The organism is Methylobacterium sp. A52T (assembly GCF_053346095.1).
On the sequence record NZ_JBKFBI010000036.1, the window covers coordinates 1 to 43,977 of the forward strand.

At 69.7% G+C, this 43,977-nt stretch carries 39 protein-coding genes and 3 pseudogenes; 25 read left to right on the top strand and 17 right to left on the bottom strand.

What is annotated here, in order from left to right; translation table 11 throughout:
• The 3 genes from ACLBYE_RS11300 to ACLBYE_RS11310 all read left to right on the top strand — a co-directional run.
• Nucleotides 1–706, top strand: a 706-nt coding sequence (locus ACLBYE_RS11300; RefSeq protein ID WP_447694266.1) for a hypothetical protein, incomplete at its 5' end; no start/stop codon positions are given.
• Nucleotides 703–942 carry a DUF7241 domain-containing protein gene (locus ACLBYE_RS11305; RefSeq protein WP_447694267.1) on the top strand — a complete coding sequence of 80 codons (240 nt, stop codon included), beginning with the start codon at nucleotides 703–705 and terminating at the stop codon, nucleotides 940–942. The genes ACLBYE_RS11300 and ACLBYE_RS11305, both read left to right, overlap by 4 nt.
• A 178-nt stretch (nucleotides 943–1,120) precedes the next feature.
• Nucleotides 1,121–1,564 carry a DMT family transporter gene (locus ACLBYE_RS11310; protein ID WP_447694268.1) on the top strand — a complete coding sequence of 148 codons (444 nt, stop codon included), beginning with the start codon at nucleotides 1,121–1,123 and terminating at the stop codon, nucleotides 1,562–1,564.
• 264 nt (nucleotides 1,565–1,828) lie between these two features.
• On the opposite strand, the gene ACLBYE_RS11315 is transcribed toward ACLBYE_RS11310, so the two are convergent.
• Nucleotides 1,829–2,776, bottom strand: coding sequence for a LysR substrate-binding domain-containing protein (locus ACLBYE_RS11315; RefSeq protein ID WP_447694299.1), 948 nt, complete (start codon nucleotides 2,774–2,776; stop codon nucleotides 1,829–1,831).
• 106 nt (nucleotides 2,777–2,882) lie between these two features.
• Here ACLBYE_RS11315 and ACLBYE_RS11320 point away from each other — a divergent pair, with 106 nt between their 5' ends.
• The 3 genes from ACLBYE_RS11320 to ACLBYE_RS11330 all read left to right on the top strand — a co-directional run bounded on the left by ACLBYE_RS11320 (nucleotide 2,883) and on the right by ACLBYE_RS11330 (nucleotide 5,008).
• Nucleotides 2,883–3,605 carry an SDR family oxidoreductase gene (locus tag ACLBYE_RS11320; RefSeq protein ID WP_447694269.1) on the top strand — a complete coding sequence of 241 codons (723 nt, stop codon included), beginning with the start codon at nucleotides 2,883–2,885 and terminating at the stop codon, nucleotides 3,603–3,605.
• 50 nt (nucleotides 3,606–3,655) lie between these two features.
• Nucleotides 3,656–4,057 (top strand): nuclear transport factor 2 family protein, encoded by a 402-nt coding sequence (locus tag ACLBYE_RS11325; protein ID WP_447694270.1) that lies wholly within the window; start codon nucleotides 3,656–3,658, stop codon nucleotides 4,055–4,057.
• Nucleotides 4,058–4,384: 327 nt separating this feature from the next.
• Nucleotides 4,385–5,008: a glutathione S-transferase family protein gene (locus tag ACLBYE_RS11330; RefSeq protein ID WP_447694271.1), complete on the top strand. Its 624-nt coding sequence runs from the start codon at nucleotides 4,385–4,387 to the stop codon at nucleotides 5,006–5,008.
• 193 nt (nucleotides 5,009–5,201) lie between these two features.
• Here ACLBYE_RS11330 and ACLBYE_RS11335 read toward each other — a convergent pair whose 3' ends face one another.
• The gene (locus tag ACLBYE_RS11335; protein WP_447694272.1) at nucleotides 5,202–6,719 is read right to left on the bottom strand and encodes an FAD-dependent monooxygenase; all 1,518 of its coding nucleotides are present in this window, start codon (nucleotides 6,717–6,719) and stop codon (nucleotides 5,202–5,204) included.
• A 464-nt stretch (nucleotides 6,720–7,183) separates the two neighbouring features.
• A complete protein-coding gene (locus tag ACLBYE_RS11340; protein ID WP_447694273.1) occupies nucleotides 7,184–8,437 on the bottom strand; it encodes a cation:proton antiporter in 1,254 nt (417 codons plus the stop codon).
• Nucleotides 8,438–8,520: 83 nt separating this feature from the next.
• On the opposite strand from ACLBYE_RS11340, the gene ACLBYE_RS11345 reads away from it, so the two are divergent.
• A complete protein-coding gene (locus tag ACLBYE_RS11345) occupies nucleotides 8,521–9,813 on the top strand; it encodes a DUF2254 domain-containing protein (protein WP_447694274.1) in 1,293 nt (430 codons plus the stop codon).
• Here ACLBYE_RS11345 and ACLBYE_RS11350 read toward each other — a convergent pair.
• Together ACLBYE_RS11350 and nhaA are read right to left on the bottom strand one after the other, a co-directional pair.
• Entirely contained in the window at nucleotides 9,810–10,580 is a 771-nt protein-coding gene (locus tag ACLBYE_RS11350) for a potassium channel family protein (RefSeq protein ID WP_447694275.1), read from the bottom strand. The genes ACLBYE_RS11345 and ACLBYE_RS11350 overlap by 4 nt on opposite strands.
• A 273-nt stretch (nucleotides 10,581–10,853) precedes the next feature.
• A pseudogene (gene nhaA / locus ACLBYE_RS11355) lies at nucleotides 10,854–11,636 on the bottom strand (Na+/H+ antiporter NhaA); the annotation flags it as partial.
• 109 nt (nucleotides 11,637–11,745) lie between these two features.
• Here nhaA and ACLBYE_RS11360 point away from each other — a divergent pair.
• From ACLBYE_RS11360 to ACLBYE_RS11395, 8 genes and pseudogenes are all read left to right on the top strand, one after another.
• Entirely contained in the window at nucleotides 11,746–11,955 is a 210-nt protein-coding gene (locus ACLBYE_RS11360; protein ID WP_447694276.1) for an SPASM domain-containing protein, read from the top strand.
• Nucleotides 11,956–11,958: 3 nt separating this feature from the next.
• Nucleotides 11,959–12,657, top strand: a complete 699-nt coding sequence (locus ACLBYE_RS11365; protein ID WP_447694277.1) for a glycosyltransferase family 2 protein — start codon at nucleotides 11,959–11,961, stop codon at nucleotides 12,655–12,657.
• Between the two features lie 8 nt (nucleotides 12,658–12,665).
• Nucleotides 12,666–13,886 (top strand): pyridoxal phosphate-dependent aminotransferase, encoded by a 1,221-nt coding sequence (locus ACLBYE_RS11370; RefSeq protein WP_447694278.1) that lies wholly within the window; start codon nucleotides 12,666–12,668, stop codon nucleotides 13,884–13,886.
• Entirely contained in the window at nucleotides 13,883–15,664 is a 1,782-nt protein-coding gene (locus ACLBYE_RS11375) for a patatin-like phospholipase family protein (protein WP_447694279.1), read from the top strand. Before ACLBYE_RS11370 ends, ACLBYE_RS11375 begins: the two co-directional genes overlap by 4 nt.
• A 71-nt stretch (nucleotides 15,665–15,735) precedes the next feature.
• Nucleotides 15,736–15,951 carry a ferredoxin gene (locus ACLBYE_RS11380; RefSeq protein WP_447694300.1) on the top strand — a complete coding sequence of 72 codons (216 nt, stop codon included), beginning with the start codon at nucleotides 15,736–15,738 and terminating at the stop codon, nucleotides 15,949–15,951.
• Nucleotides 15,951–16,253, top strand: coding sequence for an FAD-dependent oxidoreductase (locus ACLBYE_RS11385; protein WP_447694280.1), 303 nt, complete (start codon nucleotides 15,951–15,953; stop codon nucleotides 16,251–16,253). Before ACLBYE_RS11380 ends, ACLBYE_RS11385 begins: the two co-directional genes overlap by 1 nt.
• Before the next feature lie 10 nt (nucleotides 16,254–16,263).
• A pseudogene (locus ACLBYE_RS11390) lies at nucleotides 16,264–16,452 on the top strand (FAD-dependent oxidoreductase); the annotation flags it as partial.
• An 83-nt stretch (nucleotides 16,453–16,535) separates the two neighbouring features.
• Complete coding sequence (locus ACLBYE_RS11395) at nucleotides 16,536–16,886, top strand: hypothetical protein (protein ID WP_447694281.1); 351 nt, start codon at nucleotides 16,536–16,538, stop codon at nucleotides 16,884–16,886.
• 85 nt (nucleotides 16,887–16,971) lie between these two features.
• Here ACLBYE_RS11395 and ACLBYE_RS11400 read toward each other — a convergent pair whose 3' ends face one another.
• The 7 genes from ACLBYE_RS11400 to ACLBYE_RS11430 all read right to left on the bottom strand — a co-directional run bounded on the left by ACLBYE_RS11400 (nucleotide 16,972) and on the right by ACLBYE_RS11430 (nucleotide 23,711).
• Nucleotides 16,972–17,982 (bottom strand): zinc-dependent alcohol dehydrogenase, encoded by a 1,011-nt coding sequence (locus ACLBYE_RS11400; RefSeq protein ID WP_447694282.1) that lies wholly within the window; start codon nucleotides 17,980–17,982, stop codon nucleotides 16,972–16,974.
• Nucleotides 17,983–18,007: 25 nt separating this feature from the next.
• Complete coding sequence (locus tag ACLBYE_RS11405; RefSeq protein WP_447694283.1) at nucleotides 18,008–18,775, bottom strand: SDR family NAD(P)-dependent oxidoreductase; 768 nt, start codon at nucleotides 18,773–18,775, stop codon at nucleotides 18,008–18,010.
• Entirely contained in the window at nucleotides 18,772–20,085 is a 1,314-nt protein-coding gene (locus tag ACLBYE_RS11410; protein WP_243985127.1) for a sulfopropanediol 3-dehydrogenase, read from the bottom strand. The genes ACLBYE_RS11405 and ACLBYE_RS11410 overlap by 4 nt, the downstream gene beginning before the upstream one ends.
• Before the next feature lie 121 nt (nucleotides 20,086–20,206).
• Nucleotides 20,207–21,313, bottom strand: coding sequence for an ABC transporter substrate-binding protein (locus tag ACLBYE_RS11415; protein ID WP_447694284.1), 1,107 nt, complete (start codon nucleotides 21,311–21,313; stop codon nucleotides 20,207–20,209).
• A 32-nt stretch (nucleotides 21,314–21,345) separates the two neighbouring features.
• Nucleotides 21,346–22,131: an ABC transporter ATP-binding protein gene (locus ACLBYE_RS11420; protein WP_447694285.1), complete on the bottom strand. Its 786-nt coding sequence runs from the start codon at nucleotides 22,129–22,131 to the stop codon at nucleotides 21,346–21,348.
• A 9-nt stretch (nucleotides 22,132–22,140) separates the two neighbouring features.
• Nucleotides 22,141–22,932 (bottom strand): ABC transporter permease, encoded by a 792-nt coding sequence (locus ACLBYE_RS11425; RefSeq protein WP_447694286.1) that lies wholly within the window; start codon nucleotides 22,930–22,932, stop codon nucleotides 22,141–22,143.
• On the bottom strand, nucleotides 22,929–23,711 hold the full coding sequence (locus tag ACLBYE_RS11430; RefSeq protein ID WP_447694287.1) for an ABC transporter permease: 783 nt from the start codon (nucleotides 23,709–23,711) through the stop codon (nucleotides 22,929–22,931). Before ACLBYE_RS11430 ends, ACLBYE_RS11425 begins: the two co-directional genes overlap by 4 nt.
• A 231-nt stretch (nucleotides 23,712–23,942) precedes the next feature.
• Here ACLBYE_RS11430 and ACLBYE_RS11435 point away from each other — a divergent pair, with 231 nt between their 5' ends.
• Nucleotides 23,943–24,998, top strand: coding sequence for a LacI family DNA-binding transcriptional regulator (locus ACLBYE_RS11435; protein WP_447694288.1), 1,056 nt, complete (start codon nucleotides 23,943–23,945; stop codon nucleotides 24,996–24,998).
• Between the two features lie 461 nt (nucleotides 24,999–25,459).
• Here ACLBYE_RS11435 and ACLBYE_RS11440 read toward each other — a convergent pair whose 3' ends face one another.
• Together ACLBYE_RS11440 and ACLBYE_RS11445 are read right to left on the bottom strand one after the other, a co-directional pair.
• Nucleotides 25,460–26,878: an ATP-binding protein gene (locus ACLBYE_RS11440; protein WP_447694289.1), complete on the bottom strand. Its 1,419-nt coding sequence runs from the start codon at nucleotides 26,876–26,878 to the stop codon at nucleotides 25,460–25,462.
• Nucleotides 26,871–27,548, bottom strand: a complete 678-nt coding sequence (locus tag ACLBYE_RS11445; RefSeq protein WP_447694290.1) for a response regulator transcription factor — start codon at nucleotides 27,546–27,548, stop codon at nucleotides 26,871–26,873. Before ACLBYE_RS11445 ends, ACLBYE_RS11440 begins: the two co-directional genes overlap by 8 nt.
• A 246-nt stretch (nucleotides 27,549–27,794) precedes the next feature.
• Between ACLBYE_RS11445 and ACLBYE_RS11450 the strand changes: the two genes are divergently transcribed.
• The 4 genes and pseudogenes from ACLBYE_RS11450 (at nucleotide 27,795) to ACLBYE_RS11465 (ending at nucleotide 34,270) form a co-directional block, all read left to right on the top strand.
• Nucleotides 27,795–27,992 (top strand): polyhydroxyalkanoate synthesis regulator DNA-binding domain-containing protein, encoded by a 198-nt coding sequence (locus ACLBYE_RS11450; protein ID WP_091675875.1) that lies wholly within the window; start codon nucleotides 27,795–27,797, stop codon nucleotides 27,990–27,992.
• Between the two features lie 181 nt (nucleotides 27,993–28,173).
• Nucleotides 28,174–29,388, top strand: coding sequence for an efflux RND transporter periplasmic adaptor subunit (locus ACLBYE_RS11455; RefSeq protein WP_447694291.1), 1,215 nt, complete (start codon nucleotides 28,174–28,176; stop codon nucleotides 29,386–29,388).
• A 9-nt stretch (nucleotides 29,389–29,397) separates the two neighbouring features.
• Entirely contained in the window at nucleotides 29,398–32,547 is a 3,150-nt protein-coding gene (locus ACLBYE_RS11460; protein ID WP_447694292.1) for an efflux RND transporter permease subunit, read from the top strand.
• A gap of 283 nt (nucleotides 32,548–32,830) precedes the next feature.
• Nucleotides 32,831–34,270: pseudogene (locus ACLBYE_RS11465) on the top strand (IS1182 family transposase).
• 344 nt (nucleotides 34,271–34,614) lie between these two features.
• On the opposite strand, the gene ACLBYE_RS11470 reads toward ACLBYE_RS11465, so the two are convergent.
• Nucleotides 34,615–35,202, bottom strand: coding sequence for a TetR/AcrR family transcriptional regulator (locus ACLBYE_RS11470; RefSeq protein WP_447694293.1), 588 nt, complete (start codon nucleotides 35,200–35,202; stop codon nucleotides 34,615–34,617).
• A gap of 141 nt (nucleotides 35,203–35,343) precedes the next feature.
• On the opposite strand from ACLBYE_RS11470, the gene ACLBYE_RS11475 reads away from it, so the two are divergent.
• The 5 genes from ACLBYE_RS11475 (at nucleotide 35,344) to repB (ending at nucleotide 42,123) form a co-directional block, all read left to right on the top strand.
• On the top strand, nucleotides 35,344–35,742 hold the full coding sequence (locus ACLBYE_RS11475; protein ID WP_091682109.1) for a RidA family protein: 399 nt from the start codon (nucleotides 35,344–35,346) through the stop codon (nucleotides 35,740–35,742).
• Between the two features lie 1,406 nt (nucleotides 35,743–37,148).
• Nucleotides 37,149–38,240 (top strand): replication protein RepA, encoded by a 1,092-nt coding sequence (locus ACLBYE_RS11480; RefSeq protein ID WP_447694294.1) that lies wholly within the window; start codon nucleotides 37,149–37,151, stop codon nucleotides 38,238–38,240.
• 191 nt (nucleotides 38,241–38,431) lie between these two features.
• On the top strand, nucleotides 38,432–39,745 hold the full coding sequence (gene repC / locus ACLBYE_RS11485) for a plasmid replication protein RepC (protein ID WP_447694295.1): 1,314 nt from the start codon (nucleotides 38,432–38,434) through the stop codon (nucleotides 39,743–39,745).
• Between the two features lie 121 nt (nucleotides 39,746–39,866).
• Nucleotides 39,867–41,042, top strand: coding sequence for a plasmid partitioning protein RepA (repA, locus tag ACLBYE_RS11490; protein WP_447694296.1), 1,176 nt, complete (start codon nucleotides 39,867–39,869; stop codon nucleotides 41,040–41,042).
• A gap of 4 nt (nucleotides 41,043–41,046) precedes the next feature.
• Nucleotides 41,047–42,123, top strand: a complete 1,077-nt coding sequence (gene repB, locus ACLBYE_RS11495; RefSeq protein ID WP_447694297.1) for a plasmid partitioning protein RepB — start codon at nucleotides 41,047–41,049, stop codon at nucleotides 42,121–42,123.
• Between the two features lie 126 nt (nucleotides 42,124–42,249).
• Here repB and ACLBYE_RS11500 read toward each other — a convergent pair whose 3' ends face one another.
• Together ACLBYE_RS11500 and ACLBYE_RS11505 are read right to left on the bottom strand one after the other, a co-directional pair.
• Entirely contained in the window at nucleotides 42,250–42,705 is a 456-nt protein-coding gene (locus ACLBYE_RS11500; protein ID WP_447694298.1) for a hypothetical protein, read from the bottom strand.
• Between the two features lie 179 nt (nucleotides 42,706–42,884).
• Complete coding sequence (locus ACLBYE_RS11505; protein WP_447694301.1) at nucleotides 42,885–43,913, bottom strand: amidohydrolase family protein; 1,029 nt, start codon at nucleotides 43,911–43,913, stop codon at nucleotides 42,885–42,887.
• Between the last annotated feature and the right edge of the window lie 64 nt (nucleotides 43,914–43,977).

Below are 43,977 nucleotides of genomic sequence, written 5' to 3' on the forward strand. Positions count from 1 at the left end.
CGCTCGCGCAAATCAACGGACAGGGCAGACGCCATCGGCTCTCCTCCTCGGAAAGCCGACCATCGAATCACATCACCGCCGCGGCCGAAACCCTACACGATTCAATCCGGTCGGTGACCGCTCTAGGGCTGTCGATATGGCTCATGTGATGAAGCCGCCGCCCAGCTACCCACTATGGGTCGATGTCACGGTCGGACTGTCGGCCGGGCTGGTGGCGACACTGGTGACCAACCTCGCGCAGCGTCCGTTGCGGTGGACGACCCCGGAGAGCGTTGATCGACACGAGAAGCGGGTGCGCCCCGGCGCATCGTCATCCTTGGTCGCCGCACGAAAGCTCTGTGAGGCGATGGACTTCGACCCTACGCCGCGCCGGCACGAGATATCGGGCAAGGCGATCCACATCGCCACCGGTATGGGCTGGGGACCGGTCTACGGCCTGTTGCGACGGTACGCCGGGTTACGGCCCTTCACCGCCGCACTGACCTGTGGGACGGCTATGTCACTCATTCTGGATGAATACCTCGTGCCCACCCTCGGTTTCAGCGCCCCCAATCATCACTATCCGATCTTCACCCGCGTTCGAGGCTTGATCGCACATCTCATCTACGGTTCCGCGGTGGCGGTAGTGTCGGAGGGGCTCGGCCGCTCGCTGCCACGGTCCTCAGCACATCTGCCGCAGCCTACGGTTCAAGGTGCAGAAAGTTGAACGGCGGGACCCGGCACGACCACCGTCACGCCGCCGATATCTGCCGGGAGAACGGCTGGGGCGTCGGCACCCACCTGATCGGAGACGCAGGTCTCGGGACTACGGTGATCTGCATCACGGCGCTCGGCACCAAGGTGATGCTGGCACGCATGATCAGCCATGATGGCAACCCTGTCGCCTACTGCGACGAGCAGGCCTGGAGCCTCGGGGCTCGGGATTGGCGTCGGCTTGGTTGAAGGTATTTGTACGCTATTGATGCCGACTCTACCTCGACCATTCGGTGCTCAAAGCGCTGAACTTGCTACGTCTGTGGCAAGGGGTACGATCACTCAGATGCTTCGCCACGGGGTGGGCGCGTCAAAGGTATCCAGGCTGACAGGGGATCTAAGCCACTCGTCAGAGTGCTGGCCGAGTATGCTGTTCCTCTACGGTCTCACGATCCTCGCCGGCATCGCCAACGCGATCCAGCCCGGCCAGAACGCGACCCTGTCCAAGTCGCTTGGTCTACCTATCACCGCGGGTCTGATCACACTGATCATCAGCACAACCGCTCTGCTGTTCGGCGGGCTCGCCATCGGCAAGCTGGAGATGCCGAGCGGGCCGCAGTTGGCTGCGGTACCCTGGTGGGCGTGGCTCGGTGGGTTTTTCAGCGTGTTGCTGATCCTCGCGCAACTCTACGCCTCGCCCGCTATCGGCGCGGCGTCGTTCCTCGGCATCATCGTGACGGTGGGCGTTGCCGCCTCCATCGTCCTCGATCACTACGGATGGGTCGGCTTTCCGGTCCACCCGGCCAGCCTCTGGCGGGTTCTCGGCGCTGTCCTGATGATCGCAGGCGTCGCGCTGGTCGCTCTATTCTGATCGCTCAGATCGGTAGATCAACCCTTCCGACAATCATCGGCGTGCAGCCTTATGGTACCACAGGGGCCAATTGTGGCTTGGCCTGAAGGCGTTAGGCACCCCATCCCAAAGTGCATCACATGAGAAGGTCCGCTTCCGAGCATCGGCGATGATGCCTGTTGCGACTGAGTTGGGTCGTTGCCGGAAGGGCCGCTCGGGGTTGTTTTCCGCCGTTCCGCTTTAGGGCGATGGCTTCACCGAAGCGGACTGCTCCGAGGCGACCGCTCACGCCCTCGTCGCACCTTCGATCAGCTTGTCCCAAGGTGTCGGGGATGGGAACACACCACCAAGGAATGCCAGGAAAGCCTTCACGTTTGGATTGCCGCGTCGGCTCTCCGGCCACAGTGCCGTGAACACGGAACGCTCAGTGGCGAAGCTCTGCAGGACTGGCACTAACGCGCCCCGCGCGACGTAGGACGCGACGACATACGTCGGCGAGATGCCAATGCCGCCGCCGGCCACCAGGATAGCCGCGACTGCATCGCTGAAGTCCGTGACGATGCCGGCGTTCGGTGTGAGTTCGACCGTGCGGCCGCCGATCCGGAACGGCCAGCGCAGGGCTTGGCCCGTACTCTGGAAACGGAAGTTCACGCAGTCATGGTGGATCAGGTCGTCCGGATGCTGCGGCGTCCCGCGCCGCTTCAAATAGGCCGGCGACGCAAAGGCGCAAAGCCGGTACGGCGCGAGACGCCGGGCGAGCAGGCGGGAGTCGGCGAGCTCGCCTACACGGATCGCCACGTCGATGCCCTCCTCAATGAGGTCGGCGAAGCGGTCCCCAAGGCGCAGGTCGACGGACAGCTTCGGGTGGCGCTCGCGGAAGCCCGGCAGGGCTGGGGCAAGCAGATGCACTCCGATGGGGAACGGTGCCGTCACTCTCAGGGTACCGGCCGGCTCCGAGCGCGCTGCTAGGGCAGCCTGCTCGATCTCCTCCGCCTCGCGCAGGAGGCGCAGCGCCCGTTCGTGCAGGTCGCGCCCCTCTGGCGTCAGCGTCAGCGAGCGGGTCGTCCGTGTGAACAGGCTCAAGCCCAGCCGTTCCTCCAGCCGCTGCACGCTCTTGCTCACCGCCGAGGGCGAGATGCCGAGGGAGCGTGCGGCGGCCGTGTAGCTGCCGAGCGAGCTTGAGCGGGCGAAGGCGATGATGCCGGTGAGGCGGTCGAGACCGATCTGTTCCATGACGGCAAGATTGAACCGTCGATGAGCCCGATTATCAAGCTCGAAGCCACGATCCATTCTTCTTCCCACAGGCCCCACAGCGGCGGCGCCCAGAAGGATCATCGTCATGACCAGCACTCTCCAGGACCGCACCGTCGTCATCTTCGGTGGGACCTCCGGCATCGGTCTCGCGGCCGCCCAGCAGGCGAAGGCGGCGGGTGCCAGGGTCATCGTGATCGGCTTCAACGCTGAAGGCGCCGAGCGCATCGCGACGGAAAACGCGTTTGCCGGTTGGCGTGCGGCGGACGTGACCCGGCCCGATACCATCGCGGCCGCGCTCGCCGACATCCCGCAGGTCGACCACCTCGTCCTGCTCGCCGGCACCTTCGTGGCCGGCAAGATCCTGGAAGCCGAGGTCGGTTATCTGAAACGCGCCTTTGACGAGCGGATCTGGGCTGCAGTCCACACCGTGCGCGCCCTCGGCAACCGCTTGGCGAAGGACGGGTCGGTCACCTTCATCTCCGGCGCGCTGGCCGACCGCCCAAGCGCCCAGGGCACGGCGGTGCTGGCAGCCGCCTCAGCCGCGATGGAGGCGTTCGCCCGCGGCCTCGCGCTGGAGTTGGCGCCGGTGCGGGTGAATACCTTGTCGCCCGGTACCACCGACACACCGCTCCTAGCCCGCACGCTGGGCGCACACCGTGACGCCTACGTCGCCGCGCTGATCGAGAAGCTGCCGCAGCGGCGCCTGGGTACGGCCGACGAGGCCGGCGCGGCGGTCGTCTTCCTCATGACCAACGGCTTCATGAACGGCGAGACGCTGCACGTCGATGGTGGTTCCCGCCTCGTCTGACGAACGAACCGAACGGATCCGGGTTCGGACTTGCGGAGGGAGATTGATCAATGTCCGAAACAACTGACGCTATCCGGCCGGCAGTTGAGCCGGATTACGACCGATTGCTGCGCGCCAATCTTGAGCGCGTCTTCAACGAGCGCGACGCCGGCAAACGCGTCGCGGCTTTAGACGAGCTTTTTGTGGACGAGCCGGTCATGTACGAGCCGACAGACGTCGTGCGGGGGCGGGCCGCCATCGCTAGCGTCGCCGGCAAGCTGCTGGAGCAGTTTGGGCCGACCTTCCGCTTCACGCCCGTCGGCACCGCCGTGGGGCACCACGGGCTGGGTTCGCTGCAATGGCAGGCGGGCCCGGACGGCGGTGCGATCGTCGTCACGGGAGCGGACGTGGCCGAGGTCGTGAATGGTAGGATCGCGCGCCTTTGGGTGCTGCTCAACCAACCGGCAAGTTAGACCTATACCCAAGGGCCACTATCCGAACCGAAGTCGCTCGACGGCCGGCGATTGGCTGCTTTCAGGACGCGCCGCCTGAGGTCCGCGCGTCCCACATGGGTCGGAAGGGAGAACGCCGCTCAGGGTGGATCGCCGCCGGTCCGCGTCCGGATTGTGGAAGCATCGAAGCGGACGTAGCAATGGACACCGCTCGAGACCCTCTCGAGGTCGCTCGCTGCATCCGCTTTGCGCACCTGAGACAAGGGCGGTTAACTCCGCAGGCGGAAGATGCGACCACGTCCTTTATGGTCGTCTCTTCATCGTTCCAGCGCTGGCTAACCCTCTTCCATGATCCGCATTCTCGGCAAGGCCAGTTCGATCAATGTCCGCAAGGTGCTTTGGACCTGTGCCGAGATCGGATTGGATTACGACCGCCAGGACTACGGCAGCGGCTTCCAAGCAACGGATACTCCGGAATTTCTGGCTCGCAACCCCAACGGCCTCGTGCCCGTGATTGAAGACGCGGCAGGGGCCTTGTGGGAGTCGAATACGATCTGCCGCTACCTCGCGGCGAGCGCCGCTCGGACGGATCTGCTCCCCGCCGAACCGCGTGGACGCGCTCTGGTCGAGCAGTGGATGGACTGGCAAGCGACCGATTTGAACGCGTCTTGGCGAGCGGCTTTCCTCGGCCTCGTTCGTCGTGATCCGGCACACGCCGATCCAGACCGGATCGCGGCGGGGGTCGAGGCGTGGAACGCGAGTATGGGGATCCTTGACCACCATCTCTCCTCAACCCGAGCTTATGTGACCGGAGGAACCTTCACGTTGGCTGATGTCGTTCTCGGCTTGTCCGTAAACCGGTGGCGCATGACGCCAATGGAGCGCCCGAGCTATCCCGCCGTCGCGGCCTATCATGATCGCCTTCTCGCTCGATCCGGCTACCGAATTTACGGGGCGAATGGGATCCCTTAGCGGGATGCCAACCGCGCCTTCAATCCGAGGTTGCTGGACGATCGATGAGTGGTCGCTTCAGGAGGCACCGACCGCTCTCCGAACGCCGAGTTGGGTCGACAGCCGAAGGGCGGCTCGGGTGGTTTCTAGCCTGACCGCTTGGAGCGGAGACCGCCTCGGAGCGGACATCACCGAGGCAGGTCACGTGGCTCGGTCAGTCGCCGAACCAGGGCGTCATAGCGCGGCTGACGGTCGCTTCATCAACAGCTGTCTCGCTTGCCCAAGCCACGATCCCGTCTGGCCGTACGAGGATGGCCTGCAAGCCCAGTCCATCCTGCGCGTTCGTTGCGACATAGCTGATCTTCTTGGACTTGCGGCACGCAAAGGTCTGATGCGTGGCGCCTGGATCGAATTCCAAGAGCAAGCCTTTGCCGTCGCGCAAAAGGCTGCCGACCCTCCGTCCATCGTTCAGCACGAAATCGGGAACGCTGTGTCCTACCAACGGATGGCTGCCGCCGAGGTCGTAGCGAAGCGAGACACCCCACACCCGCTCGGCGAAGTAGGTCGCGCCATCCGGCGTCTCGATCAGGTCGCGGATGATGGCTTCAAGCGCGCGCGAGCTTCGGCTCGGCCTCATCAGCGCGACCTGGGCCCGCGACCAGTCAAGGATACGGGCGCCGACCGGATGCCGCTCGCGCTCGTAGCTGTCGAGGAGGTCCATCGGCGCATCGCCGTGGATCGTGGCGGCGAGCTTCCAGCCCAGGTTCATCGCGTCGCCGAGCCCGAGATTGAGGCCCTGTCCGCCCAGCGGGGAATGGACGTGCGCCGCGTCACCGGCCAGCAGCACCCGGCCGTTGCGATACGCGCTCGCTTGGTAGGCCCGGTCGGTCCAGGTGGTGACAAGCTCGAGCTTGGTCACCGTAACATCGGTGCCTGAGATCCTGCGCAGGACAGCCTCGACGTGTTCGCGCGTGATCGGGGCGGAGCGATGGAATGCGCCGCCGTCGAAATCGGCCATCGCGATCGTGCCGGGCGGGGTGAACAGGTACATGCCCTGCGCGGTGTACTGGCGTCCCGGCATGAGCGCGTCCGCGCCGGCCAGCTCGGCCTGGACGGAGTAGCCGGTGAACTCGGGCTCGGTGCCGGTAAAGCCGACGCCGGCCGCCTTGCGCACTGTGCTGCGGGCCCCGTCGCAGCCGACGAGCCAGCGTCCTCGAAATGATTGGCCGCCTGCCTGGACGACGACGAACTCAGCCGTCTGGGTAGAGCCTTCAACACCCCTGCCCCGCAGGACCGTGACGCCTGACGCCTCCGCTCGCGCGCTCAGGACAGCTTCGATGCCAGCCATCTCCGCAGCCAAGTTGCTGACGGCATCGGGTAGGCGATGGGTCCAGCGCGCGGTGTCGATCCGATCATGGAAGAACTGGATGCCGGCGAAGTGGCCGCCCGGACGGCGGGGTTGCTTCATCCAATGCGCCGTCCCTGACGTGGCACGGCTGGCCGCGTGAGCTTCGATCGCGTTCAACAGGCCCCGGCGATCGAGGCTTTCGATGGTCGGAACTGAGAGGCCGCGCAGTCCGAACGGGGCGTGTTTCAATGGTGAGGACGGATCACACGCCTGTTCGAGGACCAGCACGGAGCAGCCGGCAAGCGACAGCTCGCAGGCGAGGAACAGGCCCACGGGACCAGATCCGGCGATGATCGTGTCATAATGCGTCGGTGAAGTGGGCATGGTCGGGCTTCCAAGTCGATGTTCGACCGGAGCGTTTCCCGAACTCGAGACCCACGCGGACGAACGGCCGGACGCGCGAGGGCGTCGTTCGTTCGTCGTGGGGATCCGCGGCACGGGGCCAAAGACCAGAGCTTTCGTTACCGAAAGGACTTGGGCTTACCAAACCAAGTCTGCCTTTTCCGACATCGAAACGGTAGCGCGCCGGTGAACGGGATGCAACGGCTAAGCTACGCCAATCGAAGCATCGTGATGTCAGCAGGTCCGCTTCCGGGTATCGTGTCGCGTTCGCCCACCGTCTGACATGGGGCGCTTGCAGAATGGCCGTTCAGGGTGGGTTTCTGCCGTTCTGCTTTCGGCAGGCAATTGATCTGAGCGGACGTTGTCGGCAGCCGCTCACGCTTCTCGACAGATTTCTCGTGGTCCCGTCTGTCCGTTCACATCGGCTGAAGGAAATTCGGTGACAGTCAGCTCGCTCGAAGGGTCTGCCGTGCCACTAGGCCAAGGGTCGATCCCTGCACGATGATGGTGAACAGGACCACGGCGTAGGTCGCCGCTAGGATCGCGGGCTTGGCCTCACTCTCCGGGATCGAAAGTGCCAGCGCCACCGAGATGCCGCCGCGCACGCCCGCCCAGGTCAGGAACGGCACGTTGCCAAGTGAGAGGTTGCCGCCCCAGCGGAACAAGAGGACGGGCGTCGTGACCGCCACAAGGCGGGCGACGAGCACGATAGGCACTGCGCAGGCTGCAAGGACCAGCCCTGAGACCTGGAAACGCAGGACGAGCACCTCCAGGCCGATAAGGAGGAACAGGACCGAGTTCAGTACCTCGTCGACGAGCGTCCATAGGGCCGAGACGTACTTCTGGGTGGTGTCGCTCATCGCGTAGCGCGGCGCGCGCTCGCCGATCAGCAGCCCGGCGGCCACAACCGCGAGCGGGCCGCTCGCCCCGAGCTTCTGAGCGATGGCATAGGTCCCAGTAACGAGGGCCAGCGTGATCAGCACCTCCACGGGGAAGTCGTCGATGGCCTTCATCGCGCGGTAGGCGATGTAGCCGGTGACGACACCCAGCAGTACGCCGCCCCCAGCCTCGTGGAGGAGCAGCGTGGCCACCCCGCCCACGCTCGTCGCCTCGCCACCCTTGCCGGCCGCGAAGGCGACGAGCACCGTGAACAGCACGATGCCGATGCCGTCGTTGAAAAGCGCCTCACCCTGCATCTCGACTTCGAGGGCTTCCGGCACCTCCACGTTCTTCAAGGTGGCCAGCACCGCGACGGGGTCGGTCGGGCTGATCAACGCGCCGAACACCAGGGCCCAAGAAACCGGCACCGGGCTGCCGAGCGCCTGCCCCGCTGCCCAGAATGCCCCGCCGACCAAGGCGGTCGAGATGACGGTCCCGAGCAATGCGAGGGTCGCCACCGCCATAGCCCGTTCCCGGAGCGCCCGGAGGTCGAGGTTCAGGGCGCCGGCGAATAGCAGGAAGGCCAGCATGCCGTTCATGACGACGCCGGTGAAGTCGACCTGGTCTAGGACGCGGGTGAGGTCCTCGTAGAGGTGCTGCGCCGGGAAGGCGACGTCGACGAGCACAAGGGCGAGCGAGGCGAGAAGCCCCATCACGAGCAGGCCGATGCTGTGCGGCATGCGCAGGAACCGGCGGTTCAGCCAGCCGAACAGAGCCGACAGCGTCAGCAGCATCGCAGCGAGATCGAAGATCGAGATCAAAGGGTGTCCTTCCCGCCAGCGGTCAACCGGAACGCCCCATCGTGCCGGTCGTTGCCGGGCGCGAAAGGTGTCGGTCCGCAACGATGAACGCGCGCGTCAAAGCCTGGCTGGAAATCCTCGGCGACCTGTTCTGGCTTCGCCCGGCCCTCGTCGTCCTCGGCTGCATCCTGCTGGCCCAGTTCGGTGTGTGGCTGGAGACGGCCCACGTCGCCGGCTTCGACGCCTCCTCGCCGGACACGAACTGGGGTTACTCCGGCGGGGCCGAGGGTGCGCGGGCGCTGCTCAGCGCCATCGCCTCCTCGAACATCGGGGTCGCGGGCACGACCTTCTCGATCACCATCGCGGCGCTCACCCTGGCCTCCGGCCAGATGGGTCCACGACTCCTGCGCAACTTCATCCGCGACGCCCGCAACCAGACGGTGCTCGGCATCTTCCTCGGGACCTTCGCCTACGCGCTGATGGTCCTGCGCACGGTGCGGACGGTGGAGGAGGACCCGTTCGTCCCGCACCTCGCCATTACTGGCGCACTCGTCCTGGCGCTGGTCGCGGTCGGCACGCTGGTCTGGTTCGTCCACCACATCGCCACGAGCATCAACATCGAGACCGTAGTCGACGCCGTCCAGCAGGACCTCTGCCGAGCCATCGCGACCCATACCCGTGACGAACCGGGGGCTGCCCGCCCCGGAGACGCGCCAACGGGAAGGGCCGTGGCCGCGACCGGCGGCGGCTACGTCCAGGCCCTCGACGAGGACGCCTTAGCGGACTGGGCCCAGGAGCGCGGGATCACAGTCACCCTGCGGGTACGGCCCGGCGACTATGTGCCGAGCGGCTTTCCCGTCGCATTCCTGTCCGCGCCGGTCGAGGGGGGCGAAGCCGCCGTCCTCGACGCGGTGACGCTCGGCCGCCGCCCGGCCGCGCTCCAGGACCCGGAATACTCTGTCCGGCAGTTAGTCGAGATCGCGGTCCGGGCGCTCTCGCCCGGCATCAACGACCCGTTCACCGCCGGGAGCGTCGTCGACCACCTCGGCGACGCGCTGTGCCGGATCACGCCGAGGCACCTGCCGACCGGCGTGGTGTTGCGCGACGGACGCCCGGTGCTGGTCCATCCGGTGACCGACTACGACGGGCTGTGCGATGCCATGTTCCACATGATCCGGCAGAACGCGGCCGGCTCGGTCCACGTGCTCGGCCGGATGCTCGACGTGCTCGCCCGCGTTGCCGAGGTCGAGAGGCGGCCGGATCGGGTGGCGGACCTCTCCCGGCATGCCGGTCTCGTCATCGCCGCCGCCCGCCGCGACGTGGCGGACCCCTCCGACCTCGCCGACCTGGAGGATCGCTACAGCCGGCTCCGCGGCGCTGCCCCGGATGGTGGCTAATACGCGCCCTCATCAGGGATGTTCAGGATGGTGCCGCAGGCCTTGCAGTGCACGGCGTCCGGCTCGTGGCGCTGCAGACCGCAGGCGGTGCAGGGGAAGCGGACCTTGTAAGGGCGGAACACCACCTGCGCGAGGCGGAAGAACAGCGTGACGCCGCAGATCATCACGAAGACCGACAGCAGCCGGCCGGTCGGCCCGGGCAAAGTGATGTCGCCGTAGCCCTTTGTCGTGAGCGACGTGACGGTGAAGTACAGGGCGTCGACCGGTGTCTGGCTGGCCGGGTTGGAGCCGTGCTGAGTGGCGTAGACGATGCCGGTCATCGTGAAGACGAACACCACGAGGTTGGTCGCGGCCAGGATCGCGTCCTCGTTGCGGCGGAACAGCCCGCTGTCCTGCCGCAGCCGCTCCAACAGGTGGTAGGTGCGCAGCATGCGCAGCGTCCGCAGGATGCGCAGGAAGCCGACGCCCTCGACCAGCAACGGGGCGAGGAACGAGGCCACCGCCACGAGGTCCGTCCAGGTGCTCAGGTGCCGGAACTCGCGCAGCGGTGCGCGGCTGATGAGCAAGCGGGCGGCGAAGTCGAGGAGCACGCAGAGGCCAACCGCTACGTCGCAGGCGACGATCCAGGGGCTCAGCGGCAGGAACGAGGTGACGACCACAAAGGCGATGGTCGCCACATCGAACACGAGCAGGGCGTAGCGGAAGCGGTGCGCGCGTCCGGTGTCTTCCTCGTAGAGCTCGCGCAGCGTCGCGGTGAACGTCGTCATGGTCGTGGGGCCGAAAGGGGTTGGATCTCAAGAATCCCGCGTGATGCCGTACCCGGCCACCGCGCCCTCGGCATCACCCGATAGCCACGACAGCAGCATCAGTATCCCCATTCCGAGGAGGAGCACCCAGGTGAGGGCGAGGACGAGATCGGACAGACGGCCTTCGATGGCGCCGGGTCGACGCCGTGGGAACTGACGAGGCAGGATGCTTCACTAGGTTCTGTGAGGTCGGATGATGTGGCCGCGCCCCCTTCAGGCGTGGCCGGTCCCGGCTCAGCGCTGGGACGGGCGGCCCGGGGCGAACCGCAGCACCAGCGCCCCGGCGGCCATGCAGGCCAGCGAGCCGAGCAGCACGCCGACCTTGGTCTCGGCCTCAAGCTCGGGCGCGTTCGCGAAGGCGAGCAGGCCGATGAACAGGCTCATGGTGAAACCGACGCCGCACAGGAGCGAGACGCCGTAGACCTGCCGCCATCCGGCATGGGCCGGGCGCTGCGCCAGCCCGAGCTTCACGGCGGCGATGACGAGGCCGAACACGCCGACCTGCTTGCCCACGAACAGACCCAGCGCCACGCCGAGCGTCACCGGGTCGAGGAGCATCCGCGGTGTGATCCCCGCGAGCGACACGCCCGCGTTGGCGAAGCCGAAGACCGGCAGGATGAGGTAGGCCGACCAGGGATGGACGGCGTGCTCGAGGATGTGCTGCGGCGAGGTCGGGTCGTCCGGCGTACCGACGCTGAGGCGCAGGGGGATCGTCAGCGCCAACAGGACGCCGGCGATGGTCGCGTGGATGCCCGAGGTGAGCACGAATACCCAGAGGACGACGCCGAGGAGAAGGTAGGGCCACAGGCGCGCCACCCCGGCCTTGTTGAGCCCGTAGAGCACGGCGAGCGTCGCCGCGGCCCCGCCCAGCATCGGAAGCGACAGATCGGCGGTATAGAACAGGGCGATGAGCAGCACAGCGCCGAGATCGTCGATGATGGCGAGCGCCGTGAGGAAGATCTTGAGGGAGACCGACACCCGGGACCCGAGCAGCGCCAGGACGCCGAGGCCCTGGGCCGCTCCCTTGGGGGTGACGCTCGACGCCTCGGGCGCGACCGAGCCCGGAATCAGCCTCAAGCGTCAGGAGGACCGCGCCTGGGCCACCTGTCGGCGACCCTGGTCCCTGATGTACGTCACCGCCCACGGTCGGGCGCTGCCCTGCTGCATCGCGCCGTTCTCGGTGCGCCGCTATTCCAACTACACGCTGGGCGACGCCACGCAGGCCACGCTCCGCGAGATCTGGAACGGCGCGGCCTATCGCGACTTCCGGACGTCGCTCCTCTCCGACGCGCCGCCCGCCCCGTGCCGGAACTGCGGCCTGCGCTGGAGTCTCTGAGCGATGCACCCGGTCAGCATCGTCATCCCGACCCGGAACGAGGCCGAGGCGATCGGCGCGGTGATCCGCGAGATCCCGCCGCCCTACGCGGCCGACATCATCGTCGCCGACAGCGGCTCGACCGACGGGACGCAGGCCAGCGCCCGGGCCGCGGGCGCCCGGGTGATCGAAGCCGGGCGCGGCTATGGCCGGGCCTGCGCCCTCGGGGCGGCCGCGGCCGATCCGGCCTCGCGCGCCATCGTCTACCTCGACGGCGACGGCGCGGACCGCGGCGACCTGATCGGGCGGATCGCCGGGCCGGTGCTCGCCGGCAGCCAAGACCTCGTCCTCGCCTCGCGCACCCTGGGGCGCCGCGAGCCCGGATCGATGCTCTGGCACCAAGTGCTCGCCGGCCGCCTCACCGGCCTCGGCATCGGCCTGCGCTACGGCGTCCGCTACACCGACATGTGCGCCTTCCGCGCCATCGACCGCGCCGCGCTGCGGGCCCTCGACCTGCGCGAGCTGACCTGCGGCTGGAACCTCGAGATGCAGCTGCAGGCCGCGCGCGCGGGCCTGCGCATCCGCGAGGTGCCGATGCCCTATCGCCGCCGTCTGGGCGGATCCTCGAAGGTCGCGGGCGTGCTCGGTGGGACGCTGCGGGCCGCCACCCGGATCGGCGCGACCTACCTGCGCGTCGCCGCAGGGCCGGCGCGGGGCGCGTGAGGTCGGCGATGGCGCTCGAGGACGACGCCGGACCGGGCCTGTGGGCCGCCCCCCGGATGGAAAAGCCCGGCCCCGACACGCGGCAGGATCACGGGATCGCCCCGGCGCGCGCGTTCGCGTTGGCAGCGTATCTCGACCGCTGGTCGGGCAGCGCGCACCACGCCCTCGCCGCCTCGGATTCGGAACCGCTGACGCTCGCCGCGTTGCTGCGCCTCGCCGGCCCGGAGGATCGTCGGCGCTGGCGGAGAGCCGATCTCGGCTACGCCGACCCGCGCGGCGCCGCCTGGCTGCGCGCCACCGTCGCCGCCCGCTACCGCCGGCTCGAGGCGGACGACGTGCTGATCAGTGCCGGCGCGCAGGAAGCGGTGACCTGCGTGCTGAGCGCGCTGCTCGGTCCGGCCGACCACGCGGTGGTGGTGGTGCCGATCTACCAGCCCTCGGAACTCGTCGTGACCCGCCTGTGCGCGGCCGATGGCGTCGCGCTCCGCCCGGATCGGAACTGGCCCCTCGGTCTCGACCGCCTCGCGGCGGCCATCCGGCCCAACACGCGGCTGGTGCTGATGAACTTCCCCAACAGCCCGACCGGTGCGGCGCTGGATCGAGCGACCCTGGACGGCCTGATCGACCTCTGCCGCCGACACGGGCTGTGGCTCGTCAACGACGAGGTCTACCGCCAGACGGACCGCGACCCGGAGCGCGCCGTCCCGCCCGTCGTCGACCTGTACGAGCGCGGGATCTCCATCAACGGGCTGTCGAAGGGGTTCGGACTTCCGGGCCTGCGCGTCGGCTGGACCGCCTGTCGCGACCGCGGGCTGCTCGACCGCATCCTCGCGGCCAAGAATCTGCTGTCGAGCTGCCTCGCGCGGCCGAGCGAGATCTTGGCGCAGGTCGCGCTGCAGGCCGAGCCGCACCTGACCCGCCGCGCACGCGGGATCGGGCAACGCAACCTTCACCGCCTGCGGGCGCTCCTCGACCGCCATCCGGACCTGTTCAATCCGGACGAGCCGAGGAACCTCGCCTTCGCCTGTCCCCGCTCCCGCGGGCGGGAGGGGGCGACCGCCTTCGCGCGGACCCTGGCGTCCGAGGACGGCGTCCTCGTGCTGCCCTCCGTCCTGTGGTACTCTGGGCTGGCGTCGATCCCCACGGACCGCCTGCGCCTCGGCCGCGTCGGCAGCGGTGCGGCGCTCGGGATCCTCGCGGATCACCTGCTGCGGCGCGCCGGCCGATGAGCACCGAACGCCTCGACATCTGCGGTCTTGAGCCTGTCCCGGCCGCCCTGACCCCGGGGCGCCCGGAGATCCCGTTCCTGGCCGACCTCGACGGCGAGGCCGCCGACGCGGTCCGGGTGCGGATGACCTCGGTCGCCGTCGCCGGGGGACAGACGCTGTTCGAGGAGGGGGACGAGGCCGACGCGCTCTACACGCTGGTCAGCGGCGCGATCGGCCTCTCGACCCGCGACCCGCGCGACGGCGGCGTGCGCCGCCTCATCCGCCTCGCCCCGCCCGACACCGTGGGCGAGCTCGCCCTGCTCACCGGCGAGCCCCGCTCGATCACCGCGACGGCCCTGCGCGACACGCACCTCCTGCGGCTCTCCCGAGACGCGTTCGCGGACCTGATCGCCGCCCATCCCGGGACGCTGCTCTACTTCGCCCGGATCCTGGCCGCCCGGCTGCGCATCGCCCATACGGGCGTGACCCTGCGCCACGCGCCGCGGAGCTTCGCCGTCCTGGCGGTGACCGAGGGCCGCACGGCGACGGCCTTCGGCGAGCGGCTGGCGCGGGCGCTCGATGCCGCGCTGCCGGGGCGGACCGGCTGCCTGTCCGAATGGCCGCCGGGAGCCGACGAGGCGTGGTTCCACCGCTACGAGCAGGGGCACGACCGCACGGTCTTCGTCGCCCATCAGATCGACTGCCCCTGGTGCCAGCTCTGCCTGCGCCACGCCGACCACGTCCTGCTGCTGGCCGAGCCCGGCGCGCCGCCGCGGCCGGGCGCGGCGGCTTACTTGGCCGCGATCCGCTCACCCTGGATCCGCATGGACCTCGCGGTGGCGCAGACCGCCGAGGCGCGCCTGCCGCGCCCCCTGCATCCGGACGTCGCCGCGCTTCCCTTCTCCCTGCGGCTCCAGGTCCGTGCGAACCACGATGGCGACTTCGCCCGGCTCGCCCGGATCGCGTCCGGCCATGCCCGCGCCCTCGTCCTCGGCGGCGGCGGGGCCCGCGGCCTCGCCCATCTCGGCGTCCTGCGGGCGCTCGGCGAGGCCGGGCTCGACATCGACCTCGTCGGCGGCACCAGCATGGGCTCGATCCTGGCCGCCAGCGTCGCTCTGGACTGGAGCCTCGACGCGATCGAGACCCACACGGTCGCATCGTTCGTCGGACGCAACCCCCTCGACGACTACACCCTGCCGTTCCACGCCCTGACGCGCGGAGCCAAGGTGGATGCGGGACTGGCAGCCCGGTTCGGGGATGCGCGGGTCGAGGATCTCTGGCGCCCGTTCTTCTGCGTGTCCTCGAACCTCACCACCGGCACCGCAATGGTCCATTGGGCGGGCCCGCTCGACCGGGCGATCCGGGCCAGCATCGCCATTCCCGGCCTGCTGCCCCCGGTGGCGAGCGCGGACGGCATCCTCGTGGATGGCGGCATGATGAACAATCTGCCCGCCGACGTGATGGCCGATCTCGACCGCGGGCCGGTCCTCGCCGTGGATGTCGGCAGCGACGCCGCCTTCCAGGTCATGCCGCGGCAAGGCCGGGGCGCGCAGGCGTTCCGGCGCGTCCTCGGCATCTCGGACCACCTCCCCGGCATCGCCCACCTGCTCCTGCGCTCGGCCATGGTGTCGAGCGACGCCCAGACCATGGCGGCCGTCACCCGCGCCGCCGTCCTGCTCAAGCCCGCTTTGGCCGGCGTCGACCTTCGGGCTTGGTCGAGCTTCGAGACGACGGCAGAGCTCGGCTATCGCTGCGCCCGGGAAGCGCTGGACTCGGGCCGCCTGCGAGCCTGGACATGAGCCGACCTGGGATTCGCGCCATCGTGGCTTCCACCTCACCGATCACCCGCACCCACACCCGGAGCCCGGGCATGCGCGTCGTCGTCGATCTCAACCGCTGCCAGGGCTACGCCCAATGCTGCTACGCCGCCCCGGACCATTTCGAGGTCCGGGGTCACGAGATCCTGTTTTACGATCCGGCGCCGCCGGAGGCGGAGCGGGCGCAGATCGAGCGGGCGCAGCGGGCCTGCCCCGTCCGGGCCATCGCGGTCGAGCCCGCCGGACTCGCCGAGGGGGACGAACCGTGATGGACGGACAGCGGCCGGGCCTCGTCGTGGTGGGCGCCTCCCTCGCCGGACCGCGCGGGGCGGAGGCGCTGCGGGATGGCGGCTATGACGGGCCACTGACTGTGGTGGGGGACGAGCCGCACCGGCCCTACGACCGGTCGCCCCTGTCCAAGCACGTCCTCGCGGGCGAGCTTCCCCCGGAGGCGACCGCGCTGCCGCAGCTGGCCCGTCTGCGGACGCAGTGGCGGCTCGGCCAGCCGGCCGTCGCCCTCGATCGGGAGCGCCGGGTGCTGGGCCTCGCCGACGGCGCGACGCTGCCTTGAAACACTCCTGATCGCCACCGGCGCCTGGGCTCGGACATGGCCCGGGGCGGGCGCCGATCTCGCGGGGATCTTGACGATCCGGACCCTGGAGGATGCCCGCGCCCTGCGGACCGCGCTGGCGCGTCGGCCGAGCCGCGTCCTGATCGTCGGTGCCGGCCTGATCGGCTGCGAAGCCGCCTCCTGCTGCCGGGATCTCGACCTGACGGTGACCCTCGTCGACCCCAATCCGACGCCGCTCGCCCGTCTGCTCGGCACCGCGACCGGGCCACGCTCGCCGGGCGGATGCGGGCGGCCGGCGCGGATTTCCGCCCCGACACCAAGGTGCAGGCCTTCTCGGGCGATGCGGGACAGGTGCGCCGCGCCCAGCTGCTCGGCGGCGCGGAGATCGCGGCAGACCTCGTCATCATCGCGCTCGGCGCGACGCGGGACACGGGCTGGCTCGCCGCAGCCGGCCTGGTGGCCGACCCGGGCCGTCTGACCTGCGACGCGGCCTGCCGCGCCGTGGCCGGGACCGGGGAGCACGATGGAGCCCGATCCCGCGATCTATGCGGCCGGCGACGTCGCGCGCTGGCCGAACCCGCTCATCGGCGGACGCTTGGCGACGTAGTCGGCCGAGTCGGGGACGGGCTATAACCGCACGCGGATCGCGTTCGTCCATGGACGCTACAGTGGTGGCGCCGACTTCGGGTACGACGCTCCGTTCGTGCGAAACATATGGTCAAGCCGGAGCGTCCGGACGAAGGATGAGCTTCGGCGCAGCGACGCGGCTCGCATCCATGTCGGCGAAGGCAGCCGCGCCCGCGGCGAGCGGGCGCTCCTCGACCCAGTCGAGGGGACCCAGCCGGCCATCCGCGAGGACCTCGACCACGTCGCGGAACTCCTGCATCGTGTAGCAGTAGCTGCCCGAGACCACGATCTCCTGGAGCGTGATCTTGCGAACGTCCAGCCCCCGCTCGCCGGGCAGGAGCCCGATGTGCACGATGACCGCCCCCGGCCGGGCGAGCTGGCTCGCCTTGGCCCGCGTCGCGTCGCTGCCGACGGCATCGAGGATCAGGTCGGCGCTGTCGGGACCCGGACCCTCGGGATCGTCGGGCGCCCGGCAGCGGGCCGTAGGGAGGCCGCGCGCGGCTTCGGTGCGCCGCTCGGGATTCGGCTCGATGATCACGACCTCGCCCGCCCCCTGCATGGCCAGGACCAGACCCGACCCGAAACCGATCGCGCCGCCGCCCAGTACCACGCACCGCGCGCCCGCGAGAGGGCGCCCGAGAAGCCGCGCCCCCTGGTTGACGGCGTGGTAGGCGACGGCCAGCGGCTCGGCGAGGGCCGCGTGCGTGGTCGACAGCGCGTCCGGGATCGGTACGAGGCTCTTCTCGGGCACGCAGACGTAGTCCGCGAAGGCCCCAGGGCGCGGGGGCATCGAGAGGATCTGCCGGCTCGGGCACAGGTGCGTGCGCCCGGATTCGCACGCCGGGCAACGTCCGCAGGTGACCAGCGGATTCACCGCCACGCGGGTGCCGGCCCGCGGCCCCTCCGCGACCCGTCCGGCGGCCTCGTGGCCGAGGATCAGCGGGGCGGGGCGCCGGGCATCGTGACCGTGAAAGGCGTGCATGTCCGAACCGCAGATGCCGACCGCCTCGACCCGCACCAGCACCTCGCCGGGTCCCGGCACGGGAACCGGCACGTCGTCGACAATCAGCGCGTTCGGCCCGGTGTAGATCAGCGCTCTCATCGCGGGGCCTCGGACAGGCAGGCGTTCATTTGGCGGTGAATCCCCCGTCGACCGGCAGCGTCTGCCCGGTGACGTAGGCGGAGGCCTCGGAGGCGAGGAACACCGCCGCGCCGTAGAGGTCGGTGAGTTCGCCGTTGCGGCCGCAGGCCGTCTGGGCGGCGTTGCGGGCGGCGCGCTCGGCATCGGCGAACACCGCCTGCGTCAGCGGCGTCGGGAAGAAGCCGGGCGCGATCGCGTTGCAGGTGACGCCGCGGGTCGACCACGCTTCCGCGACGGCGCGCGTGAGCTGCACCACCGCGCCCTTGGCGGCGCCGTAGGGCGCGGAGTCCGGGAAGGCCCGGTAGGATTGCAGGGAGGCGACGTTGATGATCCGCCCGTATCCGCGGTCAGCCATCCCCGGCGCGAGGGCCTGGGTCAGGAGGAAGGGCGCGCGCACGTGCAGGGCCATGTGCCGGTCGAAGGCCTCGGCCGTCACGGCCGCGAAGGGTTGGCGCAGGTTCATCCCCGCGGCGTTCACGAGGATGTCGACCGGCCGGCCGTCGAGCCGCGCGACGAGGTCGGCGATGGCGGCGGCCTCCGCGAGATCGGCGGGCAGAACCTCGCTGGCGATCGCCTCCGCTCGCAGGTCCTCGGCCGCCGCCGCGAGGTCGGCCTCGCGGCGGGCGGTCAGGATCAGCCCGGCCCCGGCGAGGCCCAGCGCGCGGGCCAGCGCCAGCCCGAGCCCGGAATTGCCCCCCGTCACCAGGGCCGTCCGCCCGGTCAGGTCGAACAGGCGTGTCAGGCGGAAGGTCATGCGGTCACCGCCTCGCCGAGATCCAGGCCGTGGCCGGGGAAGTACTTTGCCAGCCGGTGGTCGGCCGTGCGGGCATGGGCCTCCATACCCTCCAGGCGCGAGATCCGGGCCGTGGCCTGGGCAATGGTCTTGCAGGCCTCCCGGTCCATGCGCTGCCACGTCAGCGGCCGCAGGAACTTGTGCACGGACAGCCCGGCGGAATACCGGGCGGCGTACTTGGTCGGGAGGATGTGGTTCGGGCCGGAGGTCTTGTCGCCGAAGGCGACCGTAGTCTCCTCGCCGAGGAACAGCGAACCGTAATTGCTGAGCTGCGCGAGCCACCAGTCGAGGTCGGCGGCGTGGACCTCCAGATGCTCGCTCGCGTAGCGGTCGGAGACGGCGACGATTTCCTCCCGGCTCCCGCACACCACCACCTCGCCGTAGTCGCGCCACGCGGCGGCGGCGGCGTCCCGTGCCGTGGGCGGCAGGGCGTCGATCAGCGCCGGCATCCGCGCGATCACGTCGTCCGCGAGGGCACGCGAGGTGGTGAACAGCCAGGCCGGGCTCTCGTGCCCGTGCTCGGCCTGGCCGACGAGGTCCGAGGCCACGAGGGCCGGGTCGGCGGTCTCGTCGGCGATGATCCCGACCTCGGAGGGACCCGCGAAGACGTCGATCCCGACGCGGCCGAACAGCATCCGCTTGGCTTCGGCTACGAACTTGTTGCCGGGCCCGACGATGATGTCGGCGGGCTTGCCGGTGAACAGCCCGAAGGCCATCGCGGCGATCGCCTGGACGCCACCCAGCGTCATGATCACGTCGGCGCCGGCCACCTGCATCGCGTAGAGCACGTAGGGGTGGATGCCCTCGCCGCGGAAGGGCGTCGAGCAGGCCACGACCGTCGGCACGCCCGCCGCCTTGGCGGTGGCCACCGACATGTAGGCCGAGGCGATGTGGGCGTAGCGCCCGGTGGGCACGTAGCACCCCGCGACGTTGCAGGGGACGAGCTTCTGGCCGGTGACGAGGCCCGGAACCAGCTCGACCGAGAAGTCCTGAACGCTGTCGCGCTGGGCCTCGGCGAAGCGCCGCACCTGCCCCGCCGCGAAGGCGATGTCCTCTTTGACGCGCTCGGGAATGTCCTTCGTGCGCCGGGCGATCTCCTCGGGGGTCACGACGATCTCGCCGGTCCAGCGGTCGAGGGAGCGGGCGTAGTCCCGGACCGCCTCCTCGCCCCGCGCCTCGATGGCGGCGAGCATCTCCGTCACGACCTGCCGCGCCGCGTCGGTCTCGGTCTCAGGCGTCTTGGTCGCCCGCTTCGCGTAGTCGATCGTCATGATCCCTGCCTCTTTACGGATAGTGCGAATGAATGCAGACGGCGTCTCTCGGGAGCGTGAAGTCCCGGCCCGCCCGGGCGCCGGCCGGGAGCCCTGCCGGCGCGGCGAGGCGACCGCGCGCTCAGTGCGGGGCTGCGGCCCCGTCGAACTCCGTGGCGAAGGCCCGGAGCTTCGGATCGGCCGCGACGCGCTTCATGAAGGCGTCGTCGATGTATCCCTTGGCATCGGGCGCCTGCGCGATCGTGCCGACCTCGGCCATGAACGCGCCGATCCGCGAGAACCAGCCGTCGACCTGCGAGGGGCCGTCCGCGCGCGCCATCGCCTTGAGCTGCGCGTCGAGGGCGTAGGTCGGGCGCAGCGCGAATTCCTGGTCGATGGCGTGGTCGGACGCCTCGACGCCGCCCTCGGCGTAGAAGCGCTTGGCCATGTCGTGCGCGTCCTTGGGATTCGCCTTGGCCCAGCCCCAGCCCCGGAGATAGACCGCGAGGAACTTGGCGACCGCGTCCGGATGCGCCTTGGCGAAGTCGGCGCGGGTGATCAGGGCGCCGGGCACCATGGCGTCGGCGTCGGCCCCGCTGCACAGGACCTGCGCGCTGGCCTTCTCCTCCAGCGTGTAGGTGTTCGGGGCCCAGACGCCGACCACCTCGCCCGCGTCGGCGATCATCGCCGAGATGATCTGCGCCTGTCCGAGGTTGACGAAGCGCATCTCGCGCGGGCCGAGGCCCCACTTCCGGAGGCAGGCGCGGGCGGCGTAATCGGCGGTGGAGTTGGTGGTGACGAGGAGCTTCTGTCCGGCCAGCTGCTTGGGATCCTTGAGGATCGCGTCGTGCCGTGCGGCGCGCACCATCAGCGCATTGGTCTTCGATTCGTCGTTGGTGAGGCCGATCGTCAGCAGGCCGAAGCGCGCCGCGCCGAGGATCGCCGGCACGGAACCGGTCCCGCCGACATCCCAGGACCCCGCCTGCGCGGCGGCGACCTGGGGCGCGCCGGCCGGGAAGACCGCGAAGGTCGGCTCCAGGCCGACCTCCTTCCACCAGCCCTTCTGTGTGGCGATGTAGAAGGGCAGCGCCCAGTAGAGCGACGGCTGATAGGACACGCCGATCCGCTCGGGCTCCGCGGCCTTCGCCGGGTGGGCCGGCGCGACCGCCGGCGCCAGCGCCAGGGCGCCGGCCAGGAGCCATGCCCGCCGCTGGCCGCCCCGGCATCCGTTGCCTCGAATCTCGGTCATGTCGCCTCTCCCTCGGATCGCGGACCGCCGGCTCACCGGCCGGCCGCCTTCTCGTCGCGCAGCGATTTCCAGATGTGCGTCCGCAGGTGGACGAACGATTCGAGGTCCATCACGTCCTCGATGCGGGCGTGCTCCTCCCAGCGTTCGGCCTCGCGGACCGCCTTGACGTCGATCATCTCCTTGATGCGCCCCGGGCGCCTGGTCATGACCGCGACCCGGTCGGCGAGGTAGACCGCCTCCTCGACTCCGTGGGTGATGAACAGGACGGTGCGCGGGTTCCTGCGCGCGAGGCGGACCAGCTCCTCCTGCATCACCACGCGGGTCTGCGCGTCGAGGGCGCCGAAGGGCTCGTCCATCAGGAGCACCTCGGGCTCGAGGACGTAGGCGCGGGCGATGGCGACGCGCTGCTGCATGCCGCCGGAGAGCTGGTGCGGGTAGGCGTCGGCGTGGCTCGAAAGGCCGATCATGTCGATCGCCGCGGCGACCCGCTCCTGGCGCTCGGCGGCGGGCATGCCCTTGTTGCGGAGCCCGAACGCGATGTTCTGCGTGACGGTCTTCCACGGGAACAGCGCGAACTGCTGGAACACCACGGCGCGGTCGGGCCCCGGCTCGGTGACCGGCTGTCCGCCGACGGTGATCCGGCCGCCGGTCGGAGCCTCGAACCCGGCCACGAGGCGCAGGCAGGTCGTCTTGCCGCAACCCGAGGCGCCGACGATGGCCACGAACTCGCGGTCGGCTACCGTGAGGTCGACGCCGTCGAGCGCCTTGACGTTGCTGCCGAAGCTCTTCTCGACCCGCTCGAACCGGATTGCGCTCATCGGATCCCCTCAAGCCTGTCCGTGATGCCGGCGGAGGCGGGTCTCGAGCGCGCGCAGCGCGACGTCGATGACCACGCCGACGAGGCCGATCGCGACCATTCCGACCATCACGGTCGCGGTCGAGACGGCGCCCTGGGCCTGCACCATCATGTAGCCGACCCCCGTCGAGGCCACGATCAGCTCGGCACCGACCAGGGATTGCCACCCCAGGCCCGCGCTGATGCGCAGGCCGGCGACGATCGAGGGCAGCGCGGCGGGCAGGAGCACCTCGGCGATCATCCGATAGCCCGGCGTTCCGAGCATCTCGGCGGCCTCCAGCAGGCGCGCGTCGACGTAGCGGGCGCCGCGATAGGCGTTGATCAGGCAGGGCGGAAAGGCGCCCGCGAAGATGATCAGGATCGGGCCGCCGATCCCGGTGCCGAACCAGAGGGCGGCGAAGGGAACCCAGGCGATCGGCGCGATGAAGCGCAGCCCGTCGAAGATCGGCGTGACGATGTCGTCGAGGAGGCGCGACCACCCCATCATCAGGCCGAGCGGCACGCCGACCGCGGCGGCGAGCAGGTAGCCGATCAGGAAGCGCTGCAGGCTGGAGGCTACATGGGCGGGGAGCGTGCCCCCCGCGAAGGGCCGCTCGGTCAGGGTCGCGAAGCGCTCCGCCACGGCGACCGGTCCCGGCAGGAACAGCGGCGAGACGAGGCCGGAGCGGGACAGGGCGGCCCAGAAGCCGAGAAAGGCCAGGGTGCCGATCGCGCCGAGGGCGAGGCTGCGGTGCAGCGGGAGCGGCTGGCGGGAGGCGATCATGCCGCTCCCCGCAGCTGTGCCCAGCCGATCGCCCGGCGCTCGGCCATTCCCAGAAGCGCGGTGCTTCCCGCACCCAGGATGCCCACGGCCGCCATGCCGACGAGGATCATGCCCGGGTAGAGGTCCTGCTGGGCGACGTTCAGGACATAGCCGAGCCCCGCGAGCGAGCCGACGAGCTCGGCGGCGACCAGGGTGGTCCAGCTTGCCTGGAGCGCCAGTCGCAGCCCCGTGAAGATCATCGGCGCCGCCGCCGGCGCCAGCACGTCCGTGACGAAGCGCAGTCGCGGGGTGCCGAGCATCTGCGCCGCCTCGACGATCTGCGGCGGCACGCCCCGCACGCCGGCCTGGGTGCTGATCACCGCCGGAGGCAGCGCCGCGATGACGATGACCATCACTTTGGCCCCGTCGCCCAGGCCGAGCCACAGGATGGCGAGCGGGATCCAGGCGAGCGGCGGGATCGGGCGCAGCAGCAGGAAGATCGGGTTGATGAGGGCCTCGGCCGTGCGGTTCCAGCCCATCAGCAGGCCGAGCGGCACGCCCAGCGTCACCGAGACAACGAAGCCCAGGGCAACGAGCCGGAGCGAGTGCAGGACGTGGACGAGGAGCGTCGTATCGGGATAGCCGCGAACGAAGGCTTGGACCGCCGCCGTCTCCACGTCGCCGGGCGCCGGAAACCGCCCTGCCGAGATCAGGCCGAGGCCGGTGGTCACGACGTACCAGAGGACGGCGATGACGACGAGCGTCGCCATGCCGACGCACATGCGGCGGCTGAACTTCACGGCGTTTCCTCGCGCTGCGATGGCCAGCTTGTCGCGACTCACCGCATGAGCATTCAATGAATGCGCTTTCATTTTGTGCTTCGCTACCGAATTGTCAACCGCCGGTGGTCATTATCGGTCATCATCGCAGCGTCAGCTCGACGCTAGTTGCGCATATTTCACTGCGGCTGTTGCGTTTATTTGAACGCGCATTCATCACTGGGGCTGGGATCTGATCCAGAGCTTCTTGCCGTGAAACGTCAGCAGCGCGCGACATTGCAGGCGGTGGCCCAGCGGGCAGGCGTTTCGCCTGCGACCGCTTCGCGCGCGATGGCGGGTGCTGCGATCGTCCATCCCGATACGATTCGCCGGGTGCGCGCAGCGGCCGAGTCGCTCGGCTACCTGCCGGGCGGACCGGCCCAAGCTCTCGCATCCGGAAGGACGCATACGATCGGAGCGATTATCCCGACGCTCGACCACTCGATCTTCGCGCGCGCGATCCAGGCGCTGCAGACGACCCTGGCCCGCAACGGCTATCAGCTTCTGATCGCAGCGCACGAATACTCGGCCGTCGAGGAAGCCGCGCTTGTCAGATCCATGCTCGGTCGCGGCGTCGATGCCCTGATGCTGGTCGGCGCGGACCATCTGCCCGAGACCTGGGCCCTCGTCACCGAGGCGCCGATCCCGGTGGTGCTGACGTGGTCGTTTGATGACCGGCTCGACTCGATCGGCTTCGACAACGCGCAGGCCGGCTATCTCGCGGCCCGGCACCTGCTCGCCAAGGGCCACCGTCGGTTCGGCATGGTCTCAGGCTTCACCCAGGCCAACGATCGCGCGCGCCTGCGCATCGACGGCGTGAGGCGGGCACTCGCGGCGGAGGGTCTCGAGTTCTCGAGCGCCCGCGTCTCGCAGCAGCCCTTCTCGCTCGCCGGCGGCCGGGCCGGTCTCCTGCAACTCCTGGCCCTCGCCGAACCCCCGACGGCGGTTGTGTGCGGGAACGATCTTCTCGCCGTCGGCGTGCTTCTCGAGGCCGAACAACGCGGCCTGACCGTTCCCCGCGACCTGTCGGTCGTCGGGATCGACGATCTCGAGATCGCCAGCCATATCGCGCCGTCCCTCACGACGATTCATCTTCCGACCGAGGAACTCGGCCGAGAAGTCGCCGAGCATCTCCTAGCCCGCCTGCGCGGGGAACTCCGCGCGAGCCGAACGGAGATGCCGATCGAGCTGATCGAGCGTCGTTCGTCTGGACCGCTGCTGATGCCCGCTGACCAGCCGGTCGCGGGGCATCGGCGCGGCGTCAAGTGATCGACTCGATCGAACCAAGTCGCAGTCATCGGATGCTGTGGAGCGCGCCGTCGCGATGGCAAAGCAGGCAAACAATCTCGATTGCTCACACTTCATCTCGATGTCAGCGAGGACATGACGAGCATATATACAACAAATAGATGGTATGCGATCAGTGATAAGAGATCCGTTGTGCGGTAGCGATCCGTTATCGGCTGTGCATCGACGCATCTGTGCGAGCTGGGTCGGGCAAAGCAGAAAAGTGAGAAGTTTGTCGGCTTTTCCGGCTTCTTTCTCCGGATTTGACAGGCGGCTGGAGGCGAAGATTAATTGCTTCGGTGGGCGCCTGCGAATGACTGGGTCGGGTGGGTTCGAGACGGTCTGCTCTCGACTGGCATAGACATGGAACCGGACGTGCCGCGACGCTTCTTGATACGCGAGCCTATTGGCAAAACATTCATCAGCGAGGGCCAGAAATTAATTCAAGGACTGCCAATTGTATCTTTTCTCGAAGCTGTCCAATAAGTAGAAGACGTGCGGTCTTCGATAGTCAAATTCGGGAACGTGATCGCGAAACGGCAACCACCCTTTTCCGACGTGCGAACATTCACGCTTGCGGCGTGAATCTTGGCGATGGCGGCGACCAGGCTGAGGCCAAGTCCGTTGCCGGGGGTCTGGCGGGACAGCTCGGCGCGGTAGAAGCGGCGGAAGACCTTCTCATGCTCGCTCGCCGGCAGGCCCGGGCCGGTATCCTCCACGGCCACCTCGATCGCTTGGCCGGTCCAGGCGACTGCGACCCGGACAGTCCCTCCGGGGGGCGTGAACTTCACGGCGTTGTCGATGAGGTTCGACAGAGCCTCGAAGCAGAGGTCCCGATCGCCGTGGACGGTGAAAGGTCCCACCGCCGAGAGGACGAGCCGGACGCCGCTCTCTTCAGCCTCGGGCTCGAAGAAGTCGACCGCCGCAGCGGCGACCTCCCCAAGGTCGACCGGCGCGAAGGCAGTCCTGCGGCCCTCCTCCATCGCGCCGATCCTCAGCACGGCCGTCACCATCGCGAGTGTCTGGTCGATCCAGGCGAGGCCCTGATCGATCGCCTCGTGGAACTCCGCGACCGTTCGCGCCTGTGTCCGGCTGCGCTCCAGCCGGGCCCGCAGGCGGGTTAACGGCGTGCGCAGGTCGTGGGCAACCGCGTCGCCGACGCTGCGGACTTCGCCCATGAGTTGCTCGATCTCGTCGAGCATGCGGTTCACGTTCCCGGCGAGGCGGTCGAACTCGTCGCCTCGGCCTCCGACCGGCAGGCGCTTGCCGAGGTTGCCGCGCATCACCTCGGTGAGCGCCACCTCGGTGGCGGCGAGGCGCCTGCGACCCCGGCGGGCGAGGACGAGGCCGCCGATCCCGGAGAGCGCCAGCATCGGCAGCAGGCCGAGGCCGAGCGCCCGCAGGGTCGTGACGCGCACCCGGTCTATGTCGTCCGTGTCGTGGGCGATCACCACCGTGCCGCCGCCGGGCAGCGCCAGGGCCGCAGCCCAGATCTCGTCGGCGAGGCTGCGACCCCCGACCTCCACCGTGGCGTTCACCCGGTAGGCGTCCCCGTCCCGCGGCAGACCCTTCGGCATCGCATCGAGGTTGCCCGCGCGGCGGACGCCGTCCGGCGCGAAGAGGCCACCGTAGTGCCGGGCATGCGGATCCATGGCGGTCCAGGTATCGACCCGCAAAGCCGTGGCGGTGGGGTCGGCGGCGGCCGCGCGGACTTCCAGCCGCAGGGTCTCGGCGAGTTCCTCCCGCAGGTAGGACGCCGTCTGCCAGTAGATGAAGGCGAACATCGTCAGCGCGAGGAGCACCGACCACAGGGCGATCCCCACCGCCCACCGCAGGGTGGTCGAGCGCAGGAGGTCAGTCATCGGGCGTGAGGGTGAAGCCGACGCCGCGGACGTTCTGGATGAGGGGCGCCTCACCGGCCGCCTCCAGCTTGCGGCGCAGGCGGCCGAGATGGACGTCGATGAGGTTCGATTTCGGGGTGAACCGGTAGTTCCAGACCTCCTCGAACAGCATCGCCCGTGTGACGATCCGGCCGGGCGAGCGCATCAGGTAGGCGAGCAACTTAAGTTCGCGGGGCAGGAGGTCGAGGTCCCGGGGGCCGCGCCGGCCCGTCCCGGCGATCAGGTCGATCTCGAGGCTGCCGACCCGCAGCAGCGTCTCGCGGGTATCGACCGGGCGGCGGAGCAGCGCCTCGATCCGTGCGGCGAGTTCGCCGAGCGCGAAGGGCTTGGCGAGGTAGTCGTCGCCACCGGCCCGGAGGCCGCGGATGCGCTCGTCGACGTCGCCGAGCGCGCTCAGGACGAGGGCCGGTGTCCGGTCGCCGTCTCGGCGCAGGTCCTGCAGCACGCCGAGCCCGTCCTGGCCCGGCAGCATCCGGTCGAGGATGATCGCGTCCCAGCCGCCCTCCCGCGCCGACCGGGCGCCGTCCGGCCCGGTCGTGGCCCAGGCGACCTCGTGGCCGCGCCCGCGCAGGTCGTCGAGCACGTCCCCGGCCGTGTCCCCGTCGTCCTCGATCAGCAGCAGCCTCGCCACGTGAACCCGGTCCTCCCGCGCTGCCAGTGTGTCGCATGTCGGGCCTGCGGTCTGCGCGAGGAAGCGACTGTGAACCAGAATTTAGTGGCACCCCATCGGCTTCGGCCAACTTATTAGAATGACTCTAGCGCGCACCTCGGCCCCTGCTCGGCTGGGCGCGATCCTCAGCGGGCTCTTCCGATGCTGTTCCTGCTCCGCGGCTTCCCCGCATCCGCCGCGATCCCCCGCCGCTGAGGGAGCACAGACATGCCCCGGAAGCGGCGGCCCCGCCGCCTCATCAACCGTTATGCCCAGAGCCGGCTCTACGACGTCGAGACCCGGACCTATGTCTCCGTCGAGCGACTGCGGGAATGGCGCGGCGAGGGCTTCGAGGTTGTGATCCGCGAGGTCGAGACCGGGCGCTTCGTCAGCGACGAGGTGCTCCCCACCGGCTTCGACGCATGAACCTCATCCTCACCCGCTCGGCGTGCGGCCCGACCGGTCGGCGAGCCGCCTGTCCATGTCGCTGAACGCCGAAGCGTCCGCGCACCCCACGGAGGTCTCCGAGGCACCCGAGACCGATGGCTTCGGACGCGGGGATGCCTCCGCGCCGGCTCCGATCGTGAGCCGGAGCCGCGCCCCGCGAGTGCTGCTCATCCTGGCGGTGCTGGCCGCCGTGGCCTTCGCGGGATGGACCTATCGCGGCCCTTTCCTCGCCGGCCTTGGCCTCGCCCCGCCCGCGGTCCCCGAGGCGAAGGCGGACCGTTCCGACGACGCCCCGGCGAACCCCGATCTCGTCACCCTCGACGGGGCGGGGCAGACGCGGATCGGCTTGGCCTTCGGCACGGCGGAGACCCGCCGGATCGTGCTCCCGGTGCGGGCTCCGGGCACAGTCGCCTTCGACGAGCGGCGGGTGACGCATCTCAAGCCGCGCACGCAGGGACGTGTGCTGAGCCTCGCCGTCCAGCCCGGGGACCGGGTGACGGCGGGGCAGACGCTCGCGACCCTCGATGCCGCCGGCCTCCTCGACGCCCGTAACGGGCTCCAGGCGGCTGAAGCCGCCCTCGGCGAGGCGCGGGCTTCCGAGGCGGTGGCAGCGCTCCAGGTGAAGCGTGGGCTGGAGCAGCTGAAATTCGGTGGCGTGGCGCAAGCCGAGGTCGAGCGGCGGCAGGTCGATCTCGCCAAGGCACAGGCGGCGGTGAAGTCTGCGCAGGCGAACGCGGAGATGTACCGGGCGCAGTACCAGCGCCTCGCCCCGGCCGAGGGCGCCGCGCCGGGCACCAGCGCCGTGGTCACGCCGATTGCCGGCGTGGTGACGAGCGTCGGCATCACCCTGGGCGAGGTGGTCGATACCGGGCGCGACGCCTTCACGGTGGCCGATCCCACCCGCGTCGTCGTGCTGGCGAACCTCTACGGGGCCGACATCTCCCGGGTGAAGGCCGGGGATGCGGTCTCGGTGGAGAGCCCGGTGCCCGGCCATCCGCCCTTCGAGGGCCATGTCCGCTCGGTCAACGCCGCCCTCGATCCGGCGACGAACACGGCTGCGGCGCGGATCGAGCTCGACAACCCGCAGGATCTCCTGCGCGCCAACCTTTTCGTCTCGGTGACGATCGCGGCCGATCTCGGTCGCGACGGCGTGACCATCCCGGCGGCGGCCGTGCAGCAGACGGACACCGGCCCCATCGCCTTCGTGCGCACGGCCCCGGACAGGTTCGAGCGGCGGGCCCTGACGCTGGGCATCCAGCGCACCGACTGGGTGGAGGTGCGCCGAGGCGTGGCGGCGGGTGAGAGTGTTGCGACCGCGGGCAGCTTCGGCCTGAAGGCCATCCTGCTGCGCAGCCTTCTCGGCTCGACGGATTGAGCGCCGGCGATGAAGAGCTGGTTCGCCATTCTGGTCCGCCGCCGCTTACTCGTGCTGATGATCGCGCTCGCCGCGGCGGCGGGCGGGATCGCCAACCTCGAAGGACTCTCGATCGACGCGGTGCCGGACATCTCGCCGAAGCAGGTGATGATCCTCACCCTCTCGCCGGGGCTCGGTCCCCTGGAGGTCGAGCGGCTCGTCACCTTTCCTGTCGAGAACGCGATGGCCGGCGCGCCGGGGCTCAACACTATCCGCTCGACGTCCCGGGCCGGCGTCTCGGCGGTCTACGTCACCTTCGACGAATCCGTGTCGGTCACAGCGGCGCGGGCGGAGGTGTTCCAGCGCCTGTCCCAGGCCAAGAGCCTGATGCCCGCCGGAGTCGGCGATCCGCAGATGGGTCCGATGGCGACCGGCCTCGGCGAGATCTACCAGTTCGAGCTGCGCGGGCCCGCCTACACGCCGATGCAGCTCAAGCGCATCCTGCAATGGACCATCGCGCCGAAGCTGAAGCTCACCTCCGGCATCGCCGACGTGAACATCTACGGCGGCCAGATGCCGACCGAGGAGGTCCGCGTCTCGGCGGACGCGCTGCGCCGCTACGGCGTGACGCTGGCCCAGGTCTACACGGCGCTCGCCGAGAACAACGCCGCCCGGGGGGGCGCCTACATCGAGCACAACGACCAGCAGGAGACGATCCGCGGCCTCGGCCTCGCCAAGGGCCCGGAGGACATCGCGAACATCGTCGTCGCGACGGGCCCCGGTGGTGTGCCGGTGACGCTCGGCACGCTGGGCACGGTGCAGGAGGCCCCCAAGGTCCGGCTCGGCGCCGTCACCCACGACGCGGAAGGCGAGACCGTCGTCGGCATCGCGATGATGCGCTACGGCGAGAATGCCAGCGCCGTGGTCGCGGAGGTGAAGAAGACGATCGCCGCCCTGCGCCAGCAACTGCCGCCGGGGGTCGAGATCGTCCCGTTCTACGACCGCAGTGCGCTGGTGGACCGTACGATCCGCACGGTGGAGCACAACCTCCTCGAGGGGGCGGTGCTGGTGATCGTGGTGCTGCTCCTGCTGCTCGGCAACCTGCGCGCAGGGCTGATCGTCGCCGCCGCGATCCCGCTCTCGATGCTGACGGCGTTCGCCGGGATGCGGCTGCTCGGCCTGTCGGGCAACCTGATGAGCCTCGGGGCGATCGATTTCGGGCTGATCGTCGACGGCGCCGTCGTGATGATCGAGAACGTGCTCCGCGCCCGGGGCGAGCACCCGGACCGCCCGGCCCACGACCTGATCCGCGACGCCGCCGCCGAGGTGGCCCGCCCTGTGATCTTCGCGGTGGCAATCATCATCATCGTGTACGTCCCGATCCTCGCTCTGGAGGGTGTGGCCGGCAAGATGTTCGCCCCGATGGCGCTCACGGTGATCCTGGCGCTCGCCTCGGCGCTCGTCGTCACCCTGATCCTGATGCCGGCGCTCGCGGCGGTCTTTCTCGCCGGGCGCGGTGTCAATGAGCGCGAGACGCGCCTCGTCCACGCGGTGCGGGGTGTCTACACGCCGGTGCTGCGCTGGGCCGAGCGGCACGCGTTCGTCACCGTGCTCACGACGGTTGCCCTGTTCGCCGGCTCCTGCGCGATGGCCACGCGGCTCGGCGGCGAGTTCCTGCCGAAGCTGTCGGAGGGCTCGATCGTCATCACCTCCGAGAAGCTGCCCGGCATCGCGCTGAACGCCTCGCTCGCCACCGTCACCCGCATCGAGCGGGTGCTGAAATCCTTCCCCGAGGTGAAGCGGATCGTCTCCCTCACCGGCAGCGCCGAGATCCCGACCGACCCGATGGGCGTCGAATCGACCGACAGCTTCATCACCCTGACCGACCCCTCGACCTGGAGGACCGCCGACAGCCAGGAAGGACTCGTCGCGGCCTTCGACAAGCGCCTCCGGGGGGAGGTGCTGGGCGTCGCCTACAGCTTCTCGCAGCCGATCCAGATGCGGATGGACGACCTCTTGGAGGGCGTGCGCGGCGACGTCGCGATCAGCCTCTACGGCGACGACCTGAAGGTCCTGAAGGACACGGCCGATTCCATCGTGCGGGTGGTCTCAGGCATTCAGGGCGCGGCGGACGTGAAGGCCGAGGCGCAGGCCGGGATGCCGGCGCTCTCGATCCGGGTCGACCGGGCCAAGGCCGCCCGCTACGGGATCAACGTCTCGGACGTGCTCGACGTGGTCGAGAGCATCGGCGGGCGCACCGCCGGCATGGTCTACGGCGACGACAATTCCATCACCGACATCGTGGTCCGGCTCGACCCGGCCGACCGCGGCGACATCGAGCGCATCCGCGCCCTGCCGGTGGGGCGGCCGGGCAAGGAGACCGGTCCCGCCATGACGGTGCCGCTCGCGATGGTGGCCTCGGTGGAGGTCACCTCCGGCCCGGCACAGATCAGTCGCGAGCGGCTGCAGCGGCGGATCTCGATCCAGGCCAACGTCCGCGGCCGCGACGTGCAGAGCTTCGTGGACGCCGCGCAGAAGGCCGTGTCCGATCAGGTGAAGCTGCCGCCGCGCTACGCGCTGCAATGGAGCGGCCAGTACCAGAACCTGCAGGAGGCTACCGCCCGCCTCTCGGTGGTGGTGCCGGCGGCGCTGGCGGGGATCCTCGTCCTCCTCGTCGTGATGTTCGGCGACATCCGCCGCGCCGGGCTGATCTTCCTCAACGTGCCGATAGCCGCGACGGGGGGCATCCTGGCGCTTGCTTTACGCGACATGCCGTTCTCGATCTCGGCGGCGATCGGCTTCATCGCGACCTTCGGCATCGCGATCCTGAACGGCGTGGTGCTGACGAGCACCATCCGCGACTTCGAAGCTTCCGGCCTCGACCCGCGGGAGGCCGCCACCCGGGCGGCCGAGAGGCGCCTGCGCCCGGTGATGATGACGGCCCTCGTCGCAGCGCTCGGCTTCCTGCCGATGGCCCTCTCGACCAGCGCGGGCGCGGAAGTGCAGCGCCCCCTCGCGACCGTGGTGATCGGCGGGCTGATCTCCGCGACGTTGCTGACCCTCGTCGTGCTTCCCGCCGTCTATCCGGTGATCGCGACGTTGCGCCTGCCCTTCGGCAGATTGGGCCAGCGACGGCATTCGAATCCCCACCAAAAGATGCAGCAGGGGACCGGTCGATGAGCACACTCACGGCGACGGTTGCGCTCGCCTGGGGGCCGAGAGGACCGACTTTGCTCGCGACACACCCTGCTCGACTTTACGAGTTCGCCGCGCTGAACTGCTTCAACCAGGGAATATTGGGTACTGTCTGCGCCGAGTTGGAGTGCGATCAACCGCGCACGGCTGATCGCAGACGACCGCTTTGGGCGAAAGCTCGGCCGCGATTCGGGCGGCCGACATGGGTCGAGGCTGTGTCAAAAGTCCCCTCTGAGATAGACTTGCGACCTCATCTACGGAGGCCAGTATGGGTCGGTTCGTCGAAGGGCAGGACCGTCGGCAGTCTTGGTTGCTGCCCAGTTCGCTGGATGACTACGTCACCGCCGACAATCCGGTTCGGGTGATCGAGGTCTTCATCGACGAACTCGATCTGGGCGCGCTTGGCTTCATCCGCTCCGAGCCTGCGGCGACCGGGCGGCCTGCCTACGACCCGGCCACGCTTCTGAAGCTCTACCTCTACGGCTATCTCAACTGCGTGCCGTCGAGCCGACGACTTGAGCGTGAGGGACAGCGCAGCATCGAGGTGATGTGGCTAACCGGTCGCTTGGCTCCCGATCACAAGACGATCGCCAACTTCAGGCGCGACAACGGATCTGCGATCCAAGTGGCCTGTCGTCAGTTTGTGGTGCTGTGCCGGGATCTGCAGCTCTTCGCCGGGGCGACCGTCGCCTTGGACGGGTCGAAGTTCAAGGCGGTCAACAACCGGGACCGCAACTACACCGTGGCCAAGGTCGCCAAGCGCCTGGAACAGGTGGAGGCCAGCATCGCCCGCTACCTCGCGGCGCTCGACCGGGCGGACAGGGAGGGCAGCGACGTACCCGAGGCACGCACGCAGCGCATCGGCGAGAAGATCGCCGCCCTACGCCGGCAGATGGCCTTCTTGCGCGAGATGCAGGCGCAGGTCGAGAGCGCGGACGACGGACAGGTCTCGCTGACCGACCCGGACGCCCGCTCGATGGCGACGAGCGGGCGAGGCACCGGCATCGTCGGCTACAACGTCCAGATTGCCGTCGACCCCGAGCATCATCTCGTCGTGGCCCATGAGGTCGTCAACGAGAGCCACGACCGAACCCAGCTCGTGCCGATGGGCGATCGGGCCAAGCAGGCCACCGACGTGGGGGAGATCGTGGTCCTGGCCGATCGCGGCTACTACAGCGGCGACGAGGTTCTGGCCTGCGAAGGCACGGGCATCCTGCCGGCCATGCCGCGGGCCGACACGTCGGGTCGAGCCAAGAAGGGGCTCTTCGTGCGCGCCGACTTCGTCTACGACGCCGCGGCCGATCACTAAGTCTGTCCCGCCGGCGCTGTGCTGACGAAGTCTAACGCGCGCTCCGATCGACACGGTGACATCGACCACTACCGCAACCTGGACGCCTGTCATGGCTGCGCGATGCGGGTGCGCTGTACGACCGAGAAGTTCAAACGCTTCAAGCGCTGGAAGCACGAAGCGGTTCTGGAGGCCATGCAGAAACGGCTCGACGCCATGCCTGACGCCATGGCGGTCCGGCGCGCCACGGTCGAGCATGTCTTCGGAACGCTGAAAGCCTGGATGGGCAGTACACCGTTCTTGACGAAGGGCCTGAAAGGCGTGCGAACCGAGATGAGCCTCGCGACCCTCGCCAACAACATGAAGCGGATGATCCGCCTGTTCGGCGCAACCTGGCTCGTCCAGGCCATTCGAGCCTGAAGCGGCCCACCGCGCCGCCGTCATAATCCTGCCAATCGGCGCTGACGACCACGATCAATGCGTTTTGACACGGCCCCGGTCGGATGCAGGCCGTCCGCTATTTCAGCGGGTCTGCCCCGAAGCGGCCATTCCGCTTACGGCCAGCATCCGCCATCGCGCGACGCCCGCCTGAACGTCTCAGATGGGCAGTTTCCGGCTGGTCCGCCTTCGAGCGACCTGGGTTCGAGGCAGACGTCGTTGTCGTCTCCTCTCTCGCTGTGCGCGCGCTGGTCACCCTGCGAGGTGTCCCCCGACGAACGCGTCGCGCCCGCCCGCGGATGACGCGTCCAGACCGGCGGGGTGGCCTACTTGAGGAGGCCGTTCGCCAAGCACCGGAAGGCCTCGGTGGCCCGGGCGAGGACGGCCGGCGGATCGTCGGACGCGGCGACCCAGAGCGCGGCATTAAGCGCCGCGCCGTTGATCAGGCGCGCCGCGGCCTCGGCATCGACAGGCTTGACCGTCCCGGCCTCTAGGAGGGCCTGGATCGTCTCGGTCGTCGTGCGCAGGCAGGCGGTCTGGCCCGGCCACCGCGACGGATCGCCGAGCACTGCCGGTCCGTCGAGGAGCACGATGCGCTGGATCTCCGGCTCGAGGGCCAACTCGATGTAGGCGACGCCCTCGTCGAGGAAGCCGAGCCAGGGCGTTGGTGCCCTCTCGCGCGCGACCCGCGCCTTCGCGACCATCTCGGCGTCGAGTTGCGCGATGACGGCCTGAAGCAGGCCCTTCTTGTCGCCGAAGTTGTGATAGAGCGCGCCGCGCGTCAGGCCGGCCGCTTCTGTCAGCTCATCCATCGACGCCGCCGCGTAGCCCTTCTCGGCAAAAGCTGCACGCGCCGCGCGGATCAGCTTCGCGCGGGTTTCCTCCATCTTCAGCGCGCGCCGTCCCGATGCCACAGGATGCCTCGATCCTTCACGTACTCCCGCATGTGTTGACATACGCCGCGTATGTCACGATGCTCCTACATACGCGGCGTATGTGAATGGTGCCGCGAGGGCGAGGGAAGCCGTCGGCACCCTTCGCAGAGGACACGCGATATGTCGAAGCGCGATGCAGTCTTTCCACCCGGACGGCAAGCCCTCTACGACAAGCACCGCTACTCGGCCGCGATCCGGTCCGGCGACCTGCTTTTCGTCTCCGGCCAAGTCGGCAGCCGCGAGGATGGCTCGCCGGAACCGGATTTCGGCGCGCAGGTTCGCCGTGCCTTCGACAGGCTGAACGCCGTTCTCGCGGCGGCCGGCTGCAGTTTCGACGACGTGGTGGACGTGACAACCTTCCATACCGACCCTGAAACCCAGTTCGACACAGTGATGGCGGTGCGCGACGTAATGATCGGCGAACCGCCCTATCCGAACTGGACTGCCGTCGGCGTGACCTGGCTCGCGGGCTTCGACTTCGAGATCAAGGTCATCGCCCGTCTTCCCACCCCGGTCTGAATCGGTGTTCGGCTTGGACGATGCCGGGAAGGATCGCCAAGCCGCTTGTTCCTCCACGGTCCCGATACCGGCATCATCGTCGATGAGACGGATTTAGACGATCGCTCCTGACCCCGTACGAACTTTGAACTTGGATCACCGCGTGGGGTCCATCACCCAGCGAGGAGCCCCGCCGATTGGACCACCACAACCGCGAGCATGCAGACCGCCGCCGCGGCCGCCGCGTACGACACGATTTTCGTGAATCCCTTCATGGATCTCCTCCTGACAAATCGGATCTTCGGGCGTCGACAGAGAACGCGGCGCGCGAACGCGCTCCGGGAAGGCAAGACGGCCCGGAGCACCGCGTCACACACCGTATCGGGGTGTCACGTCGTCAACTCTCCTCGGTGGCGAGCGTAAACAACGACAGGAAGATTCGGTTCACCTCGGATGCGCGCGTCCTGTCCTCGAGCGACAACTTGCCGCTCGCGACGCGGCACGTTCTGGAACTTCGCAGGCGATGGGTGAACGGGACGCGCGGCCCGCGCAGGGGCGCACGGGGCGTCTATGACCGGCCCGGTGCCGACGCCCGTCGCGAAAGCGGCCCGAAGGCGCCCTCCCCTGCCCTCCCGGTCCCGCTCCGTATCGCGCCGATGTGTGCCGGACGGTCACCGACGGCGTTGTCGCGGGGCGCGACCGGATGCCCGACCCTCTCCGGGCCACGCGGACCTTGCCGGTCAGCGCCGCCACGGGCCGACGCGTCGCCGCACCAGCATCCTGATCCTGCGGTACGCGGCTCGCATCTGGGTCGTCCCTGCCGATCGGTTCACGCCGCCTCACGGGCTCGCCGGTGCCGGTCCGCCGCTGGAAGCGCGTCGGCGAGGTCCCGAGCAGGCCGGGTCGCCACCCTTCGTGCGGCTGATCGCCCGCCTCGCGTCGCTGGTCAGCAGCCTCCCGACGCGTCGGTGCCGGGCCTGCCGATGCGACCACTTACAAAAATCAGCGCGGACGGCCCGCTCCTGAGAAAACTCAGCGCGGCCCCGGCGGCATCCGGCGGCGCGGTCCCGCCGTTTCCGCAGCGGGACTTACAAAAATCAGCGCGGGTGGGTGCGCTTCCCGCGGTCTGGAGGGCCGCCAGGCGCGCCCGGGCGTCACAGACAGCGTGCGTGACGCTGAGTTTTGCAAGTGGACGGTCGGCGAGCGCTGATTTTTCGCACTCGCGCCGCCGCGACCGGCGCCAACGGCAGCCGCAGCCGTGCCGGGACGCCGCCGCGGCTCGACCGCAGCCCGGCGGCGCTGAGTTTTGTAAAGAATCCCGGTCGGCGCGCTGAGATTTGGAAACCCGGTGATTGCGCCCGGACGGCGACTCTCGCCTGATAGCCTCCAGGTTGCCCTGTGCTCGGCACGAGGAGAGCGAGACCGGCATGAACGCGGCAGAGACCCGCCAGCTGAGCCTGTGGGAGCAGAGCCTGCTGCGCCCCGAGGCCGGAGCCGACCGGCCGACGACCGGGCTCGGTCCCGCGCTCGACGGGCGCATGGACGTGTCGTTCCTCCACAAGGGCTTCTGCATCGCCGGCCTGCCGTTGCGCCGGCCCAAGAACACGATGGAGCCGTGGAACCGGCGCGACGGTCGCTTCTCGCTGACCGTCGAGCCGGCCCGGTTCGTCCTGCCCAACGGGCGCCAGATCGAGGTGGGTGTCCCGTTCGGCCCTAAGGCGCGCCTCCTCTCCATGTGGCTGGCCACGGAGGCCCGCGATCCGCGCCGGAGCGCCGGCGACCGCTGGATGGAGATGGGGCGGATCACCGAGTGGCTGCAGGCCGTCGGCTTGCCGGTCACGGGCGGCGAGCGGGGCTCGATCGGGCCGACCAAGGACCAGCTCGTCCGGCTGAGCTTCCCCATCTTCACGATGGTCCTGAACGGCGACGAGGGCGGCCACGTCTTCAAGCGCGAGAGCCTGATCGAGGGGGGCGCGTTCAAGGACGACGACCTCGAGGTCTGGGCCGGCGGGGGGCACAGCGCCATGCGCTGGCCGGAAGCGCTGATGCTCAGCCAGAACGCCTACGACCGATTCACGCGGCACTCGATCCCCGTGCCGACCGCCAGGCTGCGCCAGGTCGCCCACAACGCCATGGCGATCGATATCCTCGTGTATCTCTGCTACCGGCTGCCGCTGCTGTCGCGCGGGGAGAGCGAACTGCTGACGTGGCGCGATCTGATGGCGCAGTTCGGATCCTCGGAATTCGCCTCCCGTTTCAAGCAGGCCTTCTCGGAATCGATCAAGCGCACCCTCGACGCGTACCCGGAAGCCAACGTGGCGATGACGGCCGAGGGTCTGGTGCTGCGGCACTCGGAGCCGGCCGAGTTGCGGCGCGCCTTCGTCGCCGTCGCGGGGGGACCGACCCGTCGCGCCCGTGCCGCGCCGCGGGCGCGCAAGGCCGCGCGGGTCCCGGATCAGACGGGTTCCTGCGAGAGCTCGGCGGACCTGCTGACGCCGGCCGGTGCCGCGCGCGGCTGACGGCGGGCCACCCCCAACCCTCTAGACGGAGCAACCCGGCAAAAGAAAAGGCCCCCGAGACGTTCGCCCCGGAAGCCCTCTCTGTCGTCTGGACAACCTCAGAGAATCACTCCCGGACATCGCTGTCAACCACGCGACGCGGCCATCGCCTCGGCGGGCGCTGCTCTCTTGCCTCATCGCGGGCGAGGACCATGCATCCCGGACACGAACCCACGACGCCCTTCGGGCGGCGGCCGCTCTCGCTCGGCATGATGGCCGCGCAGGCGGCGGCCAAGGCCTGCCCCGACGACGCGGTCGGGCACAAATGGCGCATCTTCCGCGACGTGACCGAGGCCAAGGATCACCTCGCCGTCTCGGGCCGCGCCCTCGCGGTGCTGAGCGCGCTGCTCACGTTCCATCCCGAGACGACGCTGTCGCCCGGCACACCGCTCGTGGTCTTCCCGTCGAACCGTGAGCTGTCGTTGCGGGCGCACGGCCCGTCCCCGGCGACGTTGCGGCGCGCGCTGGCCCAGCTCGTTGCGGCCGGCCTGGTGATCCGGCGGGACAGCCCGAACGGCAAGCGCTACGCGCGCCGCGACGGTGCCGGCGCGATCGCGCGCGCCTTCGGGTTCGACCTGACGCCGCTCGTGGCGCGCGCCGGGGAATTCGCCGCGCTCGCCCGGGCGGTGCGCGCGGCCGCGCGCCGGCGCCTGCTCCTGCGCGAGGAGATCGCCCTGCACCGCCGCGACCTGTCGAAGATCCTCGCCCTGGCCGCCGAATCCGGATGGCCCGGGCCCTGGGCGGCGCTCGCGGACCGGTTCGCGGCCTGCGGCGGCATGCCGGGTCGGACCGCCGGCGAGCCTCACCTGCTCGCCGCCGCCGAGCCGCTGCGCGCGCTGCGCCGGGAGGTGGACAAGTGGCTGCCAAGTCCGGCGAATGCGCCGGAAATGGTCGGCACTGCGTCTCACGATGAGCGCCACCATCAGAATTCAGATCCAGATCCTGCTGACGATTCTGAACGGTGCCTCCGGCGAGGGCCGGCCGGAGCCGAGCGGTCCGACGTCACCCCCGCGCGCGGCCAGCCGCGTCCCCTGCCCTCGCCGCTCCCTCTGCCGATGGTGCTCGAGGCCTGTCCCGACGTCGTGCTCTACGCCCGCGACGGCATCCGGAGCTGGTCCGATCTGGCCGGCGCGGCCGAGGTCGTACGTCCGGCGCTGGGAATCGGCCCGGACGTCTGGGAGGCGGCCCTGGCCGCGATGGGGCGGGACCACGCGCTGGTCGCGCTGTCGGCGATCCTCCAGCGCGCCGCGTCGATCGGCGCGCCGGGCGCCTATCTGCGCGACCTGACGCGGAAGGCGCGCTCGGGCCGGTTCTCGGCCTGGCCGATGCTCTTCGCCCTGTGGCGCCTGCGCCGTCGAACGCCGGCCGAAAGTTCGGGCGGCTCCGACCGCATCGCGGGAGTTGACCGCGGTCAACACGGCCGCCCGCTCGGGAGCGGGGCGGAGCGACCGTCAACATTCTGTTAAGGTTGACTGTGATCTTGTCACGGTGCGGCGGCGTTTGCGGCCGCGAAAACCGTGACAGGAGTTCGGAACCGTGGCCAGCCCCGCGGCGCTCGCCGCCCTACCCTCTTCGGGGTCAACCTCCATGGCGATGCACGATCTGATCGCCGGCGACGCGCAGGCGCTGTCGGCCAAACTGCAGTCGCACCGGCAGCGGCTGTTCCCGCCCGAGGCGCGCAAGCAGCTGCGGCGCTTCTCGTCCGGCGAGGCCGCCAAGCTGATCGGGGTCGACGACGGCTACCTGCGGCGCCTGTCACTCGACGGCAAGGGGCCCGCCCCCGAGATCGGGCCGTCCGGGCGGCGGTCCTACTCGAGCGCCGACATCCAAGCGCTGCGCGGCATGCTGGACGAGGGGGCCAAGACCGGCCGGCGGTACCGGAAGGAGCGGCGAATTGAGGAGCATCTCCAGATCATCGCGGTGGTGAACTTCAAGGGCGGCTCGGGCAAGACCACCACGGCGGCCCATCTCGCACAGCACATGGCGCTGCAGGGCTACCGCGTCCTCGCCGTCGACCTCGACCCGCAGGCGAGCCTGTCGGCCCTGCACGGGATCCAGCCCGAATTCGACGTGCGGGACAACGAGACCCTCTACGCCGCGATCCGGTACGACGCGGCGCGCCGTCCCCTGAGTGACGTCATCCAGAAGACCTACTTTCCGGGGCTCGACCTCGTGCCGGGCAATCTCGAGCTGATGGAATTCGAGCACGAGACGCCGCGCGCCCTCCTCCAGCGGAGCAGCGACGGCGATTCGCTGTTCTTCACGCGCTTCGCCCAGGCCCTGGCGCCGGTCGCCGACCGCTACGACGTGGTCGTGGTCGATTGCCCGCCGCAGCTCGGCTACCTGACGCTGTCGGCCCTGTGCGCGGCGACCAGCGTGCTCGTCACCGTGCATCCGCAGATGCTCGACGTCATGTCGATGTGCCAGTTCCTGCTGATGACCTCCGAGATGCTCGGAGTCGTCGCCAAGGCCGGCGGCGATATGAACTACGACTGGATGCGCTACCTCGTCACGCGCTACGAGCCGACCGACGGCCCGCAGACCCAGATGGTGGCGTTCATGCGGACCCTGTTCGGGGAGCGCGTGCTCACCAATGCGATGCTGAAGAGCACGGCGGTCTCCGATGCCGGCATCACCAAGCAGACCCTGTTCGAGGTCAGTCGCGACCAGTTCACGCGCGCGACCTACGACCGCGCGATGGAGAGTTTGGACGCGGTCAACGGCGAGATCGAGGCGCTGATCCGCACGGCATGGGGACGCTGATCCGATGGCCCGCAAGAACCTCCTCGCCGGCCTGCTCGATCCGGCCGACCAGACCGAGTTGACCGCGGTCAACTCGCCCCGTGACAACGCGGCGGGCGGGCGATCGGAGCGGGGCCCCGCCCCGGCCGTTCCCAGCTTCACCGGCCGCGGCGCGGTCGGCGCGATGAGCCGGTCCCTGGAGCGTCTGACCTCCGAGGTCGTCTCGGCGCGCGCCGCGGAGGACCAGCTCAGGTCCGGCAGCGTCGCGGTCGATCTCGATCCGGGCCTCGTCGACCCGTCGCCCGCCCCCGACCGGCTGCCGGTGATCGACGGCCCCGGCGAGGACGCCTTCGTGGCCGTCATCCGGGCGCAGGGGCAGCAGACCCCGATCCTGGTGCGGCCCCATCCCACCGTCAGCGGGCGCTATCAGGTCGCGTTCGGCCACCGGCGACTGCGGGCCGCCGCCGCGCTCGGCCGACCGGTCCGCGCGCTGGTGCGGACGCTCACGGATGCCGAACTCGTCGTCGCCCAGGGTCAGGAGAACAACGCGCGGGCCGATCTCAGCTTCATCGAGCGGGCCGCCTTCGCCCTGACGCTGGAGCGGCTCGGGCACGGGCGCGACGTGATCATGGCCGCCCTGCTCGTCGACAAGACCGAGCTGTCGCGCCTGATCGCGGCGCGGCGCGCCCTGCCCGACTCCGTGATCGCCGCCATCGGTCCCGCCCCGAAGGCGGGTCGCCGCCGGTGGATGAGCCTCGCGGATCGCCTCGCCAGCCCGGAGATGCGGGCGCGCGTCGATGAGATCGTCTCCGCGGACGCTTTCGCGACCCTGTCCTCCGACCAGCGGTTCGTGCGCGTGTACGCGGCCGTGGCGCCGGCCCCCGCCCCGGCGCCGCCGGTGGTCCGCGCGGGGCCGGAGGCGGGGCTGGCGGAGGACGGGCGCCGCTTGGCGCGCGTCGAGCGGACCCCGACGACCGTGGGCCTGATCATCGACGAGACGCTCCATCCCGCCTTCGGCGACTTCCTCGTCGCGCGGCTCCCGGAGCTGTTCGCCGCGTACGAGCGCGAGCAGGCGCGCGGCCCGGAGCGATCCGGGCGCTGAGGTCGCGCCGCGCGGGCCTCGCGCGGCCGGGGCGGACCGGTCGCGAGGCCGCCGGTCCCCGAGATCCGCCGCGCGCGATCCGCCCGCACGGGGGAGGGGGCTCCGGCGCGCTGCGTGCGGTCCCGGCTACCTGCAGGCCTCGGCCCGCTTGTCGATCAGGCCGCGCAGCCCGGAGAGGCTGATCTCCTCCGTGATGGCCTCGTGCCATCGGTCCAGCAGGCGGATGCTGAAGCGCCGACCGGCCAGAATATCTTTCACTACGTCCCCGTTCAGCGTGATCACGCCGGCGTCCTGCATCTGCGCTGTGGGAAACGTCGCGTTCGAGACAGGTCCGTCGTCGATTCGATACTGATAATTGAAGATGGAATTCTTTGGCAGGCCGGTGATCTCGATGCGGTCGCCGACGATCTGGATGCGCGACCGCGCCTTCGGCGCCAGAACGCAGGCGGCGTCCCCGCTCGACGGGCCCGCCGCCTTCCTGAGCACCCAGTCGCCCTCGCCGGCGACCGTCTGTTCGGCCTCCTGAGCGTGGCCGAGGCCCGCGACAAGGCAGAGCGCGACGGCGCAGATCGTGACCCTCATGAACGACATCCCCGCTTCACCCGCCGGTCCGGCCCTGGGCCCAACATCGTTCGCGCGGCGTCGTCGTCGATCTGAGACACATGCGCCCGGTCACCGGCAGGCGCGCGCCGGCGGATCCGCGATCGGATCCGCCCCGCCTCTGCGGCTCCTCTGCGACTCCTCCGAGGCCCTCTGCGGCCCTACGGCGTCACGCCGGCCGACCGGAGCCGCGCCGCGAGGCGCGGATACACGCGCAGCGCGTTCCCGGCGTAGATCTTGGCCCGGTCCGCGTCCGGGATCGCCGCGGCCTCGACGTAGCGCTTGGTGTCGTCGTAGGCGTGGCCGGTCTCGGGATCGACCCCGTTCACCGCGCCGACCATCTCGGAGGCGAACAGCACGTTCTCGCGCGGGACGACCTTGAGCAGCAGGTCGATGCCGGGCTGATGGTAGACGCAGGTGTCGAAGAAGACGTTGCGCATCAATTCGGACAGCGGCGGCCGCTTCATGTCCTGGGCCAGCCCCCGGTAGCGCCCCCAGTGATAGGGCACGGCACCGCCGCCATGCGGGATGATCAGGCGCAGCGTCGGGAAGTCCTTGAACAGGTCCGAGGTCACGAACTGCATGAAGGCAGTGGTGTCGCCGTTGATGTAGTGCGCCCCGGTCGCGTGGAAGTTGGGATTGGCCGAGGCGCTGACATGCACCATGCCGGGCACGTCGAGCTCGACCATCTTCTCCCAGAGCGGGTACCAGAACCGGTCGGAGAGCGGCGGATCGGTCCAGTAGCCCCCGGACGGGTCCGGGTTGACGTTGCAGCCGACGAAGCCGAGCTCCTTGACGCAGCGCTCGAGCTCGGCCGTGCAGTTCTTGGGCGAGACACCCGGCGATTGCGGCAGCTGGCAGACGCCGACGAAGTTCTGCGGCATCAGGCTCGTCACCCGGTGGATCATGTCGTTCGACACGATCGACCAGTCGAGGCTGGTGCGGGCCGTGCCGATATGGTGGCCCATCCCGCCGGCCCGCGGCGAGAACAGCGCGAGGGAGATGCCGCGCTCGGACTGGAGCTTGAGCTGCCGCCCGCTCACGCTGGCGCGCACCGCGTCGTCGCTGACGTGCAGATCCGACGGCTTGGGGGACTGGCCCGGGTCGTTGAGCGCGCCGATCTGGCGCTTGCGCCAGTCCAGCATGGCGGCCGGCTCGGTGGTGTAGTGCCCGTGGCAGTCGATCACCAGACCCGTGTAGCGCGACGGCTCGGCCCGCGCGGCGCCGGCCGTCAGCGCCGCCGCCCCCAGCCCC

Coding starts and splice junctions, on each gene's coding strand:
- ACLBYE_RS11440 (WP_447694289.1), bottom strand. CDS start 26,878: ATGACTGACCTCCTGCGCTCGACCACCCTGCGGTGGGCGGTGGGGATC.
- ACLBYE_RS11405 (WP_447694283.1), bottom strand. CDS start 18,775: ATGACCTTCCGCCTGACACGCCTGTTCGACCTGACCGGGCGGACGGCC.
- ACLBYE_RS11310 (WP_447694268.1), top strand. CDS start 1,121: ATGCTGTTCCTCTACGGTCTCACGATCCTCGCCGGCATCGCCAACGCG.
- ACLBYE_RS11375 (WP_447694279.1), top strand. CDS start 13,883: ATGAGCACCGAACGCCTCGACATCTGCGGTCTTGAGCCTGTCCCGGCC.
- repA (WP_447694296.1), top strand. CDS start 39,867: ATGGCGATGCACGATCTGATCGCCGGCGACGCGCAGGCGCTGTCGGCC.
- ACLBYE_RS11380 (WP_447694300.1), top strand. CDS start 15,736: ATGCGCGTCGTCGTCGATCTCAACCGCTGCCAGGGCTACGCCCAATGC.
- ACLBYE_RS11345 (WP_447694274.1), top strand. CDS start 8,521: ATGAACGCGCGCGTCAAAGCCTGGCTGGAAATCCTCGGCGACCTGTTC.
- ACLBYE_RS11385 (WP_447694280.1), top strand. CDS start 15,951: ATGGACGGACAGCGGCCGGGCCTCGTCGTGGTGGGCGCCTCCCTCGCC.
- ACLBYE_RS11360 (WP_447694276.1), top strand. CDS start 11,746: ATGTACGTCACCGCCCACGGTCGGGCGCTGCCCTGCTGCATCGCGCCG.
- ACLBYE_RS11330 (WP_447694271.1), top strand. CDS start 4,385: ATGATCCGCATTCTCGGCAAGGCCAGTTCGATCAATGTCCGCAAGGTG.
- repC (WP_447694295.1), top strand. CDS start 38,432: ATGCATCCCGGACACGAACCCACGACGCCCTTCGGGCGGCGGCCGCTC.
- ACLBYE_RS11410 (WP_243985127.1), bottom strand. CDS start 20,085: ATGACGATCGACTACGCGAAGCGGGCGACCAAGACGCCTGAGACCGAG.
- ACLBYE_RS11475 (WP_091682109.1), top strand. CDS start 35,344: ATGTCGAAGCGCGATGCAGTCTTTCCACCCGGACGGCAAGCCCTCTAC.
- ACLBYE_RS11500 (WP_447694298.1), bottom strand. CDS start 42,705: ATGAGGGTCACGATCTGCGCCGTCGCGCTCTGCCTTGTCGCGGGCCTC.
- ACLBYE_RS11425 (WP_447694286.1), bottom strand. CDS start 22,932: ATGATCGCCTCCCGCCAGCCGCTCCCGCTGCACCGCAGCCTCGCCCTC.
- ACLBYE_RS11315 (WP_447694299.1), bottom strand. CDS start 2,776: ATGGAACAGATCGGTCTCGACCGCCTCACCGGCATCATCGCCTTCGCC.
- ACLBYE_RS11325 (WP_447694270.1), top strand. CDS start 3,656: ATGTCCGAAACAACTGACGCTATCCGGCCGGCAGTTGAGCCGGATTAC.
- ACLBYE_RS11450 (WP_091675875.1), top strand. CDS start 27,795: ATGCCCCGGAAGCGGCGGCCCCGCCGCCTCATCAACCGTTATGCCCAG.
- ACLBYE_RS11335 (WP_447694272.1), bottom strand. CDS start 6,719: ATGCCCACTTCACCGACGCATTATGACACGATCATCGCCGGATCTGGT.
- ACLBYE_RS11395 (WP_447694281.1), top strand. CDS start 16,536: ATGCGGGCGGCCGGCGCGGATTTCCGCCCCGACACCAAGGTGCAGGCC.
- ACLBYE_RS11370 (WP_447694278.1), top strand. CDS start 12,666: ATGGCGCTCGAGGACGACGCCGGACCGGGCCTGTGGGCCGCCCCCCGG.
- ACLBYE_RS11400 (WP_447694282.1), bottom strand. CDS start 17,982: ATGAGAGCGCTGATCTACACCGGGCCGAACGCGCTGATTGTCGACGAC.
- ACLBYE_RS11460 (WP_447694292.1), top strand. CDS start 29,398: ATGAAGAGCTGGTTCGCCATTCTGGTCCGCCGCCGCTTACTCGTGCTG.
- ACLBYE_RS11415 (WP_447694284.1), bottom strand. CDS start 21,313: ATGACCGAGATTCGAGGCAACGGATGCCGGGGCGGCCAGCGGCGGGCA.
- ACLBYE_RS11320 (WP_447694269.1), top strand. CDS start 2,883: ATGACCAGCACTCTCCAGGACCGCACCGTCGTCATCTTCGGTGGGACC.
- ACLBYE_RS11480 (WP_447694294.1), top strand. CDS start 37,149: ATGAACGCGGCAGAGACCCGCCAGCTGAGCCTGTGGGAGCAGAGCCTG.
- ACLBYE_RS11350 (WP_447694275.1), bottom strand. CDS start 10,580: ATGACGACGTTCACCGCGACGCTGCGCGAGCTCTACGAGGAAGACACC.
- repB (WP_447694297.1), top strand. CDS start 41,047: ATGGCCCGCAAGAACCTCCTCGCCGGCCTGCTCGATCCGGCCGACCAG.
- ACLBYE_RS11365 (WP_447694277.1), top strand. CDS start 11,959: ATGCACCCGGTCAGCATCGTCATCCCGACCCGGAACGAGGCCGAGGCG.
- ACLBYE_RS11420 (WP_447694285.1), bottom strand. CDS start 22,131: ATGAGCGCAATCCGGTTCGAGCGGGTCGAGAAGAGCTTCGGCAGCAAC.